At 67.8% G+C, this 57,671-nt stretch carries 39 protein-coding genes and 1 pseudogene (2 of these 40 running past the window's edge); 26 read left to right on the forward strand and 14 right to left on the reverse strand.

Annotated elements, in window-relative coordinates; translation table 11 throughout:
• From AC1DNG_RS12595 to AC1DNG_RS12660, 14 genes are all read left to right on the forward strand, one after another.
• Positions 1–1,548: the 3' portion of an NAD(P)-binding domain-containing protein gene (locus AC1DNG_RS12595; RefSeq protein ID WP_476887470.1), read on the forward strand. It extends 243 nt beyond the left edge of the window; 1,548 of the gene's 1,791 nt are visible here — the last part of the coding sequence; its start codon lies beyond the left edge, outside the window; it ends in the stop codon at positions 1,546–1,548.
• Between the two features lie 147 nt (positions 1,549–1,695).
• Entirely contained in the window at positions 1,696–2,751 is a 1,056-nt protein-coding gene (locus AC1DNG_RS12600; protein ID WP_476859704.1) for a 2,3-butanediol dehydrogenase, read from the forward strand.
• An 82-nt stretch (positions 2,752–2,833) separates the two neighbouring features.
• Positions 2,834–3,904: an alkene reductase gene (locus AC1DNG_RS12605; protein WP_230008495.1), complete on the forward strand. Its 1,071-nt coding sequence runs from the start codon at positions 2,834–2,836 to the stop codon at positions 3,902–3,904.
• A 592-nt stretch (positions 3,905–4,496) separates the two neighbouring features.
• A complete protein-coding gene (locus AC1DNG_RS12610; protein ID WP_476872093.1) occupies positions 4,497–5,207 on the forward strand; it encodes a GntR family transcriptional regulator in 711 nt (236 codons plus the stop codon).
• A 170-nt stretch (positions 5,208–5,377) separates the two neighbouring features.
• Positions 5,378–6,718: an MFS transporter gene (locus tag AC1DNG_RS12615; protein WP_476857129.1), complete on the forward strand. Its 1,341-nt coding sequence runs from the start codon at positions 5,378–5,380 to the stop codon at positions 6,716–6,718.
• Positions 6,715–7,827, forward strand: a complete 1,113-nt coding sequence (locus AC1DNG_RS12620; protein ID WP_476887471.1) for a 2-hydroxyacid dehydrogenase — start codon at positions 6,715–6,717, stop codon at positions 7,825–7,827. Before AC1DNG_RS12615 ends, AC1DNG_RS12620 begins: the two co-directional genes overlap by 4 nt.
• A gap of 78 nt (positions 7,828–7,905) precedes the next feature.
• Positions 7,906–8,910: a sugar phosphate isomerase/epimerase family protein gene (locus tag AC1DNG_RS12625; RefSeq protein ID WP_476887472.1), complete on the forward strand. Its 1,005-nt coding sequence runs from the start codon at positions 7,906–7,908 to the stop codon at positions 8,908–8,910.
• Positions 8,911–9,023: 113 nt separating this feature from the next.
• Positions 9,024–10,796, forward strand: a complete 1,773-nt coding sequence (dhaL, locus tag AC1DNG_RS12630) for a dihydroxyacetone kinase subunit DhaL (RefSeq protein ID WP_476887473.1) — start codon at positions 9,024–9,026, stop codon at positions 10,794–10,796.
• Positions 10,793–11,275, forward strand: coding sequence for a ribose-5-phosphate isomerase (locus AC1DNG_RS12635; protein ID WP_018775886.1), 483 nt, complete (start codon positions 10,793–10,795; stop codon positions 11,273–11,275). The genes dhaL and AC1DNG_RS12635 overlap by 4 nt, the downstream gene beginning before the upstream one ends.
• Before the next feature lie 2 nt (positions 11,276–11,277).
• Positions 11,278–12,264, forward strand: coding sequence for a 3-hydroxyacyl-CoA dehydrogenase family protein (locus tag AC1DNG_RS12640; RefSeq protein WP_476859710.1), 987 nt, complete (start codon positions 11,278–11,280; stop codon positions 12,262–12,264).
• A gap of 36 nt (positions 12,265–12,300) precedes the next feature.
• On the forward strand, positions 12,301–13,068 hold the full coding sequence (locus tag AC1DNG_RS12645; RefSeq protein ID WP_476857133.1) for an SDR family NAD(P)-dependent oxidoreductase: 768 nt from the start codon (positions 12,301–12,303) through the stop codon (positions 13,066–13,068).
• A 12-nt stretch (positions 13,069–13,080) separates the two neighbouring features.
• On the forward strand, positions 13,081–13,206 hold the full coding sequence (locus AC1DNG_RS12650; protein WP_018775883.1) for a hypothetical protein: 126 nt from the start codon (positions 13,081–13,083) through the stop codon (positions 13,204–13,206).
• Between the two features lie 116 nt (positions 13,207–13,322).
• A complete protein-coding gene (locus tag AC1DNG_RS12655) occupies positions 13,323–14,672 on the forward strand; it encodes an MFS transporter (RefSeq protein ID WP_476857134.1) in 1,350 nt (449 codons plus the stop codon).
• A gap of 70 nt (positions 14,673–14,742) precedes the next feature.
• Positions 14,743–15,570: a triose-phosphate isomerase family protein gene (locus tag AC1DNG_RS12660; RefSeq protein WP_476887474.1), complete on the forward strand. Its 828-nt coding sequence runs from the start codon at positions 14,743–14,745 to the stop codon at positions 15,568–15,570.
• Positions 15,571–16,056: 486 nt separating this feature from the next.
• Here the strand turns inward: AC1DNG_RS12660 and AC1DNG_RS12665 are convergent, their stop codons facing one another.
• A complete protein-coding gene (locus AC1DNG_RS12665) occupies positions 16,057–19,671 on the reverse strand; it encodes a TM0106 family RecB-like putative nuclease (protein WP_476887475.1) in 3,615 nt (1,204 codons plus the stop codon).
• 139 nt (positions 19,672–19,810) lie between these two features.
• On the opposite strand from AC1DNG_RS12665, the gene AC1DNG_RS12670 reads away from it, so the two are divergent.
• From AC1DNG_RS12670 to AC1DNG_RS12690, 5 genes are all read left to right on the forward strand, one after another.
• The gene (locus tag AC1DNG_RS12670) at positions 19,811–20,416 is read left to right on the forward strand and encodes an SOUL family heme-binding protein (protein WP_476887476.1); all 606 of its coding nucleotides are present in this window, start codon (positions 19,811–19,813) and stop codon (positions 20,414–20,416) included.
• Positions 20,417–20,439: 23 nt separating this feature from the next.
• Positions 20,440–22,995: a Tex family protein gene (locus tag AC1DNG_RS12675; RefSeq protein ID WP_476887477.1), complete on the forward strand. Its 2,556-nt coding sequence runs from the start codon at positions 20,440–20,442 to the stop codon at positions 22,993–22,995.
• A gap of 199 nt (positions 22,996–23,194) precedes the next feature.
• Entirely contained in the window at positions 23,195–24,589 is a 1,395-nt protein-coding gene (locus tag AC1DNG_RS12680; RefSeq protein ID WP_223915547.1) for an OFA family MFS transporter, read from the forward strand.
• A gap of 1 nt (position 24,590) precedes the next feature.
• On the forward strand, positions 24,591–24,719 hold the full coding sequence (locus tag AC1DNG_RS12685; protein WP_263407449.1) for an MFS transporter small subunit: 129 nt from the start codon (positions 24,591–24,593) through the stop codon (positions 24,717–24,719).
• Positions 24,720–24,825: 106 nt separating this feature from the next.
• A complete protein-coding gene (locus AC1DNG_RS12690) occupies positions 24,826–26,580 on the forward strand; it encodes a gamma-glutamyltransferase family protein (RefSeq protein ID WP_476887550.1) in 1,755 nt (584 codons plus the stop codon).
• Between the two features lie 43 nt (positions 26,581–26,623).
• Here the strand turns inward: AC1DNG_RS12690 and AC1DNG_RS12695 are convergent, their stop codons facing one another.
• From AC1DNG_RS12695 to AC1DNG_RS12720, 6 genes are all read right to left on the reverse strand, one after another.
• On the reverse strand, positions 26,624–27,676 hold the full coding sequence (locus tag AC1DNG_RS12695) for an alpha/beta hydrolase (RefSeq protein WP_476887478.1): 1,053 nt from the start codon (positions 27,674–27,676) through the stop codon (positions 26,624–26,626).
• Positions 27,677–27,746: 70 nt separating this feature from the next.
• Positions 27,747–29,456, reverse strand: coding sequence for an ABC1 kinase family protein (locus AC1DNG_RS12700; RefSeq protein WP_476887479.1), 1,710 nt, complete (start codon positions 29,454–29,456; stop codon positions 27,747–27,749).
• An 8-nt stretch (positions 29,457–29,464) separates the two neighbouring features.
• A complete protein-coding gene (locus tag AC1DNG_RS12705; RefSeq protein WP_476887551.1) occupies positions 29,465–30,007 on the reverse strand; it encodes a PadR family transcriptional regulator in 543 nt (180 codons plus the stop codon).
• A gap of 653 nt (positions 30,008–30,660) precedes the next feature.
• Entirely contained in the window at positions 30,661–31,431 is a 771-nt protein-coding gene (locus AC1DNG_RS12710; RefSeq protein ID WP_476887480.1) for a hypothetical protein, read from the reverse strand.
• A 30-nt stretch (positions 31,432–31,461) separates the two neighbouring features.
• Positions 31,462–37,059, reverse strand: coding sequence for a DUF6531 domain-containing protein (locus AC1DNG_RS12715; protein ID WP_476887481.1), 5,598 nt, complete (start codon positions 37,057–37,059; stop codon positions 31,462–31,464).
• Between the two features lie 126 nt (positions 37,060–37,185).
• Complete coding sequence (locus AC1DNG_RS12720) at positions 37,186–37,467, reverse strand: hypothetical protein (protein WP_028275663.1); 282 nt, start codon at positions 37,465–37,467, stop codon at positions 37,186–37,188.
• A gap of 231 nt (positions 37,468–37,698) precedes the next feature.
• Here AC1DNG_RS12720 and AC1DNG_RS12725 point away from each other — a divergent pair, with 231 nt between their 5' ends.
• The 4 genes from AC1DNG_RS12725 to AC1DNG_RS12740 all read left to right on the forward strand — a co-directional run bounded on the left by AC1DNG_RS12725 (position 37,699) and on the right by AC1DNG_RS12740 (position 48,338).
• On the forward strand, positions 37,699–40,557 hold the full coding sequence (locus AC1DNG_RS12725) for a hypothetical protein (protein WP_476887482.1): 2,859 nt from the start codon (positions 37,699–37,701) through the stop codon (positions 40,555–40,557).
• Positions 40,554–41,900 carry a type 1 periplasmic-binding domain-containing protein gene (locus AC1DNG_RS12730; protein ID WP_476887483.1) on the forward strand — a complete coding sequence of 449 codons (1,347 nt, stop codon included), beginning with the start codon at positions 40,554–40,556 and terminating at the stop codon, positions 41,898–41,900. Before AC1DNG_RS12725 ends, AC1DNG_RS12730 begins: the two co-directional genes overlap by 4 nt.
• A 62-nt stretch (positions 41,901–41,962) precedes the next feature.
• Entirely contained in the window at positions 41,963–46,282 is a 4,320-nt protein-coding gene (locus AC1DNG_RS12735) for an FtsK/SpoIIIE domain-containing protein (RefSeq protein WP_476887484.1), read from the forward strand.
• An 82-nt stretch (positions 46,283–46,364) separates the two neighbouring features.
• Positions 46,365–48,338 carry a serine/threonine-protein kinase gene (locus tag AC1DNG_RS12740; RefSeq protein WP_476887485.1) on the forward strand — a complete coding sequence of 658 codons (1,974 nt, stop codon included), beginning with the start codon at positions 46,365–46,367 and terminating at the stop codon, positions 48,336–48,338.
• Between the two features lie 234 nt (positions 48,339–48,572).
• On the opposite strand, the gene AC1DNG_RS12745 is transcribed toward AC1DNG_RS12740, so the two are convergent.
• From AC1DNG_RS12745 to AC1DNG_RS12765, 5 genes and pseudogenes are all read right to left on the reverse strand, one after another.
• Complete coding sequence (locus AC1DNG_RS12745; protein ID WP_476887486.1) at positions 48,573–50,408, reverse strand: DUF222 domain-containing protein; 1,836 nt, start codon at positions 50,406–50,408, stop codon at positions 48,573–48,575.
• Positions 50,409–50,516: 108 nt separating this feature from the next.
• A pseudogene (locus AC1DNG_RS12750) lies at positions 50,517–51,205 on the reverse strand (YqjF family protein).
• Between the two features lie 171 nt (positions 51,206–51,376).
• A complete protein-coding gene (locus AC1DNG_RS12755) occupies positions 51,377–52,165 on the reverse strand; it encodes an isocitrate lyase/PEP mutase family protein (protein WP_476857487.1) in 789 nt (262 codons plus the stop codon).
• A 40-nt stretch (positions 52,166–52,205) separates the two neighbouring features.
• The gene (locus AC1DNG_RS12760; protein WP_476857486.1) at positions 52,206–52,595 is read right to left on the reverse strand and encodes a DUF1622 domain-containing protein; all 390 of its coding nucleotides are present in this window, start codon (positions 52,593–52,595) and stop codon (positions 52,206–52,208) included.
• A gap of 38 nt (positions 52,596–52,633) precedes the next feature.
• Positions 52,634–53,578 (reverse strand): SDR family oxidoreductase, encoded by a 945-nt coding sequence (locus AC1DNG_RS12765; RefSeq protein WP_476887487.1) that lies wholly within the window; start codon positions 53,576–53,578, stop codon positions 52,634–52,636.
• A 189-nt stretch (positions 53,579–53,767) separates the two neighbouring features.
• Between AC1DNG_RS12765 and AC1DNG_RS12770 the strand changes: the two genes are divergently transcribed.
• Complete coding sequence (locus tag AC1DNG_RS12770) at positions 53,768–54,394, forward strand: TasA family protein (RefSeq protein WP_476859725.1); 627 nt, start codon at positions 53,768–53,770, stop codon at positions 54,392–54,394.
• A 91-nt stretch (positions 54,395–54,485) separates the two neighbouring features.
• On the forward strand, positions 54,486–55,145 hold the full coding sequence (locus AC1DNG_RS12775; RefSeq protein WP_476859726.1) for a signal peptidase I: 660 nt from the start codon (positions 54,486–54,488) through the stop codon (positions 55,143–55,145).
• Here AC1DNG_RS12775 and AC1DNG_RS12780 read toward each other — a convergent pair.
• Complete coding sequence (locus AC1DNG_RS12780) at positions 55,142–56,161, reverse strand: response regulator transcription factor (RefSeq protein ID WP_476887488.1); 1,020 nt, start codon at positions 56,159–56,161, stop codon at positions 55,142–55,144. The two genes, AC1DNG_RS12775 and AC1DNG_RS12780, sit on opposite strands and share 4 nt — an antisense overlap.
• 203 nt (positions 56,162–56,364) lie before the next feature.
• Here AC1DNG_RS12780 and AC1DNG_RS12785 point away from each other — a divergent pair, with 203 nt between their 5' ends.
• Entirely contained in the window at positions 56,365–56,835 is a 471-nt protein-coding gene (locus AC1DNG_RS12785; protein ID WP_476887489.1) for a hypothetical protein, read from the forward strand.
• A 128-nt stretch (positions 56,836–56,963) separates the two neighbouring features.
• On the opposite strand, the gene AC1DNG_RS12790 is transcribed toward AC1DNG_RS12785, so the two are convergent.
• A protein-coding gene (locus AC1DNG_RS12790) for an MSMEG_6728 family protein (protein ID WP_476887490.1) crosses the window boundary here: on the reverse strand, positions 56,964–57,671 show its 3' portion. Its footprint extends 189 nt past the window's final position; 708 of the gene's 897 nt are visible here — the last part of the coding sequence; its start codon lies beyond the right edge, outside the window — the gene reads right to left on this strand; its stop codon occupies positions 56,964–56,966.

Raw genomic sequence — 57,671 nt, forward strand, 5'->3', positions numbered from 1 at the left:
GACGCCGCCAATGCCGAGGCCTGGGTGAACTTCGAGACCGCCCAGGCCCGGGGCTACGCCCATCTGCGCCTCCGGAACGGCAAATGCTGGACCCTGCTCACCACCATGCAGGAACTGAAGGGCTTTGAGGAAAAGAAGGGCCCCAACCGGGACAAGGGGGTGGCCCACGAGATCACCAAAGGACGCAAATCCTGGCTGGAACTGAAGGAGGAGCAGGAGGCGAGGCTCGGCTACGAAGACCAGCCCTACACCGTCATCATCGGCGGCGGCCAGGGCGGGATCGGGCTGGGCGCGCGGCTGCGGAGGCTCGGAGTGCCCACCATCATCATCGAAAAGAATGAGCGCGCGGGTGACTCTTGGCGGAACCGCTACAAGTCCCTCCACCTGCACGATCCGGTCTGGTACGACCACCTGCCCTACATGAAGTTCCCCGACGACTGGCCGGTTTTCGCGGCCAAGGACAAGATCGGCGACTGGCTGGAAAACTACACACGGATCATGGAACTGAACTACTGGTCCAAGACCGAGTGCACCAACGCCCGCTTCGACGAAACGTCCCAGGAGTGGGTGGTGGAGGTGATGCGCGACGGCGAACCGGTCACCCTGCGCCCGAAGCAACTCGTCTTCGCCCTGGGTGTGTCGGGGTACCCCAGTGTCCCCACGTTCGACGGCGCCGAGTCCTTCCTGGGGGAGCAGTACCACTCGTCCAAGCACCCGGGCGGTGGCGACTGGACCGGCAAGAAAGCCGTGGTCATCGGCTCCAACAATTCGGCCCACGATATCTGCGCCGACCTTTGGGAACACGGCGCGGACGTCACCATGGTCCAGCGGTCCTCGACGCATATTGCCCGCAGTGAATCCCTCATGGACCTCGCTCTCGGTGGGCTGTACTCCGAAGAGGCACTGGCCAACGGCGTCACCACGGAGAAAGCCGACCTGCTGTTTGCCTCCTTGCCGTACCGGATTCTGCCCGAAGCCCAGATCCCGGTTTATGCGGAGATGGCCCGCCGGGACGCGGAGTTCTACTCCCTGCTCGAGGCTGCCGGCTTTGACCTGGACTTCGGCGTTGACGGCTCCGGCTTGTTCCTGAAGTACCTGAGGCGCGGCTCCGGCTACTACATCGACGTCGGCGCCTCGCAGCTGATCATCGACGGCCGGGTCAAGCTGGCCAATGGCCAGGTCAGCAAGATCACCGGCAACTCCGTCGTGATGGCCAACGGAACGGAGCTGGATGCCGACGTCATTATTTACGCCACCGGGTATGGGTCGATGAACGGCTGGCTGACGGATCTGGTCTCGCCCGACGTGGCAGACGCCGTCGGCAAGTGCTGGGGGTTCGGATCGGATACGCCCAAGGATCCGGGGCCGTGGGAGGGGGAACTGCGCAACATGTGGAAGCCCACCAACGTGGAGAACCTGTGGATCCACGGCGGCAATCTGCACCAGAGCCGGCACTATTCGAACTATCTTGCCCTGCAGCTCAAGGCCAGGATGGAAGGACTGCCGACGCCGGTCTTCGAGCTGCAGCCCACGCATCACGCGCGCTAACCGCACGCGCCGACTCACGGGGTCGTGACAATCTCAGGCACGGCCACCAGACTGGGGCTACGGCCCCGCTGTGAAAATCCAACTTTTATTCCGTGGATGCGCCTGACCGGGCGCATCCACGGTCCTGGACTGCGAAGGTGAAACACCATGAAAGCAGCACGATTCCACGCCCGCGAGGATCTCCGGATCGAAGACATTCAAGAGCCGGAGCTGCGACCGGGAACGGTGAAGATCGCCGTGGCCTGGTGCGGTATCTGCGGCACGGACCTCCATGAATTCCTGGAAGGACCCATTTTCACCCCGCCGCCCGGCCACCCCCACGGGCTCACCCACGAGGCCGCCCCGGTCACCCTCGGCCACGAGTTCTCCGGCACCGTCGAGGAACTGGGGGAAGGCGTCAGCGGTCTGGCCGTTGGAGACAACGTCGTCGTGGAGCCGTACTACGTCTGCAATGAATGCGGTCCCTGCCTCAGCGGCCACTACAACCTGTGCACCAAGTTGGGCTTCATCGGCCTGGCGGGCGGCGGTGGCGGCTTGAGCGAGAAGATCGTCGTCGACACCCGGTGGGTGCACCCTGTCGGCGACATCCCCCTGGACGAGGCCGCACTGATCGAACCCCTTGCGGTGGCGTATCACGCCGTCGGCCGGAGCGGCGTCAAAGCCGGGGACGTCGCCGTCGTCGGGGGTGCCGGACCCATCGGCCTGCTGACCGCCGCGGTCCTCAAAGGCATCGGCGTCACCACGATCGTTACCGAGCTGTCGGCCGCCCGCAAAGACAAGGCGACTTCGTCCGGGGTCGCGGATCACGTGCTCGATCCGAGTGCCGAGGACGTCAAGGCGCGCGTGCTGGAACTGACCAACGGTACGGGGGCCGATGCGGCGTTTGAATGTGCCGGTGTGAATGCGGTGCTGGACACCATGCTCGACGTCGTGAGGCCCGCCGGCGTCGTCGTCAACGTCTCGATCTGGGGGCACCCGGCCACGGTCGACATGCAGAAAGTGGTGCTGAAGGAAATTGACCTGCGCGGCACCATCGCCTACTGCGGCGACCACGAAGCCGCGATCAAGCTCGTCCAGGAAGGAAAAGTGGACCTGAAACCCTTCATCACGGGGCGGATCGCCTTGGACGACTTGGTGGACAAGGGGTTTGACACGCTGATCAACCACAACGACACCGCGGTGAAGATCATCGTCCACCCGTAGTGATCCGAGTCTCACGCGGGAATAGTTGCAGACGCCTCGCAGTTGCCGCCAATGAACCAACCCCTTGCGAAAGGAACTGCGCATGCTGTTTTCCCCGATGACCCTCGGCGAGCTGGAACTACCCAACCGGCTCGTCATGGCGCCGCTTACCCGCGTCCGCTCCGGCAAAGAAGGAATCCCCGGCCCGTTGGTGGTCGAACACTACCGTCAGCGCGCCTCACTCGGCCTGATCGTCAGTGAAGGCACATACCCCAGCCACACAGGCCGCGGCTTCCCGGGCCAGCCCGGCCTCGTGACCGACGAGCAGCTCGCGGGCTGGGCCAACGTCACAGCCGCCGTGCACGCCGAGGGCGGCCGCATTTTCGCCCAGGTCATGCACGCCGGCCGCGTCACTCACCAGGACACTACCGGTGGCTACGAAGTAGTCGCACCCAGCGCCATTGCCATCGACGGCGAGACCCGCACGTACGAGGGCAAGCAGGCGTTCCCCGTCCCGCGCGCCCTGACCACAGAGGAACTGCCGGGCATTGTCGACGAATTCGTGACGGCATCCCGCAAGGCGGTTGAGGCAGGATTCGACGGCGTCGAACTTCACTCGGCCAACGGTTACCTGCTGCACGAGTTCCTCACTCCGGCCGCCAACCAGCGCGACGACGTCTACGGCGGCTCTCCGGAGAACCGGGCTCGTTTCGTGATTGAAGTTACCCAGGCAGTGGTGGACGCCGTCGGCGCGGACCGTGTTGGCATCCGCATCTCGCCGGAGCACAATGTCCAGGGTGCCCTCGAACTCGATGCGGCTGACGTCCGGGCCACCTACGCCCACCTCGTGGACGCGCTGGCTCCGCTGAAGCTGGCCTACCTCAGCATCCTGCACAAGGACCCCACCAGCGAGCTTGTCCAGGACCTGCGCGCACGGTTCAACGGGACATTCCTGATCAACACGGGCTTCGGCATCGTCACCACGCGCGACGAAGCCAAGGCGCTGGTCGCGGACGGCCACGCTGACGCCGTCGTCGTCGGACGCCCCGCCATCGCCAACCCGGACCTGGTCCGCCGCTGGCGCGAAGGCCTGCCGGTCAACGAGGCTAATCCGGCCACGTTCTACACCGACGGCGCCGAGGGCTACACCGACTACCCGGCCTACCAGAACTAGGGCCAACTGCGGGCGCGGTGACTCCGGCGGCGCCGCACGCGCCGCGTAGGACACGCTCGGTTGGACATGCTCAGCCGCAGCCACGATCAGTGGGCAGAATGCCATTCTGCCCACTGATCGCATTTAACAATGAGCATGTCCCTCGCGGGCAGGTCCGAGACTGAATGCGCGAGTCACAGGGCCGCACCCGCTGCCGGACATGTGCCGCGATGATCTGCACGAGAGAGCATGTTCCACGCGGCGCATCATGGCCATGGGACATGCCCAGCGGCAGCCACGACCAGTGAGCAGAATGCCATTCTGCCCACTGGTCCCGCTTGACAATGAGCATGTCCCTAGTTGGTTGGGCCCAAGGCTGGACATATCCCTCGCTGGCGTGTGCGGGTGGGCATGTCCCATCCTGCACATCGGGGCCCCGGGACATGTTCCCTCGACAAATTGGCCACTGGACATGTCCCGTGGCTGGCGCCGGGATTGGGCATGTCCCCCGTGCGCCCATGACGCGCAGCGAGGTGCATGTCCAGCGGTGGGGGCGGCAAATGGGCATGTCCCGGAGGGGGCCTCGCCGTGCCTAGTCCTATAGGATCTGAAGATGCAATTAGCTTCCACCGGCAGCCATTCTGAGGGGCGCCCCGCCGGCCGCGCAGTCAGCCGGCAGGTCCTGGCGGACCACGTTTATGAAGAACTTCTGGCGTCGCTGATGGATGGCCGGCTGGAACCCGGAACCGCGGTCAGCATCGACGGGACCGCCCGTGAACTCGACGTCTCGCCCACCCCCGTGCGGGAGGCGCTCGCCAGGCTGGAACACACCGGGATGGTGCGCCGCGTGGCCCTCAAGGGCTACCGGGTTGCTCCGGTGTTCACCCGGGAAGACTTCGCCGAGCTCATGGAAGCCCGGCTCGCGATCGAGCCCGTGAACGCCCGCCTGGCGTGTGCACGGCTGACGCCCGGCCACCTGGCCGAACTGGAACGGGCAGTCGCCGATCTCAAGGACGCGCCGCGCGGGCCTTCCTTCGCCGAGTTCCGCGGCTACCTCGAGGCCGACGAGCGGTTCCACCGGCTGATCGCGGAGCAGACAGGCAACCAGTTCATGGTGGCCGCTTATGCCGCCCTCGGCGGACAGATTCAGCGCTTCCGCCTGTTCGGGGGAGTGGGGATCACCGACGCCGACCACGCGATCGCCGAACATCAGGCCGTCCTGGATGCCTTGGCGACGGGCGACCCGGAGAAGGCCGCAGCCGCCATGGCCGAGCACGTGCAAAAGGTGCGCGGCCGCGCCATCGCGGACGCCCCCGCGGAATAAGGCTCACTTCCCAGGCTGACGCACGCGGGCCCAACGCCGCGTAACAGCGCGCCGCGCCCGGCTTCTGAGCCCTCTTTTTGTGACCCTCTTCACAGCTGATCGAAGACCCTATAGGATCTTCGATTGTGACGGCTACGGTGCCGGCATGGGGAGTCACAAGGGAGTGAAGAGTGCAAACAGAAACTTTGGCCGCAGGGCCCAAGGAGTCCGCAACACGCCGCACCATCAAGAATCTGCGGTGGTGGATTCTCGGCTGGGCGCTGGCCGCCGGCATTATCAACTACATGGACCGCAGTGCAATCTCCATCGCCGCGCCGCAACTGATCAAAGACTTCGGCATGACCCGGACGGACATTGGCCTCCTGGGCACCGTGTTCTCCTGGACCTACGCTTTTGCCCAGCTGCCCGCTGGCTGGCTCGTGGACAAGCTGGGCGCCCGACGGATGTACTTCCTCGCAATCGCGGGCTGGAGCATCGCGACCGCGCTGATGGCCGTCGGCACAAAGATGTGGCAATTCGTCACCTTCCGCTTCCTGCTCGGCATCACCGAGGCCCCCAACGGGCCGGCGTCGGCAAAGCTCACCGCCGACTGGTTCCCCCGGGCCGAGCGCGGACAGGCCACCGCCATCTGGGACAGCGGTTCCAAGTGGGGACCCGCCATCGCGCCGCCCGTCCTGACCGCCATCATGCTCGCGTTCGGCTGGCAGGCCATCTTCCTCTTCCTCGGCGTCGCAGGCATCGTGCTGGCATTGGCCTTCTTCCTTTACTACCGCGCTCCCGAAGAGCACAAGCGCATCAGCGCGAAGGAACTGGATTACATCGAAAGCCAGCGCACCACCCAGCTCCTGACTGCCAAGAAGGTATCGTGGCTCGGACTCTTTAAGCACCGCCAAATCTGGGGCATGATGGCCGGATTCTTCTGCGTCATCTGGATCTGGAACATCTTCATCGTCTTCCTGCCGCTCTACCTGCAGGAAGAACGCGGTGCCAGCATCGCCACCTCCGGCTGGCTTGCGGCTGTCCCGTACCTCGGCGCAGCCATCCTCGGCATCACCGGCGGCTGGGTCATGACGCGCTACGCGAAGAAGGCCGGCCGCGATCCGTTGCTGGCCAAGCGCCACGTGATGTCCATTGCAGCGATTGCCGCCGGCATCTTGATCTGCCTCATCCCGTTCGTAGATTCCCTCCCGCTCGCCATCGCTGTCATGACCGTGGCACTGGGCTTCGTCGCCACCATGCAGGCGGCCGCGTGGGCCATGCCCGGCGACATCGTGGACAACTCACAGGTTGCCTCCGTCGGTGCCATCCAGAACTTCGGCGGCTACTTCGGCGGCGCCTTTGCCCCTCTGCTGACCGGTGTGATCGCCGATGCCACCGGCTCCTACGCGCCGTCGTTCGTGATCGGCGGCGTCATCGCCGCCCTGGCCGCAGTGGCATACACCGTGCTGGTCCGCGAACCCATCAAGGACAAGGCCGCAGCAACGCAGACAGAAAGCCGAACCGACGCATGAGCACAGCAACAAATGCATTGACGACGACGGCGGCCGCCCCGGCGGCGGAAACCACCACTGCGGCGGGAACCTCCACTGCGGGCACCGCCCGCTCGCCGTTCACCGTGGCCGTCACCGCCGACGCCGCGCGGCCGGACGGAAGCTCCATTCACGGGGATCTGGGGCTGCAGCGGCTCAGCGAGCATGGCATCAGCTGGAGCGTCCTGCCCACTTACACAGACCCGGTTCCGCTGGCCGACCTCGCCGGGGTCCAGGCCGTGCTGTCCCTGGGGCACATCGCCTTCGATTCACGCACCGTGGACCACGCCCCGGACCTGAGGCTGATTGCCCGGTTCGGGGCCGGCTACGAAACCATCGACTTGGACGCCTGCACCCGCGCCGGCATCGTTGTCACCAACACCCCGGATGCCATCCGGCGGCCGTTGGCGGTGGCGGGACTGACGCTGCTCCTGGCGCTCTCGCACAAGCTCCTGGCCAAGGACAGGCTGACCCGGACCTCTGACTGGGCGCAGCGCGAGCATTACCGCGGCGCGCCGCTGGTGGGCCAGACGGTCGGCATCGTGGGCTTCGGCAGCGTGGGCGCTGAGCTCGCCCGCCTCCTGGCCCCGCTCGGGGTGAAGGTCGTGGGCAACAACCGCAGCGGCCGACACGCGGAGGCCGCCGGACTCGGCGTCAAGCTGCTGGGCCTGAACGAGCTCCTGGAGCGCTCGGATTACGTCGTGCTCTGCGCCGCGCTGACACCGGCGACCGAAAAACTGATCGGCGCGGCCGCGTTGGCGCGGATGAAGCCAAGCGCCTACTTGATCAATATCGGCCGCGGAAAGCTCGTGGACACGGATGCCCTCCGGGACGCCCTGCGGGACGCCCGGATCGCCGGCGCCGGCCTGGACGTCTTTGAGCCGGAACCCCTGCTTCCCGACGACGAGCTCCTGACCTTGGACAACGTGGTGCTTTCCCCGCATTCCCTGTGCTGGACCGAGGACTTCACGCGGGACGTCGCTGCCAGCGCCATTGGGTCAATCCTGGCGGTCGCGGCAGGGGAGCGCCCTGCCAACGTCCTGAATCCGGAGGTCTTCGCGACCGCGGCCTTCGCCGCGAAGCGCCCGTAACCCGGGGGTGTGACCTTGACAACATCCCTATAGATAGTAAATCCTATAGGAAACAGGATTCCACGAAGGAGTGAACCCATGGCCTATACAGCCGAAAACTGGCCCATCACCGCAGCGCTCCTGCAGTTCCCGGGGACCGACGCGCAGGGCAGCCACATCAACGACGCCGACGCCTCCGCCTGGGCCGAGGTCCTCAGCGAGGTCAAGGACGCCGGCTTTGCCAATGCCGACCTCACGGACAGCTGGGTCCGCCCCGGCGACCTGAGCTCTCCGCGGCTTGCCGAGTTCAAGCAGACCGCGGACAACGTCGGCATCGGCATCCCCGTCATCTCGGCCATCCGCCGCAGCGTGATCGAGGAAGGCAACTGGGAAGCCAACCTGGCGTACAGCCACCGCACCATCGACGCCGCCGCCGAGCTGGGCTGCGAGGTCGTCTCGTTCGGACTGCACCAGGCCATCACCGCTGAGCAGCAGAAGCAGCTCTGGTTCTGGACCGTCGAAGGGTACAAGGACCCTGCAGGGGACAAGGAAACGTGGGGCAAGGCTGTGAGCCGCCTGCGCGAACTCGGCCAGCACGCGGCCGAGGTCGGTGTCCTGCTCTCGCTCGAAATGTACGAGGACACGTACCTCGGCACCGCGGATTCCTCCGTTCAGCTGGTCCAGGACATCGGCCTGGCCAACGTCGGCATCAACCCGGACATCGGCAACCTCATCCGGCTGCACCGCCCGATCGAGGACTGGCGCGAGATGGTCGCCAAGACCCTCCCGTACTCCAACTACTGGCACATGAAGAACTACATCCGCGACGAGGACGTCGCCCGGGACACCTACGTGGCGATGCCGGCCCCGATGGAAAGCGGCCTCATCAACTACCGCGAGGCGTTCAAGACCGCGCTCTCCGTCGGCTTCCAGGGCATCCTGTGCACCGAGCACTACGGCGGCGACGGCCTCAGCGTCACGGCCAGCAACCAGGACTACCTCCGCCGCCAGGTCCTGCCGAAGACCGACGGCTACGCCCTCGGCAGGAGCCAGGTGGCCCAGGGCCGGCAGTTGCCGGCAGCCACGGCACTCGCCAGCGCCTGAACGGGCGCCGACACCGGGGCGTGGTGCGGCCGTCAAGCCACTTGGGGGCGGCCGCACCACCCCACCTCTCTACCCACAGCATTAGTTCTCCAACACGGATTCAATGAGGAACCATGACCCAGATCTTCGACAATCCCGCTGATTTCGCGGATGAGGCACTGGACGGCTTCGTTGCGGCCAACCGCGGCTACGTGGCCCGAGTCGACGGCGGCGTCGTCCGCTCCACCGAAGTCCCCTCCGGGCAGGTGGCCCTGGTGGTCGGCGGCGGCTCCGGGCACTACCCGGCCTTCGCCGGCCTCGTCGGGCCCGGACTGGCCACCGCCTCGGCCTGCGGCAACATGTTCGCCTCGCCCGCGGCCGGCCAGGTTTACCGCGTGGCCAAGACGGCCAACGCCGGCGGCGGCGTGCTGCTGAGCTACGGCAACTACGCCGGCGACGTCCTGCACTTCGGCCAGGCCCAGCTGCGCCTCAACGCCGAAGGCATCGAAACCCGCACTGTCCTGGTCACCGACGACATCGCCAGCGCCCCGCTGGAGCAGATCGAGAAGCGCCGCGGCATCGCCGGGGACCTGACGGTCTTCAAGATCGCCGGCGCCGCCGCAGAGGCGGGACTGAGCCTGGACGACGTCGAACGGCTGGCCATCCGGACCAACTACCGCACCCGGTCCCTCGGCGTGGCCTTCGACGGCTGCACGCTGCCCGGCGCGGAGGCCCCGCTGTTCTCTGTCCCCGCGGGGCACATGTCCCTGGGCCTGGGCATCCACGGCGAACCGGGCATCTCCGACCACCCCATGCCCACCGCCTCCGAACTGGCCGAACTCCTGGTCAGCCGGCTCCTGGCCGACAAACCGGACGACGCCGGCACCCGCGTGGTCGCAATCGTCAACGGCCTTGGCACGGTCAAGTACGACGAACTCTTCCTGCTGTTCGGCAAGATCGAGAAGCTCCTCACCGCCGCCGGGCTCACCGTCGTCGAACCCGAATGCGGCGAGCTCGTCACGAGCCTGGACATGTCCGGCCTGTCCCTGACCCTGCTGTGGCTGGACGAGGAACTCGAGCAGTACTGGGCCGCCCCGGCCGACACCCCGGCGTTCCGCAAGGGAAACCTGGCACCCCGTGCCCGCCGCGAACTCGCCGGTCCGGACGCCGAAGAGACCGCCGACGTCGAACGGCCCACCGCCGCGGCGGCAGCCCTCGGCCGGATGGCCGCCGACTTCCTCGGCCAGGCGCGGGACGTGGTGGTCGAGCATGAGGAAGAACTGGGCCGCCTGGACGCCGTCGCCGGCGACGGCGACCACGGGATCGGCATGCGCCGCGGCGTGGACGCGGCAGTCACCGCGGCCGAACAGGCTGCCGCGAACGACGGCGGCGCCTCGCCGTCGCGGGTCCTGACCGCTGCGGGGGAGGCCTGGAGCGAACGCGCCGGCGGCACCTCGGGTGCGCTCTGGGGCTCGGCGATCATCGCCGCCGGACAGGCCCTGGGCAACCAGGACAGCTACAGCGGCGAGGACGCGGCCGCCGCGGTCACGGCCTTCGTGGATGCCATCACCGCGCTCGGCAAGGCCGAGCCGGGGGACAAGACCATGGTGGACGCCCTCTTGCCGTTCCAGGACGCGTTCCTCACCGCGTTCGACGCCGGCACACCAGTGGCCGGTTCCCTCGCCGCGGCGGCGGCCGCCGCCACAGCCGCCGCAGAGCGGACCGCCGGGCTGCGTCCGCTCAAAGGCCGGGCCCGCCCGCTCGCCGAGAAGAGCCTCGGTCACCCCGACCCCGGAGCGGTGTCCTTCGCCCTCATCGCGACCCGGATATCCACCCACACCGACACCGCAGACACAGGATCCCGGCCCGGCACCCCCGAGCCGGTGGAACAAGGAGCACAAGCATGAGCACAGCAACAGGCTGGCGCGTGGTCATCGGCAACGATGAGGCCGGCGTCGAATACAAGAACGCGCTGAAGGCGCTCCTCGAAGCCGACCCCCGCGTGGCGTCCGTGCAGGACGTGGGAGTCGGCGCCAATGACTCCACCGCCTATCCGCACGTCGCCGTCGACGCGGCCCGCAAGATCGCCGACGGCGACGCCGACCGGGCGCTGCTGATCTGCGGCACCGGCCTGGGCGTGGCGATCGCGGCCAACAAGGTCCCCGGCATCCGCGCCGTCACGGCCCACGACAGCTACTCGGTGGAGCGGTCCGTCCTGAGCAACAACGCCCAGGTGCTCACGCTGGGGCAGCGCGTCATCGGGCTGGAACTGGCCAAGAAGCTCGTGGGCGAATGGCTGAGCCACCGCTTCGACGAAAACTCCTCCTCCGCCGCGAAGGTGGACGCCATCTGCTCGTACGAACCCGAATACACGAAGGCAGTCTGAACATGACCGAATCAACAGCAACCGCAGCCGCCATCAACGCCGCCCGCAAGATCGCCGTCGTCGGCTCCGGCTACATGGGTGGCGGGATCGCACAGGTCCTGGCACTCGGTGGCGCCCGGGTGGCGCTCGCGGATGTGTCCGCGGAAGTGGCCCAGAAGAATTACGAGCGGCTCCTGGCCGAATCCGACGAATTCGTTGCCGCCGGGCTCTTCCCGGAAGGCGCCACCGCAATCCTGAAGGAAAACCTCTGGCCCGCCAAGGACATCGAGGAGGCCGTGGCGGACGCCGACTTCATCGAAGAGGCCGTCCCCGAAGTCATCGAGATCAAGCACCAGACCCTCGCCCGCATCAGCGCGGCCGCCCGCCCGGACGCCATCATCGGGTCCAACACGTCTACGATCTCCATCGCGGACCTGTCCGAGCCGGTCACCAACCCGGAACGCTTCCTGGGCGTGCACTTCTCCAACCCGTCCCCGTTCATCCCGGGCGTGGAAATCATCCCCCATGCCGGCACCTCGGCCGCGACGGTCGGCACCGTCCGCGACCTCGTGCACGCGGCCAACAAGCAGACCGCCGTCGTCAAGGACGTCACCGGCTTCGTGCTCAACCGGCTCCAGTACGCGCTGTTCCACGAGGCCGCCCAGCTGGTGGAACAGGAGATCGCGACCGCGGAGGACGTCGACACCCTGGTCCGCACCACCTTCGGCTTCCGGCTGCCGTTCTTCGGGCCCTTCGCGATCGCCGACATGGCAGGGCTGGACGTCTACAACTTCTGCTACAAGTCCCTCCAGACCGATTTCCCGGAACGGTTCGCCACCCCGAAGATCCTCACCGACCTGGTGGAGGCCGGAAAGCTGGGCACCAAGACCGGAGCTGGCTTCCTGAACGTCCCGGCGGTGCGCACGCCGGAACTGATCGCCTACCGGAACAAGGCGTACGTGGCCATGCAGAAGCTCATCGACGAGCTCGGCCCCGCCCCCATCAGCTGATTCCGCATCTTCCTCTTTCACTTCAGGAGCCTTCCCATGAGCACTTTCCCCACAGAACGCACCGCCATCATCACCGGCGCCGTGTCCGAGCGCGGCATCGGCCGCGCCACCGCCAGCTACCTGGCCGCACAGGGCTGGAACATCGGCATCATCGACCTCGATGACGCACTCTGCAAGGCGGCGGCCAAGGAACTGGCAGCCGAGCACGGCGTCAAGGCCTTCGGCGCCGGCGCCAACGTTTCCGACGAAGGCTCGGTCCGCGCGGCAATCGACGCCATCGAGGCGGAACTGCCGCAGATCGTTGCCCTCGCCAACGTGGCCGGCGTCAGCTCTCCGGTGCCCTATCTGGAACTCGACGCCGCCGAATGGGACCGGGTGCTGAACATCAACCTCAACGGCGTCCACTACGCCACCCGCCGCGTCGCGGAATCCATGGTGAACAACAGGATCGGGCGCATCGTGAACATCTCCTCTGTCTCCGCGCAGCGTGGCGGCGGCACCTTCTCCAAGACGCCGTACTCGGTGGCGAAAGCCGGCGTGATCGGCCTGACCCGGGCCACGGCCCGTGAACTGGGCGAATACGACATCACGGTCAACGCCATCTCACCCGGGCCCATCGACACCGACATCATGGGCGGCACCCTCAGCGAGGAACGCAAGGACGAACTCACCAAAGACCTCGTGGTCAACCGGGTCGGCTCCACCCGGGACATTGCAGCAGCCATCGCCTTCCTCATCAGCGAGGACGCCGGCTACATCTCCGGCCAGACGCTGAATGTGGATGGCGGACTCTACATGCACTAAGGAAGAAGCCTCGTGGCACAACACAGCCAAACCCCCGCGTCCGGATTCGCAGCCTGGAGCAAAGGACGGAAGATCTACCTCGCCGTCGGGATCCTGGCCTGCGTGGCCGGCGTCCTGATGATGGTTTTTTCGCGCTAGTTTTCTCCGGCCGGAGCCGACCTGGCCTGCCTTGGCTCGGCCTCATCCGGCCACTTTCATGCAACTGATTCACCCCCCTGAGTTACACCACTGATTGCTCGACGAGGAGTTTTTTGATGACCGTAACAACAACGTCCACCCGGGACCTACTGGAGACACCGGTCCTAAAATCGGCCATCTCCAAGGCCTCCCGCCGGCTGATGCCCATGCTGGTGATCCTGTATGTGGTCGCCTTCCTGGACCGCACCAACGTCGGCTTCTCCGAAGCTGCCCTGGGCGTGGACAAGGGCATTAGCGCCGGCGCCTTCGCCCTGGGCGCCGGGATCTTCTTCATCGGCTACGCCCTGTTCGAGATCCCGAGCAACCTGCTCCTGACCAAGTTTGGCGCCAAGGTATGGCTGGCCCGCATCGCCATCACGTGGGGCATCGTCTCGGCCTGCTTCGCGTTCGTGCAGGGTGAGACGTCCTTCATCATCCTGCGGTTCCTGCTGGGTGTCACCGAAGCCGGGCTGTTCCCCGGCGTCATCATGTTCCTGGCCGCGTGGTTCCCCAACAAGGTCCGCGTCAAAATGTTCGCCATCTTCTACCTGGCCCAGCCGTTCTCCCAGATGCTGGGCGCCCCGCTGTCCGGTTGGCTGATCAACATCGGCGATCAGGTCCCCGGCGTCCAGGGCTGGCAGGTCATGTTCTTCGTCGAGGGAATGCTGGCGGTCGTCGCCGGCGTCGCCGCGTACTTCTTCCTGATCAACAGCCCGCAGGACGCCAAGTTCCTGGACAAGGACGAGAAGAACGCGCTCCTGGAGGTCATGGCGCTCGAGGACACCGTCAAGGAAGAATCCGGGCCGCGCGGCGTCCTGGCGGCCATGAAGAACGGCAAGGTCTGGTACTTCACCGTCATCTACTTCTGCCTGCAGATCGCCGTCTACGGCGTCACCTTCTACCTCCCGCAGCAGGTCGCCCAGCTGACCGGCCAGAAGGTGGGCATCGCCGTCGGCCTGATGGCAGCCATCCCGTGGTTCTTCGGCATCTTCGCCTGCTACTTCATTGGCAAGGCCGCGAACACCGTGATCCGCCGCCGGGTCTGGGGCACCGGGCTGTTCATCTCCACCGGACTCTGCATCTTCGGTTCCGCGTGGGCCGGCGCCAACCACATTCCGGCGCTCGGCATCATCTTCATCACCCTTGCCGTGTGCTCGTTCCTCTCCATCGGCCCCATCGCGTGGTCCTACCCGACGGCGTTCCTCACCGGAACCGCCGCGGCCGCGGGGATCGGCCTGATCAACTCGCTCGGAAACCTCGGCGGCTTCGTGGCGCCGATCCTGCGCACCTCGGTCAACCAGATGACCGCCTCGGAGACCGGGACCATGGGCGTCTATGCCCTCGGCGTGCTCCCGTTCCTGGCAGCGGTCATGATGTTCGCGACCCGCCGCTTCAAGAACAAGGCCGACGAACTGCTGGAGCAGTAAAGGCTCCCGGCCTCACTTCCAGCGCGACGTCCAGCGCCCATCCACTGGATCCAGCAGAAAGCACCAACACATGCAGCAGAACCCCGGCAGCCAGACCTCCAACACCCGCATCCTGGTGGGGGTCAGCACCAAGATGTACCTCGGCTACCGGGACAGCCTGGACTGGCTCGAGCGGCTGCAGCACGAAGTGGACACCCGCCCGGCCCTCGCGGCCGGGCGGGTCGTCCCGTTTGTCATCCCGTCCTTCCCCGTCCTGCCCGCGGCGGCCCGGCTCTTGGCGGGTTCACCGCTGCTGCTCGGTGCGCAGAACTGCGGCTGGGCGGACGGGCCCTGGACCGGGGAAGTAGCCCCGTCCATGCTGGCGGAACTCGGCGTCCGGCTCGTGGAGATCGGCCATGCCGAACGCCGGCGGCACTTCGGCGAGGACGACGCCATGGTGGGCCTCAAAGTCCGGGCCGCGGACGACGCCGGGCTCACCCCGCTGCTGTGCGTGGGGGAGCGCGACGGCGGGCAGCCGGCGGCCGCGGCGGACTTTGTGTTCGGCCAGATCGAGTCGGCTGTCGACGGCGACTGGGACCTCGCCGGCCGCCTGGTGGTGGCCTACGAACCGGTCTGGGCCATCGGCGCGGCCGAGCCGGCCGCCGCCGCGTACGTGTCCGACGTCGTCCGCCGGCTCCGGGACCAGCTCACCGCCGCCGGCGTGCCAGGGTTGCCGGTCATTTACGGCGGATCGGCGAAGCCCGGACTGCTGCCCACGCTTGAGCGTCTCTCGGGCCTGTTCCTGGGCCGGTTTGCACACGACCCCGTGAATTTCGGCGCCGTGCTGGATGAGGCACTCCTGCTGGCCGAGGGCTTCACTGCACCGGAACCAACCCCCGTGGGACATGTCCAGCCTTGACCGCGTGCGACGGGCATGATGCCTAGATGTCCCTTGGTCGAGGGCAAGAATGAGCATGTCCCGTGGGGTGGCTGGCGAGGAATGGACATGTTCCGTTGGGTGGGTGGCGAAGAGTGGACATGTCCGGCCTTGGCCGCGTGCGATGGGCATGATGTCTAGATGTCCCTTGGTCGAGGGCAAGAATGAGCATGTTCCGTGGAGTGGTCAGCGAAGAGTGGACATGTCCGGCCTTGGCCGCGTGCGACGGGCATGATGTCTAGATGTCCCTTGGTCGAAGGCAAGAATGAGCATGTCCCATGCTGTGGCCATCGAAGAATGGGCATGTTCCGTGGAGTGGGCAGTGAAGAGTGGACATGTCCGGCCTTGGCCGCGTGCGATGGGCATGATGCCTAGATGTCCCTTGGTCGAGGGCAAGAATGAGCATGTCCCAGGCTGAGGCCACCGAAGAATGGGCATGTCCCTCGTCGGACGGTGCGGCAAAGACGGCTAGGCGCGGACTGACCTCTGGCACAGGCCGATGAAGCCGCCCAGCTGCTCCAGACCCTCGGGGTGGGCGGGGAGGTAGTTGGTCAGTTCGGGCGCGCGGACGATCACGGCACGCCATTGGCCGCGGGACACCGCCACATTGATCCGGTTCCGCGAGAGCAGGAACTCCATGCCCCGCGGAGCCTCGGCCACCGCAGAACATGCCATGGACACAATCACGACCGCGGCCTCCTGTCCCTGGAACTTATCCACGGTCCCCACCCGCACGCCGGAGAGATTCGCGGCGTCCAGCGCATCGCGGATGACGTTGACCTGTGCGTTGTAGGCAGCCACCACCAGGATGTCGGCCGCCTCCAATGGCCGGGCTCCGTCTGCGGTGTGCCAGGAAAGGCCCAAATGGCGGCGCACCTGCCCGACGACCTCGGCAGCCTCCTCGGCCGACGACGTCGTGTTCCCGCTGTGCGGCACCATCACCGTCTCAATCCCCGCGGGCACACCCTCCAGACGGCGCAGATCCGCGGGCGGGGCGGAACGTAACCGGCCTTCGTAGGACAACTCCGAGACGGCCAGGCACAGCTCTGAGTTCATCCGCCACGAGTCGGCCAAGAAGTAGCCAAGCTCGGGCGGCAGCGTGGCGTGGCCTGCGGAAATCCAGCCCAGGGCAGACTCGTCGACCGGCTCGGGGTGCCTGCCCTGGCTGACCTGCGGCAGCTGCTGCGGGTCGCCGAGCAAGAGCAGCCGGCTGCTGGCCTGGGCCACGGCAAGGGTGTTGGCCAGCGAGAACTGGCCGGCCTCGTCAATCACCAGGAGGTTCAGGGAGCCGGCCGGGACGGTGGCGCCGGTCATGGTCCACGCCGTGCCACCGACGAGGGCGCCTCCAGGCGCACCCAACAGCTCCGCAACGTCCTTGCCGGTGCGCCGGGCCCACGGCAGGGCGTCGTTGTGCTTCACGTCTTTTGCCACCAGCGCCGGGTCGACCCCGGCCTTCGTGACGGCGGTCTTCAGCAGGTTCTCCACCACCGCATGCGACTGGCCGACGACGCCGACTTTCCAGCCACGGGCCACGAGCCGGGCGATGACGTGGGACCCCACATGGGTCTTGCCCGTTCCGGGCGGACCCTGCACCGCCAGGTAGGAGTGGTCAAGGGCCAGCACGGCCGCCGTGATGGCTTCAATGAAGCGGTCCGGTCCGGCACCAGGCTGCGGCAGTGAAGCTCCGGCGGCCAGCCTCGGCGGCTGACGCCGGACGAGGTCAAGCGCAGGATGGCGGGGGAAGGAGCCGGACCCCAGGCCGGCGACCACCGTGTCAGCAAGGGCTGCCAGTGCTTGCTCGAGGCTCTTGGTGGCGAGGGGTTGGTCTTCCGTCAGCGCAATGGGGAGGTCATTGTAGGGCGGTATCTTCCGGTGCAGCCGGTCCCGGATGATGACGGTGTCCTTGCCGTCCTCATGCCCCAGCTCCAGGACCTCCGTGCCGAACCATCCGCTCCGCCCAGTTCCGTTCTTGCCGGTACCCTCCAGCCCGGCGGGAAGAGGCAGCTCGTACATGCGGAACCACTTGCTGCCCTCGCGGAGGTCCGACCCGGGACTCACGGAGCCGGTCAGCTTGACCCGCCGCTCCGGAAGTTTGGTCCCTGTCTGATGCCAGTCGTCGAGGAGTTCCGCGGATTCGACGAGGAATACGTTCCGGTCCCGTTCGTGCGTGTCCGGACCGTGCTCACACCGGTCGAAGTGCGCCCACCAGAACGACTTGCGCTCCCGGCGGTGATAGCTCACGGCCGCGGCCAGCATGGCGACGGCCTTACGGTCGTCCTCGGACAAGCCGCTGCCCGGCTCAGCAAATTCCATCAGTGCCAGCTCAGCCGGGGCCAGCGCGGCATCGGCTCGTGCCGAGCCGTCGTCGGGGCCGTCCTCTAAGCCCGCCTCCGCGCCGGACGCCGCGCCCGCCTCCGCGCCGTGCTGCTCCAGCCGGCGTTCCTTGGCCAGCCCGAGCAGCCAGTTCCGGAGCTCCAGCGTGGAGAGGCAGTCGTATTCGTTGTAGTCGGAGATCCCGGCGAGGATTGTGGCCGCTTCGTCGGGCCGCTCATTGTCCCTCGCGTCGCAGAACCGTGCATAGGCAATCACGGAGGCGCCGGCATCCTTCACTTCGCCAGTTCGAAGGTTCGCCCCCATGTAGAGCGGCTCGAGCTTCTTGATGCTGTAAGAGTTCTCGGAGATCCTGATGCTGTTCCGGACCGTTTGGTACAGGTCCACCAGCAGGCCTTCGCGGAGCCACTCGTCCACGATGTCCTCCCCGGCAACGTGCATCACCGAGAGTTTCCGAAGCGCCGTTTTTTCATACGGTGCGTAGTGGTAGACGTGCATGACCGGGTGGTCCCGCCGGCGTTTCTCGACATAGTCAAGGAAATCGAGGAACGCCTGCTTCTCCGCCTCCCGGCTGTGGGCCCAGAATGGCCGGAAAATCCCCGGACTGCCGGGCTCGGTGGGCGCCTCAATCACGCCGAACAGGTACTCGAGCCCCCACACTCCCGTGGCGCGGTCCTGCCACAGCGGATCGCCTTCGAAGTCGAAGAAAATATCGCCCCGGCTCGGTGGGGGCAGCTCGGCCAAGGTTTTCCCGGGCAGGACGCCGTAGCGGATGGTGTGCTCTTCGCCGTCCTTGCGGTAGCAGACTTCGCCGTCGGCAGGGCCAACGCCGCTCTGCATCCGCGCCTGTTCCTGCAGGCGCAGGAGCGTAGGTGTGGGCTTGGTGAGGGTCGCTTGCGCCAGGTCAGTGACTGAACTAATCCCACGTTCGTGGAGGTTCTTGCGCTGCACGGAGTTCATCCGGGCCACGAGGAGGAGATCGTCGGTGGCTTTGACTTGCTCCTGGCAGTAATCGCAGCGGCCACAGGCGGTGAGCCCGGGCGCGCCCCAGCCCACTGGTCCCGGCTGTGCGATGTGCGCGGCGGTCAGCGCGAGGAAACGCTCGCGGCGCTCGCGGAAAACCGGCAGGATCTCGGAGAGTTTGTGGTGGCTTCGCACGTAGTCGAATCCGCCGCCGGGCAGCTGCACCGTCGAGCCGAGGACGAGTGTCACCGCCGGGTCCACCGGGATCCCGGCCTTCAGCAGCTGGTCGCCGTAGGCGGCCAGCTGGAGCAGGGCCGTCACTTTTGCGTGGCGGGCGAGTTTGGTGTCGAACACGGCGTAGCTGCCGTCGGCGTGCCGCACGAGGAAGTCGGAGCGGCCGTGGAACTGGCCGTCGAAGAAGGCGGCCTGGAAGACGACGTCGGCTCCAGCCCGCAGCGCCCCAATGGACTCGGCGTGCTTGGCCGCCAGCGTGGCACGGTCCATGGCCTCGGCCGGGACGACGTCGTACACTCCGTGCCCGGTGGCCGGATCCCAGTCGCCAAACTCCGCCACGAAACCGCCGAGGACCTTGCGCTCGTGGAGGTCACCCAACACCGCTGCATGCTTGAGCATCTCGTCGTCTTCGAACGTAGCCCTGGGGGACCGGCCCAGCTTCTCGTCGAGTTTGCGCAGCAGCTGATACTCGCAACTCGCTGCCATCACGAGGTCGCTCGCGGAGTAGACCAGATCCGGTGATGAGCCCGGTACCTCAGGTTCAAGAAAAAACACTGTGCCCCCGTTGCTGGTGCCCCGTTGTTGGTGCCTCCGCTATTCAAGCTATCAAAGCCGTCTGACAGTTAAACACGGGACCGGAACCAGGCAATGTCCTCTGGTTCCTGTCGCAGGACCGGCGTAGGGTCTGAGGACTATGACCGAACAGCAACCGTATGAGCTGGTCCAGCGCTACGCGCACTTCGAGCTGCGCCGCTATCCCGCGTACGCCGTAGCGGAAATAGAGGTCAAAGCGACCTTCGACCGCGCCGGGAATGCCGCTTTCCGGCACCTGTTCAACTACATCAGCGGCAGCAACACGGCGCAACGGAAGCTGGCGATGACGGCCCCGGTGATCCAGGGGCCCGGGCAGTCGCAAAAGCTGGCGATGACCGCGCCGGTATTGCAAAGCGGCCCGCTGCCGGGAAGCGCAGAGCCCGCTGATTTCATCGTGGCCTTTGTGCTCCCCGCTGGGGTGACGGCGGAGACGGCGCCGGTCCCGGCGAACCCAGACGTTAGAGTCCGGGCCCAGCCAGGTTCCCTGGCAGCCGCCCTTCGGTTCTCCGGCAGCGGGTCGGAGGCGGCCTTTGTACGGCGAAACGATGGCCTCCAGGAGGCACTGAAGCTAGCTGGGCTGAAGCCTGTGGGGCCGCCACGATTCGCCCGTTTTGATCCGCCGTTCAAGCCGTGGTTCCTGCGCCGCAACGAGGTTGTTCAGGACGTGCAGGAACCCTTTACTCCTCCGGGCGAGCCCGGCCGCTGACCGGGGTAAGGCAAAATGGTTTGGTGACCCAACACCCGCAGCGCCCCGCCTCACCCGCCTCGCCCGCCTCCGGTCCGTCCGCGAAGACCGGCTCACCACAGACCGGCACGCCGCACACCCAGGAGTCCGGCATCGCCGCCCAGATCGCCGGCGAGCTCGGCGTCCTGCCGTGGCAGGTCAAGGCCGCCGTGGATCTGCTCGACGCCGGGTCCACCGTGCCCTTCATCGCCCGCTACCGGAAGGAAGCGACCGGCACCCTGGACGATACCCAGCTCCGCGAGTTGGAGGAGCGGCTGCGCTACCTGCGCGAGCTCGAGGACCGCCGCCGGAGTATCCTCGAGGCGATTGCCGCCCAGGGCGCGCTGACCCCGGAATTGCAGGCCGCCGTCGTCGGCGCCGACACTAAGTCGCGGCTGGAGGACATCTACCTCCCGTTCAAAACCAAGCGGCGCACCAAGGCGCAGATCGCCCGCGAAGCCGGACTGGAGCCGCTCGCCGACGCCCTGCTCAAGCGCCCCGAACTGGACCCGGAGCGCGAGGCGGCCAAGTACCTCAACGCCGAACACTCGATCGGGGACCCGGCCGCGGCGCTCGCCGGTGCCCGCTCCATCCTGGTGGAACGCGTAGCGCAGGACGCCGACCTGGCCGCCACGCTCCGGGAACGGCTGTGGACCCAGGGCCGGATGGTGTCCCGGGTGAAGAAAGGCAAGGAAGCCGAAGGCCAGAAATTCAAGGACTACTTCGAGTTCTCCCAGCAGCCGGCCGGAATGCCCTCGCACCGTGTCCTGGCGCTGCTGCGCGGAGAAAAGGACGGCGCGCTGGAGCTGGACCTCGCCGAGGCTGATCCGAACGACGACGCCGCCCTCACCGCCGCCCGCGGCCGGTACGAGGCTGCCGTGGCCAGGTTCCTCGGGGTTGCCGACCGCGGCCGCCCCGCCGATGCCTGGCTGCTGCAGACCGCCCAGCTGGCCTGGCGCTCGCGCGTCCTGGCGCGGCTGACGGCAGACCTGCGCAGCCGGATGTTCGCCGCCGCCGAGGACGAGGCCGTGCGTGTGTTCGCCGCGAACCTGCGCGATGTGCTGCTCGCCGCGCCGGCCGGGAACCGCGCCACCCTGGGCCTGGACCCGGGACTGCGCACCGGCGTCAAGGTCGCCGTGGTGGATGGCACCGGCAAGGTGGTCGCGACGGACACCGTCTACCCGCACGCCCCGGCCCGGAAATGGGACGAGGCGCTGCGGACCCTCGTGGGCCTCGCCACGAAGCACGGGGTCGAACTCGTCGCGATCGGCAACGGCACCGCGTCGAGGGAGACGGACAAGCTCGCCGCCGAACTGCTCAAGCAGCTCTCCTCCGGGCCGGAAAACAAGCCGCAGAAAATTGTGGTGTCCGAGGCCGGGGCGTCGGTGTATTCGGCGTCGGCGCTCGCCGCGGCGGAGCTGCCCGGCATGGATGTGTCCCTGCGCGGCGCCGTCTCGATCGCCCGGCGGCTGCAGGACCCGCTCGCGGAGCTGGTGAAGATTGAGCCGAAGTCGATCGGCGTCGGGCAGTACCAGCACGACGTCACGGCCGCGAAGCTGGACCGCAGCCTGGACGCGGTGGTCGAGGACTGCGTGAATGCGGTGGGCGTGGACGTCAACACCGCCTCGCCCGCACTGTTGAGCCGGGTGGCCGGGGTCGGGCCGCTGCTGAGCGAGAACATTGTGGCGTACCGGAACGAGCACGGGCCCTTCGCCAAGCGCAGCGAGCTGAAGAAGGTCCCGCGGCTGGGCGCCAAGGCGTTTGAGCAGTGCGCCGGCTTCCTGCGGATCACCGGGGGAGCGGAGCCGCTGGACGCCTCCAGCGTGCATCCGGAGGCCTACCCCGTGGCCCGGAAAATCAAGGCGACTGCCGGTAAAGCGCCTGCTGCGGGAAGCTTTGCGGCGCTGAATCCGCAGGACTTCGTGGACGGCTCCTTCGGCCTGCCCACCGTGCAGGACATCATCGCCGAGCTCGAGAAGCCCGGCCGTGACCCGCGTCCGGCCTTCGCGGCGGCAGCGTTTTCTGAAGGCATCGAGAAGATCTCGGACCTCAGGCCCGGCATGGTGCTGGAGGGAACGGTGACCAACGTGGCCGCGTTCGGCGCGTTCGTCGACGTCGGGGTGCACCAGGACGGGCTTGTGCACGTCTCGGCCCTGGCCAACCGCTTTGTCTCCGATCCCCGTGAAGTGGTGAAGTCCGGGCAGGTGGTCCGGGTCAAGGTGCTGGAGGCGGATCCGGAGCGGAAGCGCATCTCGCTCACCCTCAGGCTCGACGACGAACCGGCCTCCGGCGGTCGTGCGGCGGGCGGCCGCAGTGCCGGAGACCGCCCGGCCGGCGGTCGTGCGGACTCGCGGCCGGAACGTCCACGGCAGCCGGCGGCGCAGGCGCAGTCGACCCAGTCGTCGACCCAGTCGTCGACCCAGCCGTCGAATCAACCGTCCGGGAAACCGGCAGCCGACCGGCGGACGCCGGGCAGGCAACCGCAGAAGCCGGCCCCCACGCCGTCGCCGGTCAACACCGCGATGGCCGAGGCACTCCGGAAGGCCGGCCTGGGCAAGTAGCGCCCGGTGCGGCTGCCGCACCACCGTTCGTCGCGGATTCCCTACCGCTTGGCGCATAAGTAGTACGTTTGCTGACGATCTGCACCATGATTGCCGGAGGCAACGGCCCTCTACCGGAAGCTCGGTCAGAGGCCCTGGCAGAGGGCCGTTTCCGCAATGTGCTGGACACCGATGTCCGTTGACGAGCAGGGGAGTACTTATGGGTTGGCTGGACCGCGAACGAACCATCGCCCCGCCGGGATTTAACCGGTGGCTCGTCCCCCCGGCAGCCCTCGCGGTGCACCTGTGCATTGGCCAGGCCTACGCGACGAGCGTCTACAAGACCGCGCTGGTGAAGCACTTCGGCGCGAGCCTGACCGAGATCGGCGTGATCTTCTCCGTTGCGATCGTGATGCTGGGCCTCTCGGCCGCCATCATGGGCACCTGGGTGGACAGGAACGGGCCCCGCAAGGCGATGTTCACCTCCGCCGCGTTCTGGGCGAGCGGCTTCCTGATCGGCTCCCTGGGCATCTTCAGCCACCAGCTCTGGCTCGTCTACCTCGGCTACGGCGTCGTCGGCGGCATCGGACTGGGGATCGGTTACATCTCCCCGGTCTCCACCCTGATCAAATGGTTCCCGGACCGGCCCGGACTGGCCACGGGCATGGCGATCATGGGGTTCGGCGGCGGCGCCCTGATCGCCAGCCCGGTCTCCACGGCCCTGCTGAAAATGTACGATCCCAACTCCGGGGCCAAGGGCTGGGTGGCCAGTGGTGAGTCGGTGGGCAAGCTCTTCCTGACCCTCGCCGTCGTCTATCTGGCCTACATGATGTTCGGCGCGTTCACCATCAGAGTTCCGGCCGAGGGCTGGAAACCGGCAGGTTTCGACCCCGCAAAGGTCAAGGCCGCCTCGCTGGTCACCACGGACAACGTCTCCGCCCGGAACGCGGTCAAGACCAGGCAGTTCTGGCTCGTCTGGATCGCCCTGTTCTGCAATGTCACGGCAGGGATCGGCATCCTTGAGCAGGCCGCTCCGATGATCCAGGACTTCTTCCGCCAGCCCGACGGCACGTCCCTGGCCAGCGCCGCAGTGGCCGCGGGCTTCGTGGGGCTGCTCTCGATCGGCAACATGTCCGGCCGCTTTGCCTGGTCCGCCACCTCCGATGTCACAGGCCGCAAGCGCATCTACATGGTCTACCTAGGCGTCGGCGCCGTGCTCTACACCGTGCTGGCGCTGGCCGGCTCTACGTCCACCGTCCTCTACGTGGCCCTCGCGTTCGTCATCATCTCCTTCTACGGCGGCGGGTTCGCGACGGCCCCCGCCTACCTGCGCGACCTCTTCGGCACGTTCCAGGTCGGAGCCATCCACGGCCGGCTCCTGACGGCCTGGTCCGCGGCGGGCATCGCCGGGCCGCTGATCGTCAACGCTTTCCTGGACGCGCAGGGCAAGCCCGGTGCGCTCAACGCCGCGTCCTACCAGCCCGCCTTGCTGACCATGGTGGGGCTGCTGGTGATCGGTTTCGTGGCGAACCTCTTGGTCACGCCGGTGGACGCACGATTCCACGAACCACGTCCTGGCCGCGTCCGGGCCGAAGAACCTGCCTTGGAGGGCTGAAATGAGTACTGCACAGAGTTCGGTCACACCGTCCACTGGGAGGTTGGTCATCGCTTGGGGGCTTGTCGGCGTGCCGCTCGCGTATGGCGTCTATGAGACCCTCACCCGCGTGGCGGCCCTGTTTGGCTGACACCGTGGTGGCAGAAGTCTTCGGTGGTAGTTCGCGCGCGGTGAGTGTGCCGTTCACACGCCCGGAGGCGTTTACCACCCGCCCCACGCTGCAGGGCACGTTTGGGATGAGCGCGTCCACGCATTGGCTTGCGACGGCGGCGGCCCAGTCCGTGTTGGAGCGCGGCGGGAACGCCTTCGACGCCGCGGTGGCGGGAGCGTTCGTGCTCCATGTGGTGGAGCCGCACCTCAACGGGCCCGGCGGAGACATGACCGGGATCTTCGTCACCGCGGACCGGCCGGAGCAGCCCATAGTCCTGATGGGGCAGGGCCCGGCGCCGGCCGGGGCCACCGTGCAGCACTACGTGGCCGAAGGCCTGGACCTCGTTCCGGGATCGGGTGCCCTGGCCGCCGCGGTGCCTGCCGCCGTCGACGCCTGGCTCCTGCTGCTGCGTGACCACGGGACGTGGGAGCTGGACGCGGTCCTGGACTTCGCGATCGGCTACGCGCGGGACGGCCACCCGATGCTCGGCCGGGTCGGAACCACCATCGCGGCCGTGTCCGCGCTGTTCGAGGCGCACTGGCCCACGTCCGCTGAGCTGTGGATGCCGGGCGGCCGAATCCCGGTTGAGGGCGAGCTGGTGTGGAACCCGGCCTATGCCCGCACCCTGGAACGGCTCGTGCAGGCCGGAGTTAGGGAATCCACCCGCGAGGCGGGAATTGATGCGGCCCGCCGCGAGTGGCGGGAGGGGTTCGTGGCCCGCGCCATGGTGGAGTCGGTTCAGTCCCCGCACCGGCATTCCTCGGGCACGGATCACCGCGGAGTGCTCGCCCTGGACGATCTCGCGGGATTCGAGGCCGGGTATGAGGCGGCCGCCACTGTGGAGTTCCGGGGCCACACGATCGCCAAGACCGGGCCGTGGGGCCAGGGGCCGGCGCTGCTGCAGACCCTGGCCATCCTGTCCGGCTTCGAGGACCGGTTCCTTGATCCGTCCACCGAGCTCGGGGCGCACACCGTACTGGAAGCGCAGAAGCTCGCGCTCGCGGACCGGGAGGCGTACTACGGCGACACAGACGTGCCGCTCGATTACCTCTTGTCGGAGGACTACTGTGCCGGCCGCCGGGCGTTGATCACGGAACGGGCCTCCCACGACTTCCGGCCTGGCACCGTGCCCGGGCTGGCGCCGTACATGCCGCCACTGCGCACCAATTACACGCCGCCGGCGCTCGCGGGCCATGCCTCCGCGGCCGGACTCGGCGTCGGCGAGCCCACCGTGACACCCGCGGGGGAGACCCGCGGCGATACCTGCCATATCGACGTCGTGGACCGCTGGGGCAACATGGTCTCCGCCACGCCGTCCGGCGGCTGGCTGCAGTCCTCCCCGGCGATACCGGAGCTGGGCTTCTGTCTGGGCACCCGGCTGCAGATGACCTGGCTGGAGCCCGGCACGCCGTCCACGCTGACGCCCGGCAAACGCCCGCGCACCACCTTGACGCCCACGCTCGTGCTGCGGCACGGCCACGCCGTGACCGCGCTGGGGTCGCCCGGCGGCGACCAGCAGGACCAGTGGCAGCTGCCGTACCTGCTGCGGACCATCGTGGGCGGGTATTCGCCGCAGCAGGCCATCGACGCACCGACGTTCCATACGACGTCGGTGCCCGGGTCCTTCTGGCCGCGCACCTGGGAGCCCGGTGGCGCCGTCGTCGAGGACCGGCTCGGTGAGGACGTCATCGCGGGGCTGGAACGCCGCGGGCATGTGGTCAGCCGGGCTGGTGACTGGGCGCTGGGGCGGTTGTCCGCCGTCGTGCGGGATCCTGAGACCGGGATCCTGCAGGCTGCCGCAAATGCGCGCGGTGCGCAAGGGTACGCCGCGGGCCGGTAGCGGTTGGCGGTGCGTAGCGGTGGAGCTGAGGAATGCTCGCTTCCTAGCCGGAAGCCTTGAGCCGGTCCATGAAGCGGAGCGACTCGGCAACTATCTGCTGCTGCGCCTCGTTGCGGCTGATGCCCGGCTCGCCGTCCCCGGGCTGCCCACCGTAGTCACCGAAGAACGCGTGCACGCCGCCCACAACCGTTGCGTAGGTGGTGGTTGGCGGGAGCAGGGACCTTGACGCCGCGATCTTGTCCGGCGTGCTCAGGCCATCGTTTGAGCCGGAGATGGAGAGCACCGAGAGGCCCTGCGCGTCCGCCATGTTCTCTGCGGGGTACGAAGCAAAGAGCAGCAGCCCGGCGACGTCGTGATTCGCCGCCGCGAAGGATGATGCGCTCACGCCGCCCAACGAATGACCACCGACGGCCCAGGAAGTGATTTCGGGATGCCGGTCCATGGCTGCACGGGCCTGGGTGGTGTCCAGCAGGGAGACGCCAAGGGGTGGTTTCAGGATGACGACTAGATGACCCGCGTCCGCGAGCGGCTGCAGCAGCTCCTGATAGGCGTGCGCGTCGACCCTGGCGCCGGGGTAGAAGACGAGACCCGTGGTGGCTTTGCCCGCCGGGGCAAGGGTGATCGAAGTGGCGTCTTCTGCAGCCTTTGGCCCGGCTGGCGCGGTCGCGGTGGGTCCATTGGCCGGGACCGCCTTCTCCCGGTCGGGTTGGTGGGGGAACGGGCTAAGCCACATCAGCGCCGCCACGAAACCGAGGACCGTGAGCCTGCCTGCGATCCCGCGGACCAACTGCCAGGTGGAAATGTCACCGCTACGCTGCTGTTTGCCGCCGAACCACCAGCGTCTGACCAGAATCAGCGCCCAAAGAATCCCCAGTGCGACGGCGGCCACCAGGAGAGTTGGCAGGGCGGGGTGGCTGCCGAGGACGGCCGGGTTGCTGAGCAGCATCCAGAGCGGGACCACTATCAGGGCGGCCGCCGCGAGAGCGCCGCTCCCGTTCAGGATCGAGGACTTCCAGGAAGTGGGGTGGGGCCCTGTGGGGCCGGGGCCGGGGGTTTCGGTGGGGTTCGCAGGACGAAAAGGCTGGCCTTCCTTCACGGTTTGATGATAACCCCCGGCAGCGGAACCCATAGGGGTCCGGCGCGACAAAACCCCGTCACCGGCTCGATCAGCGGCCGCTGCGCCCCACCCAGAGCCCATGCAGCAGCGGAAGCACCGATGCGATCATCAGGACATTGCCGAGCACCATGTCATCCGCGCGGACCACGGAGCCGGATACCAGCAGGGCGCCGAAGATCAGCGCCGATGCCGATCGCTGCGCCGTGCGGTCAAGCCGTCCCAGCTGCCGCTCAAGGCGCGGATTTGCTACCGACAGTGAACCGTCCTCGAGCCGGGTTAGCAGCCCATCAAGACGCTTCGGCAGACCCAGCGCCATCCCGGCGGCATCGAGCGCCTGCTGGGCAACGTCCTGCACGATGTTGCCGCGCTCGTCGCGCAGCAGCTGCGCCGCATAGGGTTCGACCGAGTCCCACAGATTGAACCGGGCGTCCAGCGAGCTGCACACCCCCGACGTCAGTGACATCGCCCGGATAATGAGCAGGAAGTTCTCCGGCATCTGGAACGGCAACGAGCGGACCACGTCACCGAACTCCACCGCAAAATCACGGAACTCCCGGGGGTCAACCTCGCGAAGCTCGGCGAAGCCCATCCCGCCAAAGCGGGCAAAGAGGTGCGTCATCGCCCGCTCAAGCTCGACCGTGTCGGCTGAGGGCACCAACACCCCCACGTCGCTGATCGCGGTCATCAACCCTTTGCCGTCACGCGAAGCGGCAGCGATGAGCAGCTTCCGCAGACCGCTGCGTGTGCTCGCCGGAACCTCGCCCATCATGCCGAAGTCGATGAATGTCAGCTTCCATGGGTGCTCCGTGGATGGATCGGCAACCGGCGTGACAAAGATGTTCCCCGGGTGCGGATCGGCATGAAAAAAGCCGCTCGTAAAAATCTGGTCGAACATGACCGAGGCAAAAACAGGGGCGACCTGGGCCGGATCGATGCCCGCCGCCAGCAGTGCCTCCGAGTCCGTGATCTTGATCGCCGTGACGTCTTCGAGGGTGAGCACGCGGCGGGTGCTCCGTTCCCAGACGACCTCGGGCACCTCCACCCGGCCGTCGTCGGCGAAATCGGCAGCGAACCGCCCCGAATTCGCCGCCTCATTCAGGTAGTCGATCTCCTCAAGACTGGTCTGCGCAAACTCCTCGACCAGGGCGGGCATGTCGGCACGATCGGACACCAGGCGCACGTGGCTGAGCCAGCCGCCCACTTTGCGCAGTGCCGCCAGGTCGACGTCGACAATGGCCTTGATGCCCGGCCGCTGCACTTTCAGTACCACGCGGTCGAGCCCGGTGTCGGCGGCGTCGCCCGGGCCAAGCCTCGCCCGGTGCGCCTGCCCGAGGGACGCTGCTGCGATCGGTGTCTCCTCGACCGAGGCGAACAACTGCTCCAGCGGCGCGCCCAGCTCAGCTTCGGCGAGGGCGCGGATCGCGGGGAACGAAACCGGAGGCACCTCGTCCTGCAGCCCCTCGAGTTCCTTGGTGATCTCGGGCGGCAGCACGTCGAGCCTAGAGGACAGGAACTGTCCGACTTTGATCATGAGGCCGCCGAGGTCGACCGCCAGCGCATGGAAGCGTTGAGCGAAGCGCCGCATCCTCTTCGCCCTGGTGCGCTCGGCAATCCGCACCAGCCCGATGCGGGGGAGGAACAGCTCGAACCACCAGGTCGCCGCGAGATGCCATGCGGCGAAGCGCAGGATGCGGCGGTAACGGGCCCGGTGGCCCCGGGCGCCGGGTCCCGGAGCTGCCCGGTCCCGGCGAACCGACATCACCCCGGTCAGCCCTGGGCGAGGATCGCGTACAGCCGGCGGCGCGCGTCATCGAGCACCGCCACGGCTTCCTGCACCTGCTCCGGCGTGCCGGTGCGTCCCACCTGGGAGGCGGCCTGCGCGAGCTCGACGCCCGCCTTGGGCAGCGCCCCGAATCCCGAGCCCGACGCCGGACCCGTCGACTCCCAGGGCGCTGACGTACCGGCACCCGCCATCTCCTCGCGGCCTGCGTCCGTCAGGGAATAGATCTTGCGGCCGTTGGATTCCTCAGCACGGATAAGGCCCTCGTCGGCCAGCAGCTGGAGGGTCGGATAGACGGAGCCGGCGCTGGGCTTCCAGGTGCCGCCGCTGCGCTCCTCGATTTCACGAATAATCTGATAGCCGTGCATCGGCCGCTCGGCGAGCAGTGCCAGCACAGCCGAGCGCACCTCGCCACGCCCCGCCCGGGAACCCGAGCGCTTCTCGAACCTCGAACGCAACTCCTCTACGGCCTGCCACATGCCGTCGACATTGTTGCCGCGAAATCCGCCTGCCGGGTAAGAACTGCGCATCATGCTCTCCTCATGGACAACCGTGAACGATATACAACGATAGCCAACGATACACGCGCAGATTTGCGAAACCAAGAGCGCCGGCGATCCACATCTTGCATCGTGATCCGACAGCCGTCAGCGTTCTTTTTTGCGGTTTCCCGGGCCTGCTGAGCGGGCTCACGGCGCTTACTTGCATGCTGCCAGGCCAGTCCTGCCTGAGTGCCCAAAATAAATCCACCGAACCATACGCTTTTCCTACTTCAGGATTGGTCGCCACGGTCGATCTGGAGATTTCGCGACGTGCAAATCACTAGCGCCGTTGAGCGCGGCGGCCGGCCTTTTGTCCTCGGAGCATTGCTGAGTATTCCCCCAACGCCTAACCCGGCACGACGATGGCCGTTGAGTACTCAACCCAATCCTCCCTCCGGCCCTCCCGAAAAAGGCGATCGGCAATCCGCTGACACTCCTGCAAGTCGCTCCAGGGGCTCCACTGATTCAGCATTGTGGTCAAAGGCCCATGTGGTTCAGAACGACTCCAACTTATGTCTGTAACTCGGAATCGCTGATTACTAATCCAGTGGGATACTCGACCCATTTTTCCAACTCGCCGTCCCGGAACAAGCGGGCCGCGACGATCTCACATTCCTGCCAATCGCGACACCATTTAGTGGTTAGAAAGTGGTCAGGCGAGTGGCTTCTGCGTCGTTACCCGTCATCCATTCCGGGCCCAACGACGCTGATCCGGGGTTCCCGAGGAAATCTGTCAGTGCCGCCTCGACAGGTCCGAGGTCGTTAACGAACCGAGAAGGAATGAAGCCCGTCGCATCACCCATCGGCACATCCACCGATTCATCCTTCGCTTGTCCGGGCCGCAACAACACCGCCCAGGAACTCTCCTGGTCAGCATCAGCATTCCGGTGACAGACCATCCCCAGCCCAACATCACCGGCCACCTCAAAACGTGCCGACCCATGCTCAACAGCCAGCCGTCCACGCAACTTCCCGTCCAAGGAATGCAGCGCAGCACCAGCCGCCTCACGTGCCTCCGCGACGGTGCTAAGGCCCCGCCCATCAACAAGCCACTCCGCCTTATTTGTGGTTTCCCGGCTCGGCTTAGCGGGCTGACGGCTCCGCTTATTCGCATGCTGCCAGGCCAGTCCTGCCTGAGTGCCCGAAATAAACCCACCGAACCACGCGATTCCGGCTGGGCCCAACACCAAACAGAGAACGAGGGAAAGCACCAAAACCAACATGGCTAGCCATCGCCAGGGCGGTGAGAAACGCAGCAACCACACACCCACGGCCAGGCCGGCGAGTAGTGCCACGACCTCCTGTGACACGTGGTCCTGAGGTCCTACCAGGATCACCGCGACCGTTGCGCTCAATAACACGCCACTAAGGATCAGAGCATTCCTTACCGGATGCTCAGCTTTTCTTCCCACAACAACCAACCCTTTCTAGGCCTGTTTTGCTCACCATCCGAGTGCGCTCTGGAGTTGGTCGCCACCGACGCCGACAGTGCCACCTCCAAAGGCGCCTCCCCACAGTCCCACGGTATTCGTCTGGTTGTAGTTAAACATGCCGTTCACAGTCCGAGGCGCAAAGTACGGCATCTGCCTTAGCGTGCTAACGCCTGTCTGGTTGAACGCCGGTATGCGCCCCACAGGTATCGCGGCAGCACCCGCTCCAAACAGGCCTGTTGCCCCGGCCTTCGCGGGGTCAATGGGATCCCCGGCGACGACGTTCTCCAGCATCGAACCTGTTCCCGCACCAACGCCACTGATGGCCATCGTTCCGGCCTTGGCAACCACGCCGGTCGACGACAATGACATCCCTCTGGCGAGGCTGCCGCCGGCCGGCCCCGCGAGGCCGCCTACGGCACCGGCGAAGCCACCACCAGCGATCTTGCCCGCAAAGTCCCAGCCGTTATTGATGCGCCCGCCTTTCTGATAAAGGTAGCTCGCGGCACTTGCACCCGCACCGACGACCCCGTTGGCGCCAGCACTTACTCCGAGCGCTGCTGCAGCCTGTCCGGCCGGCGCACCCGCGAGGACGCCCCTAGTCCACATGGCCGCGCCGCCACCTGCAGCACCGGTAGCCGCGCCTATCGCGGTGTTGCCGAGGACCGACCACCAGTCGACCGAACCCTTCTGCGATTTCTGGGAAAAGACCGAGAGGCCACCCGAGCTCAATGCCCCGGCGATAGCTCCTGCCGCGATGATGTTGAGCCCCGGCACGAACAATGCAGCAACGCCAGCGGCCACGGCGAGTCCCGCAACGACGTACTCCCAGTGGCTCCCGGCCGATTTGTCGTAGGCCTTCAGCTCGTCATCAGTGAGCGGACGCAGCCCGGTGGGGTCGGTGGTGTTGAGGGGGTTATTGCCGGCGTAGGCGTAGGGGTTGCCGTCCCAGCCCGCGCCGAGGACGGGGGAGAGAGGATCGGTGGAGAGGAAACCACGAGTAGCGGGGTCGTACGCACGTGCCCCGAGCCACTCCAGGCCAGCGATGTCCAGGCCGCCGTTGCCGGTCAGAGTGATCCCGGCGGGCAGCACACCGGCCAGCCCGGACACCGAACCCAAACCAGCGGCACCACCAACGGCAGTGCCACCCGGGCCAGGGACTGCCGGCGCGCCGATGACGGCCCAGGGGTCGGACTGGTCGGTGGGGCGGGCGGCCCGCCAGCCCGGCGCGATCCAGGCGTCCCCGATCCCGGTGACACCACCAGGCAACGAAAGGACCTGTTCACCGCCGAAGCCGGCCAGGGTGGGGATGGGGGTGGCGGTGTCCCACCACAGCTCCGACCCATCGATAGCAGCCAGCTCGCCGAGGGCGTCCACCCACAGCTCATGCCGGGAGGTTTCCATGCCGTCGGGCGTGCGGTCGGCAACGCTCTTCAACTGGCCGCTCTGACCCCACGAGTACTCGGTCCAGGACCCGTCCGGCCGGATCAGCCGGGTACGGCGGCCCAGGCCGTCATGAACATACTCAGTCCGTGAATCGTCAGCGTCCGTGACGGCGAGGAGCTGTCCAGCGGCGTCGTACTCATAGACCCGGGAGCCACCCGGCGTGGATTCCCGGACAAGGCGCCCGCCGGCGTCGTACATCCACTCGGAGACCGCAGAGGGAAGCCGCGGCTCCCCGTTCCGGGTGGTGGCGGCCGAGACCATTTGGCCGGCCCCGTCATACCCGTACTGGGTCACAGTACCGGCGCGGGTCAGGGCCGTGATCCGGCCGTCCTCGTCCCGGCCGATCAGGGTGACATCGGTCGAGAGCGGGTCAGAACGGTCCGTGCGGCTGTGCTCGGACAGGCTCCCGTAGCGGTAGGCCCATTCCTGGACCAGGTTCCCGGCAGTGGCTGCGGTGATACGCCCCGACGCATCGTGGGAGAACACGGCCTCCCCGAGCCGGGGGTTGCTGACAGCGGTCACCCGACCTGCGGCATCCCGGACATAAGTGGTGGTGGTTCCGTGCGCGTCGGTGAAACCGGTGCGGTTCCCGTCGGCGTCGTACTCCCACGACATTCCCCGGCCGCCGCGGGTACGGGACGCCAGCCGCCCGCAGCGGTCATACGCGAGCTCGTGCTCGACGGCCAGCCCGTCAGTGCCCGTGTAATCGGTAATGATTACGCGGCGGCGGATCAGGTCGCGTTCGACGCCGGCAATGAGCTTCCCGTCGAACGAGGTGGAGGATTCCCGGCCGGCCCGGTCATACGTCCAGGTTGTGGTGTGTCCGTCCGGGTCGGTCTGGGACAGTTGCCGCCCGGCGGGATCGTAGGTGGCGGTGCTCATCCGCCCGAGCGGATCGGTGACGGAATCAACCTGGTCCGTGGCCGTGTAGGTGCGGGTGGTCACCCCGCCCAGGGGATCGGTGATCCGGACCAGGCGCCCGCGGACGTCGTACTCGAACCGGGTCCGGCCGCCCACGCCGTTGACGGTCTCGGTCAGTTCCCCGGCGGTGTTGTATTTGAACCGGCGCGTGCCGTACCAGGAGTCCTGGCTGAACGTCAGCCGCCCGGCCTTGTCGTAGCCGTACCGGGAAACGCCCTGGCCGGGGGTGCGGCGCAGCACAAGCCGTCCGCACGGGTCGTACTCGAAGGTCTCGACCTCGCCCGTGGGCAGCGTCCGGGAAATGACGCGCTGATCGGCGTCGTAGGCCAGTTCCGTGACCGCGCCGAGCGGGTCCGTGGTTTTCCAAGGCCGTCCGCACACGTCGTACTCGTACCGGGTAACGGCACCGCTGGGGGAGGTGATCGACGTGATCTTCCCGGCCACGTCCCGGCCCAGGACCGTCAGGCCGCCGTCGCCGTCGACGAGCTCCACCGGGTTGCCCGCCGCGTCATAGGAGATGAGCTCCGCGGAGCCGTCCACCCCCTGGACCTGCCTGGGGCGCCCGTACTCATCGAAGCTGTACGTCGAGGATGCGAACGCGTTCGTCAGCGTCGCCGTCCCGGCCTTGCGGTCCGCGGTCGCGTCTGTGCGGACCCCGGTGGGGTCGACGACGGCGGTCAGGGCGCCGATCTTGTCGTACTCCCGTACCCAGTCATGGCCGGCGGGGTCCGTGATCCCGACCAGCCGGGAAAGCGTGTCATGGACGAAGCCCCAGCGGGCACCGTCGGGCAGCACCGCGGCGGTGACGTTGCCGAGCTCATCGAAGACCCGCTCAATGGCCCGGCCCAACGGATCGATTGTCCGGACCAGTTCACCGTTGACGGCGTATTCGAGTTCGGTCCGCCCGCCGTCCGGGGCGACGAACGCCGTCGTCCGCCCCGCCGAATCGTGTTCGAAGGCCCAGGCGGCGCCGTCCGGGTCCTCGCGCCGCACCAGCAGGCCCGCGGCGTCGTAGCTGAAACGGGTCTCAGCGCCCGACGGGCTGATGGCCGTGACCGGGCGGCCCGCATGGTCACGGACGATCCTTGCGATGTCTCCTACAGCGTTCCGTGTCGCGACCAGGTCCCCGAACCCGTCGTACTCAAAGCCGACCGTCACTCCGGCCGGGTCCACTACTTGGGCCAGTTGCCCGTTCCGCCACTGAAGCTCGGTGCGCCCGCCCAGCGGGTCCAGGATCACCGAGGGATCCCGCGACACCTCATCGGCATACTCATACGAGACGACCGACCCGGACTCCGTCACCAGCGTGGTGATGCGGTCTTGCTCATCCCAGCCGTAGGTGAGGTCCGCGCCTTCCGGGGTCACGGTCCGGGTCTTCCGGCCCCGCCCGTCGTAGGCGTGCACCGTGACCGTCCCGTCGCGCTCCGTGAACGACACCAGATTTCCGTGGCCGTCATACGCCATGGACTGACGCTGGTCATGGGAATCAAGCACCCCGACCAGGCGGCCCTTCGCATCGGCGATCCACGAGTTTGAGCGGGTACCGTCCTCATCCGAAACCACCGTGACCCGGCCCGGCAGATACGCGAACCTGGTCCGGCGCCCATGCTGGGAGGTCTGCAGGACAACCCTGCCGTGTTCGTCGTAGGTGTTCTCTGCCTCGAGAACGCCCGCAGCCGAGACCACGGCCTCGATCAGGCCCTGCTCATTCCACCGGTAGGTGCGCGTCCCCAGCCCGGTCTCCACACGCGTCAGCCTGCCAGCGGCGTCGTACGCGTACTCCACCCGGCGCCCGTCCGAGGCCCTCACCACGGCAACAAGCCCGTCCACGTACTCGACGTCGAGGAAACGGCCCCGCACATGCGCCAGCCGGGTCACCAGTCCGGCACTGCCGGCGTCAGCTGGCTCTTCCCGGAGAACGGACGCCGTCCGGCCAGGCCCGGACCCGGCACCGAGCCACACGCCGGCCAGGCTGTAAGCCCACCACGCGCCCTGGTTGTCCCGGACTACCAGGAGCTCGACCGTACCGTCAGGCAGGGAGCCCAGCTCCGCCAGGTCAGCAGCTTTTGCATGCTCGCGGGCCAGCCAGTAATTCTCTCCCACACCCCTGCCCCAGCCGGTGCCCTCCCGGGGGAAGTCCACGGCCCGGCCGTCGGCCATCACCCACCGGCAGCCCTCATCCGAGACTGTGAGGTACTGATCCAGAACCGAGGCCCACCCAGGACCAAACACCCCGGGCATCTCCAAACCTGACGCCAGCGAGTTGTACATCCGAGACAGCACCGCGTTTGAGGCAACCCCGGCGAACCCCAGATCCGTTTCCGGCTCGATGAAGTTTCCCGTTGAGGTGTTCACGGGATCATTGGCGTACCCGCTGGTCGGCATCGCACCGGCCGCCGTGGGCGGATCAATCGCCAACGAGGACCGGGTCGCACTCACCCCCGCCGCAGCGAGCGCCTCGTTCACCGCCGCGTCTGAAACACTCGACACAGCCCCCTCGCCGCCGGCGGCGGCAAATGCATCCGCAACCGTCACCGCCCATTTCGCGTCGTTCTCGTTCGCCTGCAAGTACCGCCGGTATGCGGTGATCACTCCGGACGCGTCTATTGAACCCCAGTAGCAAGCAGACGCGAACGAGGACATTTGCCCGTGCAACGAGCCCGGCTCGGCCGCCAAACCGTCGTCCAGGCCCCGCGACCCTGCCGCGAAGGACCGCAGATCAGCCGGCCGCGCCGAGGACGTCCCGCCTCCATACCCGCCACCGGGCGCCGGGGTTTCCCGTGAGCCCAGGGCCGCCGAGGCCGGAGCAAACGACGGGGCCGGACCCGGATCCGCGTTCGGCCGCTCCGACTCACCAAAAAACCAGTCCCTGGCCTGTTCGAAGCCGTTCCGGTCGTTGTGCTCCCGGACCCACTCGTTGTTCCGCCGGCGCCGATCATCCTCATCACGCCCGGCCTCGATCATCTGCCCCACATAGCCGGCGACCGTCCGCAATGCTGAGGCCAGGGCCGCCGCGTCCCCCGCAGCCGTTACTGCGTTCGCCGCGAACAGGTCCGAGAAATGGCCCTTGAAGTCCGTCTTCGCCGTGGAAACATACGAAGCTCGCGACCCCGCCTGCCCCTCAACCCGCGACGCCGCCGATTCAAATACCGACTGCACCGCCTCGGCCACGGCATAACTGAACCGCCCGCCATGAGAAGCATCCGACGCCGGCAACAGCGGCACCTCAACGAAATCGGTCACAACCAAAGCCCCCCACAGAACAAGAACTGGAACAGAAAGACAAACCACCAAACGTGCATCGGCCAGGTATCCGCCCACTCACCAGAGCGGCGCGACTACCTGGCCCTCACGCAATCACATACAGGCTCAGGCGCCGCCGCCAGCAGAGAAGATGTCCTGCGAAATCTTCTGCAGCTGCCCCCGCAACTGCTCGAGTTCCTCCTTGGCCTTGTCCAAAGCAGCCTTCGTCTCCGGCCACGTAGAACCTCGGAACTGCGCAGCCAGGGGACCATCCCAAATATTCGGATCTGACAAAACTCGTCCCTGCGCATCCAGCGCCGAGATCTGATCCGTGAAACCACCGTTAATGATCGACTGCACCTGCCCAATCGCAGCCTTCGCTTGCTCAGTAGACAACACACGCGACATAGAAATTCCTCCCAAGAGACAAGCGCTTCTCCGCCGGACACGTAACCGCCGACGACCAGACGGTGCCGACGCTACCAACACACGTCAATAAATCCAACAAAAAGAAAAACTAGGACGGCGGGACATGACCGCCCAAGTCATGCGCATGACACAGGCAAACCGCGATTAGTCCATTCGTGAGTGAAACCCCGTATCATGCTGAAGGCACCATGAACGGAAGAGGGGACGATCATGTCCAGACGGACTACCACGCACCAGCACATCCCGGGGCGCCGCATCGCGCCCGGCCGGGCGCTGGGCGCTTTCCTTGCCGGCCTGGGGCTGATCGCGACGACGTCGTGCGGCCCGGCCCCCGAGCCGGAGTCGGTGTCCAATCCGGTCAAGCTCCTGCAGAGCGTGCGCGTGGGCATGTCCCCGGCCGCCGGGGTCGAGACGATCGAAGGCACCACCATCTCTGTGTCCGCGGCCGGCGACTCTTCTGCAGCGGACACGAAGTACGACGCCGCCCAGGCGGTGGGCGAACTGCCGGTGCGAGTGAGCCTGCAGTACCGGGCCGGCGACAAGTCCGGCTCCGACCTCACCGAGCTTCAAGGCCACACCGGGCCGGTCGAGATCGACCTGACACTGGAGAACCTCACGGTTAAGCCGCGGGTCATCGAATACGATGCCGCGGGCCAAACCCGCTCCGATACCGCCCTCGTGGGCGCCCCGCTGACTATCGCCGCCTCAACGAAGCTCACCGGTGTACGGGCCGACGACGTCACCGCCGGCTCTGCGGACGGCGGACCGGGCACCAACGGCGTCCTGAGCAGCACCGAGGACGGTGCCACCGTGGTGCAGTGGGCCACCGTGCTGGCCCCACCCCGTTCGGGTGCGAGCACCACGCTGCGCCTCGTTGCTGAGGTCAAGGACTTTCAGGTCCCTGCTTTCGACGTGGCGGTCCAGCCGGGCCTTAACACCGACCTCAGCGCGGACGGCGTGCTCGCCGGCGCGTTCTCTTCCGGCGCAGGCTCCGAGATGGGGCTGCAACGCCGCACCATCTCGCTGGTCTCGGACGTCAACACCGTGTTGACCAAGGCCGGATCCACCATCACCGAGGTCCGGCGGAACCTGCAGGAGACCTCTCAGACCTTGGGTGCGAAGACGGCGGGCGAGCTGCGCGATAACTCCACGGCCCTGGCCGCAACCATGGTGGACCTGAAGGAGCAGCTGAACACTCTCGGCGCCGACCTGGAGGCCGCGACGAAGTCAACCCAGTCCACGACTGCGTCCCAGCTGAAGCTGACCGTCGCCGCCGTGGACGCGATGCTGGGCGACACTTCGGCCGTGCCCGCGACGGCTCCCATCAACGGTGACGGCTGCACTGCGGAGGTGCCCAAATCGGGGAAGGCGGCCACGGTCTATTCCAGCATCCAGACCATGGCCTCGCAGCTCGACGCCTACGCGAAGGTGAGTGCGGGCTGCCGGGATATCGTGGCGGGCGCCATCAGGGCCACCATGGGCCCCGAGGACCCCACCGCGGAGGAATGCGCGGAGCAGGGCTCGATGACATGCTCCCTTTACGGCTCTGCCGTGACCGTCACCGGCGCGTTGCTGGGCCTGGTGAAGAAGGGCGACGAGCTTGTGGCGGACCTGCAGCCGCAGATGGTCGAGGGCGCGATCAAGGATCAGGAGGCTGCCGCCGTCACGCTGGAGAAGGTGCGCGCCGATTTCGCTGCGGTCCTCGACGGCGCCGAGACCACGGAAGACTACAAGACTGCCCTCGCAAACGTGGAAGAAGCGATCAAGTCCGCCCGGGGCTCCGTCGCCGCGACCCGGGACGCGGCCGCTGCGGTCCGCGGCAGCATCGACGGCCTGCGGCAGAAGCTGGGCGATATCAAGAAGACTGCGCAGGACGCCCGGGGCGAGTTGGGTGACCGCTCGCTGCTGAACGGCTCGATGACGCAGCAAACGCAGCGGCTCGCCGACGAGTTGTGCAAGATGGCCGACGGCGCCTTGCCCCGCGAGGGCCGACTGTCCGCCGAGCAAGCGGAGCGGCTGCGTTCCTACCTGACGTCCGCACCGTGCGAGCCCACGGATGAAAGCGGAAATCCCGCGCAGGAACTGCGCCCGCCGCTGGGGTTCAAGGACCCGCTGGACGATCGGATCCAGGCCCAGACGGCCGCCTGGGACGCGGTCCTGGCGGCCACCGACACCACCGCCCCGGACGAGGAGATCGGCCAGGCGTTCACCACTTTGGGGACGACGATCGACGACATCGACGCCAAGCTCGACGCCATCAAAGAAGCCACGAAGGCGCTCGACGGCGCCGCCACGGGCGACGTCAACAGCAACAAGCGCGAACTCGTTGCCCTGGACGCCGCGCTTGGTAAGGCGATCGACTCCTCCGGCCGGGTCGGCTCGACGCTCGCGAAGCTCAAGGAGCAGCAGGACGGGCTCGGCGACAAGATCAAGAAGTCCATGCGCGAGGTCTCGGCCGAGACCGCCGCCGAGGTCTACAAGACCGTGGACGAGCAAGTGCGCCGGGTCGCCGAGATCGGCGACGCGGGCTCCGACGCCGTGATCACGGCCTTCAACCGCTCTATCTCCGGTTTGAAGTCCACCTCGGACGAGGTGGTGAACGACGCCGAGGGCACGGTGAATAAGCAGCGGGACGAACTGCGCGGGCAGAGCGACGCGCTGGCCGCATCCCTGGACAAGGGCACGCAGTCCTCGCTCGCGAACATCGCCTCCAGCACGTCCGGCTCAACCCGTGACGTCGAGGGCGCCAGCGCCCTCCTGTCCTCAAGCCTCACCAAGGTGATGCTCGACCTGGGCGACCGTTCGGTGAACGGATCCGGCCTGCTCGGCTCCATGGCCACAAGCGCCGCCAAAGCCGACACCGCTGACTATCAGCTGGCACTGGCATCGCAGAACGCTGAGGGCTATGCCAATATCCGCTCCAGGGACGTGGCGGGGCTGCTCCTGCGCCAGGCGCAGTTCAAGGCTTCACTCACCGCGGTCGACGAACTGCCACCGTTCCACCTCGAGGTGCCGGCCGGCGCCACGTCGCAGACCCTGTACACACTGAAGATCGGCGGCACCGCATGAGCTCCCGCACCGGGCTCACGACCCTGATCGTCGCGGGCATCACTGTCGTCCTCGCGGCTGCGATCGCCCTGACGACCGTGGCGCTGAGCCGTCCCAAGGAGGCATCACGGCCCGATCCGGTAGCAGCGACGGTTCCCGTTGCGCTGCAGGCCGAGGGCCTGCCGAAGGACTTCTCCATCGGCGTCGTCCTCACCCTGGGCCAGTCCGGCGAGCCCGGCTCCGAGTACAACCGGGCGGCACAGGGCGCGATCGTCGCCGCACAGCGCTTTGCCAAGGGCGGCGCCACCGTCGCCCTCGTAGCCCAAAACGACCGCGGCACGGAGGATGGCGCCCGCGCCGCCGTCCACGCGCTCGCCGAACAGGGAGCATCGGGTGTCGTCGTGGCGACCACGGGTGCGCCGGCCCGGGCCGCGGCAAAGACCGCCGAGGAGCTCGGCCTCCCGGCGATCCTGCCCTACGCCGAACCATCGGACCCCGCGCAGACCACCTGGACCACGAGGCCGTCGGGCGCATCCGTCGCGGCCGCCCTTCGCACCGCGCTGAACGGCAAAAACAGGGTGCTGCTCGTCGGGGACGGCGGCGAGGTCCCTGCCTCGGTCGGGATCTCACAGACGCTGAACCTCGATGGCTTCGACGCGGTGACGGACCTGGCCCAGGAGGCCGCCATCCGAACAGGGGACCAGCTGCGCCCTCCTGCCGAGGACGCCCCAGCAGGCGCCGGGTCCACGAGGGTCGCCGAGCCCGCGGACGCCGTGGTTGTTTCGGCCGCCACCCCGCAGCGGCTGGCCCGGCTGGTCCAGGCCCTGCAGGCCCGCGACGTGTCCGTCCCCGTGGTCATACCGGACGGCGCCACCGCCCCGGCCTTCGCCTCCACGCTCGCCGAACTCGACGGCGCCGCCTCCGGGCAGCTGGTCAGCGTTGCCCCGGCCGGCGGCGATGCCACGGCGCTCCAGCAGGACGCCCAGGGGCGCGGGATGTCCGCATTCCTGTCCGCCGTGCGCCTGGCCTCCGGCGACCCGAAGGTCAAGAACCTGACGGGCGATGCCGCGTTTTCCGCCGACGCATGGGCGGCGGACTCACGAAGCCACGACGCCGTCGTCGCCCTCGTACGGGCGGCCGCGTCGGCTGGAAGCGGCGAGCCGTCCAAGATCGGCGCGGCGTTGCACACCATGTCCTTCGGTCCTGGTGACGGCCTCGCCGGGCCGGCGCTGGATTTCTCGCGCTCCGCGGCGCTGACCGCGGAGGCAATCCCGGTCTACGCTTCCCCACAGGATCTGGGTCTGCGCCCGCCGGATGAGGCCGCTCCGCGGCTCGTCTGGGTGCCGGCGCCGGCAAACCCCTGACCACCTGCCCCCGGCTCGCCCCAAAGCGGGCGGGGACCATCCACCACTGAAGGAGCGCCCCGGTGCGTGTGCTGATCGACCTGGACGAGCGTCGCTTTGAGTGCGACGTGGCTCACGCCGCGCCCGCCACGACGCTGACAGACCTCGTGGAGGCCGCCGGTGGCCCGCGCCTGGCACCCGATGAGGCGGTGTTCGTGAACGAGGCCGAGGTGCGTGGTTCCACCCCCGTCTCAGAGCTGATCTTCCTGGAGGGTAGCCGCATCTCGCGGGCGCCGTGGCAGATTCCGCAGCGCGTGCGCGGCTGGAGCGTGACGCTCGCAGGCGGCCAGAGCACCGGCGGCGTGATTGACGTTCCGCACGGGCGAGAGATGCTCATCGGCCGGTCCCCTCACGCCGATCTGAGCCTTCCGACCGAAAGCGCGTCATGGGACCACTGCCGCCTGCGCCGGGAGGAGGACGGGCTGCGGGTGTTCGATGGCGGGTCCACGAACGGCACCCTCGTCAATGGCGAGCCGGTGGGGGAGGACGGGGTCCTGGTGACAGAAACCGCCACGATCACGGCGGGCGGCGCGGTGCTCCTCCTGCGCCGGTCCCTGGACGAGACGCCCGCCCCGCCGCCTGGCAGCCTGCACAACCTCACGCCGGCGGCGACAGCGCCCTTCAACCGGCCTCCCCGCCCCGGGCAGACCCCGGCGGGCGAGCCCCTGGTCCCGCCGGGCCGCAAGGACGTGCCGCCGGCCAGCAAATTCAGCTACATCACGGTGCTCGCGCCCCTCGTGATGGCGGCGGCGATGGTCTTGATCCTGCGGGACTTGCGCTTCGCGATGTTCGCCATGCTCAGCCCGGTCATGGCCGTGGGCATGTGGTTCGAACAAAAGCGCCGTCACGCCCGGGGCCTCAAAGAAGAGGACGAGCGCTTCGCCGGGGCGCTCCAGGGATTCGAGCGGCAGATCCGCGAAGCCGCAGCGACGGAGACCGCACGACGCCATCGGATGATCCCCGATCCCGCGACCGTAGTCCGGCGCCCCGCACTCCCCGCCACGTCCTTGTGGCAGCGCCGCGCCGACGCGGACGACTTCCTGGCCCTGCACGCCGGCACAGGTGACGTCCCCTGGAAGCCCGAGGTGGACCGCACAGCCGGGTCGCGGCTGGATGAGAAGGTGAAGGACTCCCTCGCGGCCGCGCGCCTTCAGGCCGCGCCCGTGCTCGTGGACCTGACCGACGCCGGTGTGGTGGGTATCGTCGGGCCGCGGGAGGGGACTCTGGCGCTCGCGCGATCCCTCCTGGCCCAGGCCGCGGTGCACGTCGGCCCAGCCGACCTGACCATCGGCGTCTTCTGCGACGCCGGACGCGCTGACGAGTGGGAGTGGGCTTCATGGCTGCCGCACACGCGCCAGGCCGGCAGCAGCACGGGCGAGCGGTGGATGTCCGCGGACCGCGAGGCGAGCCTGGCCATGCTGCGCACGCTCAAGGACGCTGTGCAGGAGCTGCCCACACCAGCGATGCTGGTGGTCCTGGACTCCGAGGTCCTCACGGAGGGCAGGGACTCACCGGCACGCGCGCTGCTCGGCACGGGCCGCTCCGTGCCCGGGGCCCATGGGAGCCCGCAGCAGCGCCCGTCCCGGGTGGCGGGCATCGTCATCGCGACTTCGGAGGAACAGTTGCCGGCCTCCTGCACCACGATCATCAGGGTCGGTTCGGACGCAGCGGCCACTGTGGACCAGCCGGAGGACCTGACCCGCGTGGAGGACGTCATCCTGGCGGGCCTGGACCAGGAGGAGGCCCTGCGCTGCGCAATGCGCGTGGCGCACTTCGACGATCCGGAGCTGAGCGTGCCCGGGGCCTCGCTGCCCCCGCTTGTGCGGCTGCCCGGGCTCCTCGGCTACGACCGCCCGGACTCGACCACGATCCGTCGCATGTGGCAGGCTCCCACCGGAGTCTCCACGCCGATCGGCACAGGGGAGAACGGCACCCTGACCCTGGACCTGGTCAAGGACGGCCCGCACGGCCTGGTGGGCGGCACCACAGGCTCCGGCAAGTCCGAGTTCCTCCGCTCGCTTGTGGCCGGCCTCGCGGCACGCAACGATCCGACGCGCCTGAACTTTATCCTCGTCGACTTCAAAGGCGGGGCGGCCTTCAAGGCATGCGAACGCCTTCCGCACACCATTGGCACGATCTCCAATCTGGACGAGCAGCTCGCCGACCGGGCCCTCCGCGCCCTGGAAGCGGAGATGGAACGCCGCCAGCGGGTCTTCGCGGAGGCCGGCGAGGGCATCGACAACCTGAACGCCTACCTGGCGACGAACCCGGCCGACCCCATGCCCCGGCTGCTGCTCGTGATCGACGAGTTCGCCATGCTGGCCAAGGACTTCCCGGACGTGCTCAAAGCTCTCGTCAGCGTGGGGGCAGTGGGCCGCACCCTTGGTGTGCACATGATCCTGGCGACGCAGCGCCCGGCGGGCGTCGTCAGCGACGACATCCTCGCGAACACCAACCTTCGGGTGGCGCTGCGGGTGCAGAGCCGCGACGACTCCAACAACGTCATCGGTGTGCCCGCCGCCTCGGCGATCGGCCGGGCCCAGATGGGCCGGGCATTTGTGAAACTGGGCCAGGACGACATCACCCCCGTGCAGACGGCCCTCGTGACCGGGCGGGCGCAGCTCGGCGCCGGGCCTGCCGTGGACGTGCGCGAGATCCGCCAGTTCGGCGTCCCCGTGCCCGCGGCGGCGCCGCCACGGTCTGCGGCCGTGGACGAGAACGACCTCGAACTGCTCATCGACGCCGTAGTCGCAGCCAACGCCGAGGCAGGGTACGCCGAGCCGCGGCAGGTCTGGCCGGAGGCCCTGGGCGAGCGTGTGGAGCTGGAGGGTTACCTTCCTCAGCCGAACGGCGGCCGTCGCGCCGCGCCGTCCGACACTTCCACCGATCCCGCACGCCGGCCGCTGCCGTTGGTGGGCGCCGTCCGAGGCTCCACGGTCCAGGTGGCAATCGTCGACGAGCCGGAGCTGCAGCGCCAGTCCGCGGCGGGATGGGACATGTCCGTGGGGAACCTGATGCTCATGGGCGTGGCCGGCTCCGGCACGAGCACCACACTGGCCTCGATCGCGCTGACGCTGGCGAAGGACGCCGATCCGGCCGAACTGGACCTGATGATCCTCGACATGGGCTCCCGTGAACTCGAAGCCCTGGAACGCCTGCCGCACACCGTGGCGTATGTGGGAACCGGGGCCGGTGCCAAGGAGCAGCAGGCCCGTTTCCTGCGGCACCTGCACACGGAGCTCGAGAGCCGCCGCGCCGAGCCTGGCAGGCACCGCCGCACCGTGGTGCTGCTGGACGGCCTGGCCTCGCTGCGGGACGAGTTCCAGGATTTCGAAGGGCAGCAGCTGCTGGCGCTGCTGTATCGGGCGTACGCGGACGGCCCGGCGCTGGGACTGTCCTTCGCGGTCTCCACCACACGCGCCAAGGCGGTGCCCTCGGCCATGAACGAGGTGACGCTGCAGAAGTGGCTCTTCCGGCTGGCGGACGACTACGACTACTCCTCGCTCGGAGTCCGGGGCAAGGAAATCCCCGCGGCGCTTCCTGGGCGCTGCGTGGATCCCCGCACCTCGCTCCAGATGCATGTGGCCACGCCCGGTATCGGGGTCGAGGCTGCGGTGGATCGCGTGCGGCAAAGCTGGGCACACGCACCCGCGAAGACCCCGGCGATCCGGCGCCTGCCCTCCAACGTCACCATGCTGGAGCTAGGGGTGGAACCCCGGCTGGAGGCCGAACCCTGGCTCATCCCGGTAGGAATAAAGGAGGCTGACCTCTCGCCGGCGTTCCTGGAAATCTACGAGGGCGAGCACGCGCTTGTCGCCGGGCCTGCCCGGTCGGGAAAGTCCACGCTGCTGCTGGCCCTGGCCGCAGCCCTGCGTGGCGCGGCCACCTCACGCGGGCCGGCTCAGGTGTGGGGCATCTGCGATCGCCGCTCGCCCCTGGCCCTCGCCGATCTGGATCGCGTGGCCGTCGGCACGGATGAAGTGCCGGCCCTGCTGGCCTCCCTGCGCCTCGAGCGCGGCCCAGTGTTCCTGCTCATCGACGACGCAGAGCGCTTCGAGGACACCGATCAATCCATCGCGGGGACTGTGACATCCGGGCAGCCGGGGCTGTGCGTCATCGCGGCCGGACGGGCCACGGATCTCCGCGGGCTGTACAGTCACTGGACCAAGACGCTCCGCAAATCCCGCCTGGGCGTGCTGTTGCAACCGGATGCAGATTACGACGGCGAACTGCTGGGCACCGCACTCCCGCGCAGGGCGCCGGTGGCGCTGAGTGCGGGGCGTGGATATATCGGCGTCGGCGGGCAATTGGCACTGATCCAGTCGATGAGCGCCGAGGGCTGAGCCCGGCTACGAGCGCCTACGACGAACGAGTGGACGGCCGGGGGCCTTGAAGAATCAGATCGATAGCGTTGGGGAGTACGGTATGAAATTCGCACAGACGGGTCAGGCTCTGGGAGCGTCCTACCGCTTCGGCGAACGGGTGGGCTCCGGCGCCGTCGGCGAGGTCTGGACCGTCACCTCTGCCGACGGCCGGACGCTTGCCGCCAAAGTCCTGCGCCCGGAGCACGCCGACGATCCCTCGCTCGTAGAGCGGTTCGTCCGTGAGCGATCCGTCCTGCTTGGCCTGCAGGACTCGCACATCGTCACGGTGCGCGACATGGTGGTGGAGGGCGCGCGGTTGGCCATCGTCATGGACTACGTCGCGGGAGGCTCGCTGCGCGACGCGCTCAAGGAGACGGGCCCGCTGCGTCCCGTGGACGCGTTCAACGTCGCCGCCGAAGTGTTCGACGCACTGGCTTTCGCGCACTCACGAGGCGTGACCCATCGCGACATTAAGCCGGACAACGTGCTCCTCGCCCGCCCCTGGCCCGAGTGCGCCGCGGGCGACGTGCGGGTCTCCGACTTCGGCATCTCCGACGTCGTGGGCGAGAAGATCCGCCAGACGACCGGTCTCATCGGCACCCCGCACTATATGCCTCCCGAGCTCATCAGCCAGGGCCGGTCCGGCCCGCCGGGCGATGTGTACTCAACGGGTGTCCTGCTGTACGAGCTCCTCGCCGGGCGCACTCCTTTCGCCGGGCCGGGGACGGACTTCAGCGTCGCGTACCGACATGTTTCCTCGCGCCCGCCACGGATCCCCGTGGACGACGCGGTATGGAACGTACTCGACTCGCTGCTGTCCAAAGACCCCGCCCAACGCCCGACGGCGAGTGAGGCCGCGGCGACGCTCCGCCGTCTCGCACCCCGCCTTGCCGGCAGCAGCCCGATCACGCGTACCGAGGCCCCGGAGGACTTCGACGCCGTCGAACGCTCGGCCACCGTCGTCCGGGGCGCCTTCACGGACGAGGACCTCGCGGCCTTCGCGTCAGGCTCGCCAGATGACCACGCCGGGAAGGCTCCCGAGCTCGGGGAGGCCGACAGCGCCACCATCGCCCGGCCAATCCCGCGTCGCGAAGTGCGGCCCCGGGCGGAGGCCCGGCTCGAGGAACAGGTCGCCACACCGTTCTGGCGCACTCGCAAAGCGTTACTGCTCGCGGGCGCCGCCACCCTGCTCGTCGTCGCGATGGTCGTGGGGTTCGTTGTCCTCGCCCCTGCAGGTCAGCAAATGCGGCCCACCGCGGAAGGCCAGGTGTCCAAGCAACTTCAGGACGCGGCGCTGCCAACCGGCCTGACAATCTCGCGGGAGGCCTCCTATGAGCCGTCCTCCGGTCAGGTCCGCTTGACTGTCGCGTACGCGGCGCAGAAGGCGCCGTTGTCCGGTGATTTCCTTGAGGTGATCCCGGGCATGGCCGATGGGGAAGCATGCCCGGCGGTCACATGGGACGGGGCTTCGGTGAGCAGGAATCAGGCCTCGATCACCGGCCTTGACGTCGAGTGCGGCTGGAAGGTCTCGGGGTTGGAGGTCCCGGCCGGAGGGGCAGCCCAGGTCACCGCCAAGGTGTCAGTGTCGCCCGCGGACCAGCAGGCCCTCGACGCATGGCTGCGGGCTGGGTCCGAGGCGACGACGGCCGCGACGCAGGACCCTGCCGTCAAGGGCACCGCCTATACCGTCCAGCGCCTGAAGGGCGTGGAGGTGCGTACTCCGGCGCGCGTCGTGACGCCCAGCCCGCTAAAGATCACCCTCGTGCCAGTCTGGGCCGGCGGCGCCGACGAGCTGAACCCGCTCTACGTCAGTCCCGCGTCGGGCAAGCCCTCGCAGATGCTCGCCGCCGTGAGCGGCGGCGAGAAAGGAGTACGGTTCTCCGACGGCTGCGGCGGGGCGCTCGCGGTGGACAGCGCGGGGCTTACCGTGACGGCCCTGCAGATCACGCCCCAGTGCACCGTGCGTGCCAGCGTCGGGAACTTCACCGAGCTGCAGTCTCCGAGCTTTGGTATCACGTCCCGGGAAAACTCGTAAGACGGAGGGCTCCCGGGGCTCCCAGGACTGAGGACTCGGGGTTGCCCCCCGCGCGGCCATGACCTTGGCCTGGACGTGCGAGCCGCTCAGCCCACCCGGCCGTCCTGGCTTCTGTTCACGGGGCGGCCAGCCCGCCGTCCGTCCGGGCCGCTGTTCACGGGGCGGCCAGCCCGCTGCCGTCCGAACTGCACGGCTCGCCTCCGTCCGAGATTCTGTCACGCGGCGGCCACGGGGTCACTCCAGGCGGAAGTAGGTGTTCCGTCGGGGTGTCTGGGCGGGGTCGAGGTGGGGTGGCGGGATGAACCAGGGGATGCCGGTGCGCGTCTGGATGCTCCAGTGTTCCTTGTGGATCAGATGGTGGTGATGGGAGCAGAGCAGGGTTCCGTTGCCGGTTCCGGTGGTTCCGCCGCGGGACCAGTAGGTGATGTGGTGGGCCTCGCACCAGGGAGCGGGAATGGTGCATTGCGGGAAGGCGCAGCCCCGGTCCCGGGCCGTGATGGCCTTGCGGATGTGGGGCGGGAAGATGCGGGAGGCGCGGCCGATGTCCAGGACCTGGCCCTCGCCGCCGAGGACGACGGGGATAATGTCGGCGTCGCAGGCGATTTTGCGGATGGTGCCGGCGGTGACGGGGCCGGTGAACAGCAGCGTCCCGGTGCCGTGCCTGGTTCCGGTGCCGTGCTGTGCGGTGTTAGCAGGGGCGCCTGATTCGGCGGGAGTCGTCCCGAGCCGGGTGAGCAGGTCGCGGTAGTCGATGGTGGCCATGACCTGGGGCCGGAGCCCGCCCGCGGCGGGCAGCCCTCCGGTGGCGAGGGCCGCTTTGCACGCGCCGACCAGGCCGTCGAGCAGCCGTTGGGGCCGGGAGCGGAGGTCCAGAACCGGCAGCGAGGGGTCCTCTTCGGCCGTGGCGGGCTCCGCAGCGGGGCCGGGCGCATCCGCCGCCGCGGACCCGTCACCCGCCCCGCCCTCGCCCGCCTCGCCCGGTCCGGCCTGTGCCGTGTTGCCGGTGGCGGTGCCCTGGCCGGTGTCGGGGCCGGTGCGGGGGTTGGTGGCGGTGTTCATCACGGTGATCAGGTGTTCGAACTGGTCCGTGGTGGCGAAGATTTCCAGGTGCTGCAGGCCGTGCCGGGGTTTGCGGAGGAAAGCGCCCTGGAGCTGGCGGAGCAGTTCCTCGGAGGGCTCGGCGCCGTCCTGGTCCAGCGCCTCCGTCCACCGGCGGGCGATCCGGGCCAGGAAGTCGGCGTCGTTCTCGGCCGCGGTGCGGGTCAGGGCGTGCTCCATCGCCGCGACGGCCTCCGGGAGGCAGCTGTGCCGGACCCGGTCCAGGGCGAGCGTGATGACGGTCGCGGCGCGGGAGGCGACCTCGCCGGCCGCGACGGCGGCTCCGAGCTCCGGGTGCACGGGCGGGATGGGCCGGCCGGCGAGTCCCTGCCGGGGCAGCAGCGTGTCGGCGAGGCAGAGCCGGCGCCTGGCCTCCGCGGCGCTGATCCGCAGCCGCGCCCGCAGGAACTCCACCGTGTTCCGGTACCCGTCATCCAGCACCGATTCCGGCACCGCCGGCTCACCCGTTCCGGGGCTTCCGGCGGGAGCCGAGGACAAGGAGGTGCCGGCGGGAACCGCCCCAACAGACCTGCCGGAGGGAGCCAAGGACAAGGATGCGCCCGCGGGAGCCGAGGCCAAGGAGGCGCCGGCAGGCTTCGCGGTTCCGGGTGTGCCGGTCTGCCACCCGGCGGGGCTCTCACGCCAGCCGGTGGTCCACCCGGTGACGGCCCCCGCCGCGACCCCCGTGGCCGCGGCTGCGGACTGCTTCCTGGTCCGGTCCACGGCGGCCGCCGCGACGAGCTGCAGATACTCCACCGCGCGGGAGACTTCCTCCACACTGCCGGCGAAGTCCGACGCGGCCCGGAATCCCCACGACCCCGCATCCTCCACCGCCGTCGAACCCACCGCCCGCAGCGCGGCCAGGGCGGCGTCCATACCGGATTGCCCGACCGGGGTTGCGCCCAGGTCCGTGCCCTCCGCCTCGTCCCCGCAGGCGGTGAAATCCCTGATGAAATCCCTGACGGCTTCCATGGCTCGAGTCTATTTGAGGGCTCCGACAGTTTTAGGAGGGCACCGTGCGTGATCACTCTGAGACCGCGGCGCCACCTGCCCACGGATCGACGGGCGATCAGGCAGGTTTCATGTCGTGCTGTGCAGGACCCGTGGCCAGCCAAACTGCGTGTGAACTCCGGGCGAGAAAAGTACGGATTCGGGTGGCCCGGCCACTTCGATTCCCGCGGCGCGCACGAGTTGGTCCTCAAGGCCGAACAGCTGCGCGCGGTACAGCGGCCATGCACTGTGCGTGTTGGGCACATAGATCGTCCTGCCCCTGAACCGTGAATGCAGACCGAACCGCGCCGTGAGGTGGATCGACAGCGCGTCGGTGGCTGCGACGTCGGGCTCTGGGACGACCGAGAAATCGCTCAGGGTGCCGCCTCGAAAGCGTCGCACGGAATACCCAGTCGACGCCGATCCGGTAAATCCATCGGCACCCACGTAGCTCGCCCGCGACCACACATAAGGTATCCCGGCCGCCCGCGCGGCCAGCACCACCGCCAAGCGTGAAGCATCCAGGCTCCGGAAAACGACACCATGGGTGCCGTCCGGCTCGCGGGAGTAGAGGCGCACGTTGTCTCGTTGAAGCTTCCGAAATAGGGGATGCCGGGACCTCGACCAACTCCGGCACCCTGCATGCGGAAGCCGATGAGCCCCACCCAGGCGGACCCGTCGCACACATCCGGCGCGACGCCCGGTGGCATGAACCGCGCCGCCACTGCCTCAGGAATGCGCCAGTGCAGGAAGACGGCATCCAGCCAACGCTGGTCCATGATGATTGGCGCCGGAAGCTTGGGTGCAGCCGGCCACGGATCGACGCCCAATCGGATCAGCTCCCTTCAGTCGGCGGGGTCTTCGGTCGGCAGGACACGAGCCGGTCGGCACCATGAGAATCGGTCGGCCGGCGGAGTCACTTGGCATCGGCAAGGTTCGCGGAAGCGGGGTCAGTTCAGTGCCCGGGATCCCTCCGGAAGGGCTCCGCCGGCCAATACTGCCGCCGTCGCATCGGCCAACGCTGTCAGCGCCACGCGCTGGGTCCACGGGCCGTAGGAAATGCGCGCCACGCCAAGTTCCTGCAATTTGGCCGGTGCCAGGGATCCGGGCACATTGATGACCGAGACCTTGTTCCACCCAATGCCTTCCACCAACGCGGTGACAGTCGGCTCGTCCAGCAGGCCCGGCACGAACACCGCGGTCGCACCGACGTCGAGGAAGGCCCGGCCGCGCTCAATGGCGTCCGCAAGCACCGCAGAAGGGTCCCGGTCCTTGCCCTTCAAGAAGGCGTCGGTGCGGGCGTTGAGGACGAAGTCGATGCCCTCGGCCTCGGCGGCGCGGATTACAGCGCTCATCTGTTCAACGGCGTCTGCGAGCGGGCGCATCTGGTCCTCGATGTTGGCTCCGACAGCGCCGACGCCAATCGCCTTGCGAACAGTTTCGCCGGGATTGCCGTAGCCCGCTTCGAGATCAGCACTGACGGGCAGCGACGTGGCGGCGGCAATCACCCCGACGGCGGCGATCATTTCGTCCACCGGAATGTTCTCGCCGTCTTCGTACCCGCGCGACGCAGCGATGGAGTGGCTGGCCGTGGCCAATGCCTTGGTCCCCGGAACGCCGGCAACCACCTTCGCGGTGATCGCGTCCCAGACGTTGACGAGTTGGAGAATTTCCGGTGCGTGGTGGAGACGGAGCAGCTCGGTGGCTTTGGAGGCACGGGAACGCGCGTGGTCTGTCATGCCGCGAGCCTAGCGGGGCACCGTGCCAGCCGGAAGGGTTTCAGCCTGCCGCGGAAGAGTCAGGTGATCCCTCGCGCTGAGTCTGCCAGGGCCAGCGTCCGGTGATTTCCAGCTCGAGCGAGAAGCTCAGGAAGGTCCGGATGAGCACGATAATGGCAAGCACGCCGACGCTCTCGAAGGTTGGTGTGATGGCGACGGACCGGATGATGTCGGCCGCGACCAGCAACTCCAGGCCGAGGAGGATGGAGCGTCCCAGCAGTTGCCGGTACGAGCGGTAGAAGGACAGCGGTGCGGAACCCGCCGGCAGGCGCCTGGGCTGAAATCCGCGCAGCGCCATAGGAATGGACACGAGGGCGCCGAGCACCATGACGGCCACCCCGGCAAAGTCCATGAGGCCGCCGGCCGCCTCGATAATGTGCTGAAAATCCATTGTTCCCCTCGGAGAAGGTGGGCGTTGAGATTCAAACTTTAGGGGTGCCGGAAGCCGATACCGGCGAGAACGGCTCGGTAGCCTTCTCGGAAACTGGGGTATTGAAACTCGAAACCTGTGCTGCGGAGCAGCCCGTTGCTGGCCCGCTTATTTCCGCCCCGGGAGGGTTCGCCGCCCGCCGCTTTGCCGCCCGACGCCGATGTGCCGGTGGTGCCGCCCGCCGCCGCCTCGCCGTCCGCCGCACCCGCGGTACCAGTGGACTCCGACGCAGGCCGAGGGAGTCCCAGTTCCGCGGCCAGGAATTCCAGCACGTCGCCGAGTTCGGCCGGTTCATTGTCCACGCCCAGATAGACCGCCGCCGGAACCGTGCCCATGGTGCACAGATGGACGATCGCGGCGGCGGCGTCGTCGCGGTGGATCCGGTTGGTGAAACGCGAAGCAGCAGGAATGACCGCGGTTCCGCCGCGCACCTGGTCGATCAATCGCGTCCGGCCGGGGCCGTAGATTCCGCCGAGCCGCAGCACTACGGGGGTGATGCCGGTGCCGCGCAGGCGGCTGTGGAGGAGTTCCTCTGCTTCGCGGATGATGCGGCCCGAGAACCCGCCGGGTTCCGGCGTAGTGCGTTCATCAATCCAGCCGCCGCCGGCATCTCCGTAGACGGCCGTCGAGGACACAAACAGGACCCTGCGGACGTTTGCCCCGGAGGCGAGGACCGCGTCCAGGACGTTCGACAGCCCGTCCACGTAGGCGGCACGGTACGCCTCCTCGGTCGGGGAATCCGCGGCAATCGCGACGACGACGGCGGTGGTGTCCGCCGGGATGGGCGGCAGCTCAGCGGAGCCCAGGTCGGCGGCGACTCCCTCGATGGCGGCCGGGAGTTTCTCCGGCGAGCGACGCCACCCCACCACGCGGTGGCCAGCCGCCGCGAAACGCAGCCCGGCCTCGGTGCCAAGATCGCCGCAACCGGCCAGCAGAACAGTCATGAAGCCAGTCTGCCAGCCTTCGGGAAGCGCCACGGACAGGCTTGAGGAAAACTTGAACTGATCTTGTCGCCCGCTGAAGCCTTGCCTTGAAGGAGGCCGGGCATCGTTGTAAGGGTCAGCCAGGGGGCTGGCGGATGCTACATACGTCGCCCGGCCAGCCACGGCCGGCTCCACGAAACGGAATCTCCAATGGGTCTCAACCTCAACTCCACGTCCAGCAAGGTCCTGGCTTCCGCCGCCCTCCTCGCCGCAGCTGCCGGCGTGGCCGGGATGGGCACCTACGGTGGCTTCACGACCAGCACCTCGGCCTCCGCCGCTGTCAGTTCAGGCACGGTAAAGTTTGAGGTCGGAACCGCCGGCGCAGCCAACAACCGACTCACCATTCCGGCCTCAGGTGCAATTCCGGGCGACACCATCCAGCGTGCAGTGACATTGACCAACAGCGGTGACCAGGACCTGGCCGCAATTACTCTCACCACCACAGCCACACCGTCCTCTAAGCTGGACTCCGACACCACCAACGGCTTGCAGATCAAGGTTGATGCCTGCAAAGTGCCGTGGGCTGAAACTGGCACTTCGCCCTCGTTCACCTACACTTGCGCCCCCGCCAACACCACGGTTGTCATGTCGTCCCGGGCCGTGGTCGGGGCGAATATGCCGATGCTTGGCCTCGCCTCCCTGACTGCCAAGCAGGCCGACAACCTCCGCGTCACGCTCTCCGTTCCCAATGGTGCTGATAACACGTTCCAGGGACTGACCAGCACCATCAACTTCGTCTTCGACGCCGCACAGCGCGCCGGCGGCGCCAGCAAGTAGCGATTCTCGGGTGCTCAGTCCGGCCAGGTCTCGGCCCGACTGAGCACCCGGCTTTGCCCGCACTATCCACACCGGCAGGAGGAACGGTCCCGTGAGTACAGCAATCAACGCAGGTCCCAGGGATTCCGTCGACCACCTGGTGGCGGACGGCACCGTTCCGGATAGTGCCGTCCAGGACCCTGTACCTCAGAGCCGCGGACGACGTCGGGCCGAACCGGCCCCCGCCCGCACCCGACGGCCGGCGTCCAAGGCTGGTGCCGTGGCCGGACGAGCATTCTTTACGATCCTCCTCGTCGTCGCCGCATTGGTTTTCCTCTTTCTCGCCGTCGGGCCGCGCTTCCTGAGCTACCAGACGTCTTCCATGCTCACCGGGAGCATGTCGCCGGGGATCAACCCGGGCGACGTCGTTGTCAGCGTGAAGACGCCGGTCTCCGAGTTAAAGGTTGGCGATGTCATCACCTACAGCATCCCCATTGACGATCACCGGATTGAGACCCACCGGGTGGCCAGCATCAAACGCGAAGCCGGCGCGACGTCAGTGACCACCAAGGGCGACGCGAACGCCGGTCCAGACCCTTGGACTGCGGTGTTGTCCGAGGACTACGTCTACACGCAGGCCGGAGTCGTGCCGTATCTGGGCCACGGCATCAGGGCCCTGCGTGAGCCGCTTGCCCAGTCGATACTCCTCTACGGCGCCTCTGCCCTGTTCGTCGTCGTCGTGCTGACGGCGATCTGGCGGAAGCCGCGCTAACCGGCGGAGGCGTGGTCCTGGATTCTGCGCAAGCCGGCGGGATTGGCCGCTGCTTCCACCGGCGCCATGCGGTAGCCAACGCCGCGCACCGTGCGGATGAACCGCGGTTCGCGGCCACTGTCGCCAAGTTTCTTGCGCAGGTTGCCGACGTGCACCTCCACGAGGTGCTCCTCCCTGGGCCATTCGTTGCCCCAGACCTGGGTCAACAGGGCCTTCCGGGTCCACACACGACGCGGTGCCCCGGCCAGGGCCTCCAGGAGGTCAAATTCGGTGCGCGTCAATTCCAGTTCGACACCATGGAGGGACGCCACCCGGCCCTCGGCCTCGACAACCAGCGGCCCGTGCCGGAGGACGCCGTGGGCATCTGTGTGCCGGATGCCGGAACCTATGGCTGCGGCGGACTCGGGCGACTGCTCCCCGGACGCCGCGGGCGCGGCGGCGCTGGCCGGCAAGGAGACCGGGGGGACGGCGCCGACGTCGCTCGCACGACGGCGGGGAGGCGCCCCAGGGGCACCGGGCGCCCGGGGTGTACCGGATGCTGAGTCGCGGTGCGCTGAGTCCCCGGGAGCGGGCGCTGTGAGAGCGGCCGGCATGAAATCCGTTGCACGGCGCCGCGGCGTGGGGCGTTGCGCGGTGGGCCGGTGCCGCCGCATCACTGCCGTCACCCGGGCCTGAACCGAGCGCGGGCTGAACGGCTTCCGAATGAAATCATCCGCACCAATCTCCAGTCCCATCACCTCGTCGATCTCGTCCGACCGGGCCGTGATCATGACGACGTAGGCATCGGAGAATTTGCGCAGCCGGCGGCAGACCTCCACGCCGTCCAAATCCGGAAGCTCCAGCTCCAGCGTGACAAGGTCCGGGCGGTGTTCCTGGATCTTCAGGAGGCCTTCGGCTCCGGAACCGGCCTCAAAGACGGCGAAGCCCTGCAACTGAAGTGTTCGGCAGATGAGGAGTCGCACGTCGTCGTCGCCCTCTACAACCACAGCGCGGAGCTGACCCGGTGAATCCAACATAACCCCAGCTTCTAAGACCAATTGACCCGTGAGTAGCAACCACCCCATGCGTCACGGAGTGTGACACAAGCCACAGGCGTAACAGTGGGATTCAGGCTAACAGGTTTTCTTGAGCAAAAGTTGAAGTTCAACCCGGCACGGTGTTGAGGCTCGGCTGTCAGAGTTGAGGCAACGATTAACGGCCCGGAGAGAAAGTGCCATCAGTGAACCTCGCCAAGCACTCTGCGGCATCCCTGCAGGTCCAGTCCGCGGGGTTGGCTCATCGGGCTGGGCTGCTGGCCGTCCCTCTGGCAGTGGCCTTGGTGCTGGGGGCTCCCGGGATGGCCTACGGGGCGTTCACGGCGCGAACCACTGCCGCCCTGAACGTGGGCACCTATACGGTCCCTGCGCCGGCATCCATCGGCGGCACGCTGGTATGCACCACCGACCAGGGGAAAAAGGGTGCAGCCATCAGTTTCACGGGCTTCGCCGCTGTGGGCCGGGCCACGGGGTATACGGCGACGTTGACGTCTCCGACCGGGCCCCAAGCAGTGAGCGAGATTGCCCCCGAGGACACCACGCATGAGGTTAAGGTTCTCAGCAAGGGCAACGGCAAGGGAACCTACACGTTCACTTTCTCCGCCCGGGTAGGCCCATGGACCGGGCCGGTTCTGCAACAATCTGTCACCTGCTGAACAGCGTGCCGACGGACCGGGTGCCCGTGCGGGACTCCGCCGCCGCCATAGCCGCCATCGCGGCGATCGCAGCGAACGACGCCGGGACCCGCCCGGGGCCGCCCGGCGTCGTTCAGTGCGGCCCTTTGCTACCTCGCCGGGATCGGGAAGAACGCCCGCGGATCCTGCATCAGGGCAGGGTAATCGAAGGCGGAGCGGTCCACGATCTCGTCGACCTCGAAGTTGCGTGCGAATTGGCCATCAACCGTGATCGGGCGGCCCAGGACCTTGCCGACGGCGAAGGCGGCGCCGTCGTTGACCGGGATGGCAACCACGGAGTTGCCGGGCAGGGTGGTGAACGCCTCCTCCTGCTGCTGGCGCTTGCGGGTGGGCTTCTTGACGAGCTGCTTCGGGGGCAGCTTGCGCACCTTGCTGGGACGGCGCGAGCCTGAGTCGGCGTAAACGAACTGGTAGTCGTCGTCCGCGGGGACCTTGCTGCGGCCAACAGGCGGCAGGCTGACAGTCTTCAGCTGTGCGGGCTCGGTATCGCCGAGGGGCAGGCGCAGGACCCACATGCGGTCCCCGGCTGGATCCTCGGGCACCAGCTCGTGCTTCGGTTCGGGCCAGATGTACTCCAGGTCCGGGTCCGTGCCGGGGAATACCTCTGTGTAGAACCGCGGATCCTTGGCGATCAACCTGGACCGGTGGCTGAGGTGGAAATCCGCATTGCCAAGCCATGGCGGCATCGGGATCTTGGCGGCGTAGTCGGGGTGGGCCGCCTGCGGGGCGAACTCCATGATTTTCTCGCGCATGGTGTCCTCGCCGCCGCGGGCCGTCCATTCATCCACTATGGCCAG

This window comes from Arthrobacter sp. 01T425 (assembly GCF_056398725.1).

Coding starts and splice junctions, on each gene's coding strand:
- AC1DNG_RS12600 (WP_476859704.1), top strand. CDS start 1,696: ATGAAAGCAGCACGATTCCACGCCCGCGAGGATCTCCGGATCGAAGAC.
- AC1DNG_RS12605 (WP_230008495.1), top strand. CDS start 2,834: ATGCTGTTTTCCCCGATGACCCTCGGCGAGCTGGAACTACCCAACCGG.
- AC1DNG_RS12610 (WP_476872093.1), top strand. CDS start 4,497: ATGCAATTAGCTTCCACCGGCAGCCATTCTGAGGGGCGCCCCGCCGGC.
- AC1DNG_RS12620 (WP_476887471.1), top strand. CDS start 6,715: ATGAGCACAGCAACAAATGCATTGACGACGACGGCGGCCGCCCCGGCG.
- AC1DNG_RS12625 (WP_476887472.1), top strand. CDS start 7,906: ATGGCCTATACAGCCGAAAACTGGCCCATCACCGCAGCGCTCCTGCAG.
- dhaL (WP_476887473.1), top strand. CDS start 9,024: ATGACCCAGATCTTCGACAATCCCGCTGATTTCGCGGATGAGGCACTG.
- AC1DNG_RS12635 (WP_018775886.1), top strand. CDS start 10,793: ATGAGCACAGCAACAGGCTGGCGCGTGGTCATCGGCAACGATGAGGCC.
- AC1DNG_RS12640 (WP_476859710.1), top strand. CDS start 11,278: ATGACCGAATCAACAGCAACCGCAGCCGCCATCAACGCCGCCCGCAAG.
- AC1DNG_RS12645 (WP_476857133.1), top strand. CDS start 12,301: ATGAGCACTTTCCCCACAGAACGCACCGCCATCATCACCGGCGCCGTG.
- AC1DNG_RS12655 (WP_476857134.1), top strand. CDS start 13,323: ATGACCGTAACAACAACGTCCACCCGGGACCTACTGGAGACACCGGTC.
- AC1DNG_RS12660 (WP_476887474.1), top strand. CDS start 14,743: ATGCAGCAGAACCCCGGCAGCCAGACCTCCAACACCCGCATCCTGGTG.
- AC1DNG_RS12670 (WP_476887476.1), top strand. CDS start 19,811: ATGACCGAACAGCAACCGTATGAGCTGGTCCAGCGCTACGCGCACTTC.
- AC1DNG_RS12680 (WP_223915547.1), top strand. CDS start 23,195: ATGGGTTGGCTGGACCGCGAACGAACCATCGCCCCGCCGGGATTTAAC.
- AC1DNG_RS12685 (WP_263407449.1), top strand. CDS start 24,591: ATGAGTACTGCACAGAGTTCGGTCACACCGTCCACTGGGAGGTTGGTC.
- AC1DNG_RS12690 (WP_476887550.1), top strand. CDS start 24,826: ATGAGCGCGTCCACGCATTGGCTTGCGACGGCGGCGGCCCAGTCCGTG.
- AC1DNG_RS12700 (WP_476887479.1), bottom strand. CDS start 29,456: ATGTCGGTTCGCCGGGACCGGGCAGCTCCGGGACCCGGCGCCCGGGGC.
- AC1DNG_RS12705 (WP_476887551.1), bottom strand. CDS start 30,007: ATGCGCAGTTCTTACCCGGCAGGCGGATTTCGCGGCAACAATGTCGAC.
- AC1DNG_RS12720 (WP_028275663.1), bottom strand. CDS start 37,467: ATGTCGCGTGTGTTGTCTACTGAGCAAGCGAAGGCTGCGATTGGGCAG.
- AC1DNG_RS12725 (WP_476887482.1), top strand. CDS start 37,699: ATGTCCAGACGGACTACCACGCACCAGCACATCCCGGGGCGCCGCATC.
- AC1DNG_RS12730 (WP_476887483.1), top strand. CDS start 40,554: ATGAGCTCCCGCACCGGGCTCACGACCCTGATCGTCGCGGGCATCACT.
- AC1DNG_RS12740 (WP_476887485.1), top strand. CDS start 46,365: ATGAAATTCGCACAGACGGGTCAGGCTCTGGGAGCGTCCTACCGCTTC.
- AC1DNG_RS12745 (WP_476887486.1), bottom strand. CDS start 50,408: ATGGAAGCCGTCAGGGATTTCATCAGGGATTTCACCGCCTGCGGGGAC.
- AC1DNG_RS12755 (WP_476857487.1), bottom strand. CDS start 52,165: ATGACAGACCACGCGCGTTCCCGTGCCTCCAAAGCCACCGAGCTGCTC.
- AC1DNG_RS12760 (WP_476857486.1), bottom strand. CDS start 52,595: ATGGATTTTCAGCACATTATCGAGGCGGCCGGCGGCCTCATGGACTTT.
- AC1DNG_RS12765 (WP_476887487.1), bottom strand. CDS start 53,578: ATGACTGTTCTGCTGGCCGGTTGCGGCGATCTTGGCACCGAGGCCGGG.
- AC1DNG_RS12770 (WP_476859725.1), top strand. CDS start 53,768: ATGGGTCTCAACCTCAACTCCACGTCCAGCAAGGTCCTGGCTTCCGCC.
- AC1DNG_RS12780 (WP_476887488.1), bottom strand. CDS start 56,161: ATGTTGGATTCACCGGGTCAGCTCCGCGCTGTGGTTGTAGAGGGCGAC.